Annotated in this window: 36 protein-coding genes; 18 read left to right on the plus strand and 18 right to left on the minus strand. The window is 68.3% G+C overall.

Features of this window, described 5'->3' with window-relative positions; all coding sequences use genetic code 11:
* Window positions 1–154: 154 nt before the first annotated feature.
* Window positions 155–1,705, minus strand: coding sequence for an ABC transporter substrate-binding protein (locus O9344_RS14795; RefSeq protein WP_298478943.1), 1,551 nt, complete (start codon window positions 1,703–1,705; stop codon window positions 155–157).
* A gap of 258 nt (window positions 1,706–1,963) precedes the next feature.
* Between O9344_RS14795 and addB the strand changes: the two genes are divergently transcribed.
* A complete protein-coding gene (gene addB / locus O9344_RS14800) occupies window positions 1,964–5,047 on the plus strand; it encodes a double-strand break repair protein AddB (protein WP_298478847.1) in 3,084 nt (1,027 codons plus the stop codon).
* The gene (gene addA / locus O9344_RS14805; protein WP_298478850.1) at window positions 5,044–8,484 is read left to right on the plus strand and encodes a double-strand break repair helicase AddA; all 3,441 of its coding nucleotides are present in this window, start codon (window positions 5,044–5,046) and stop codon (window positions 8,482–8,484) included. Before addB ends, addA begins: the two co-directional genes overlap by 4 nt.
* A 7-nt stretch (window positions 8,485–8,491) precedes the next feature.
* Here the strand turns inward: addA and O9344_RS14810 are convergent, their stop codons facing one another.
* From O9344_RS14810 to O9344_RS14830, 5 genes are all read right to left on the minus strand, one after another.
* Entirely contained in the window at window positions 8,492–9,355 is an 864-nt protein-coding gene (locus O9344_RS14810; RefSeq protein WP_298478853.1) for a lysophospholipid acyltransferase family protein, read from the minus strand.
* Complete coding sequence (locus tag O9344_RS14815; protein WP_298478946.1) at window positions 9,342–9,767, minus strand: Fur family transcriptional regulator; 426 nt, start codon at window positions 9,765–9,767, stop codon at window positions 9,342–9,344. The genes O9344_RS14810 and O9344_RS14815 overlap by 14 nt, the downstream gene beginning before the upstream one ends.
* Window positions 9,768–9,836: 69 nt before the next feature.
* On the minus strand, window positions 9,837–11,210 hold the full coding sequence (locus O9344_RS14820; RefSeq protein WP_298478856.1) for a TAXI family TRAP transporter solute-binding subunit: 1,374 nt from the start codon (window positions 11,208–11,210) through the stop codon (window positions 9,837–9,839).
* An 82-nt stretch (window positions 11,211–11,292) separates the two neighbouring features.
* Window positions 11,293–11,775 carry a hypothetical protein gene (locus tag O9344_RS14825; protein WP_298478859.1) on the minus strand — a complete coding sequence of 161 codons (483 nt, stop codon included), beginning with the start codon at window positions 11,773–11,775 and terminating at the stop codon, window positions 11,293–11,295.
* A 61-nt stretch (window positions 11,776–11,836) separates the two neighbouring features.
* A complete protein-coding gene (locus tag O9344_RS14830) occupies window positions 11,837–12,823 on the minus strand; it encodes an MDR family oxidoreductase (RefSeq protein ID WP_298478862.1) in 987 nt (328 codons plus the stop codon).
* Window positions 12,824–12,991: 168 nt separating this feature from the next.
* On the opposite strand from O9344_RS14830, the gene radC reads away from it, so the two are divergent.
* On the plus strand, window positions 12,992–13,717 hold the full coding sequence (gene radC / locus O9344_RS14835; RefSeq protein WP_298478864.1) for a DNA repair protein RadC: 726 nt from the start codon (window positions 12,992–12,994) through the stop codon (window positions 13,715–13,717).
* Between the two features lie 38 nt (window positions 13,718–13,755).
* Window positions 13,756–14,085: a hypothetical protein gene (locus tag O9344_RS14840; protein WP_298478867.1), complete on the plus strand. Its 330-nt coding sequence runs from the start codon at window positions 13,756–13,758 to the stop codon at window positions 14,083–14,085.
* A gap of 13 nt (window positions 14,086–14,098) precedes the next feature.
* Here the strand turns inward: O9344_RS14840 and O9344_RS14845 are convergent, their stop codons facing one another.
* Window positions 14,099–15,325, minus strand: coding sequence for a TadE/TadG family type IV pilus assembly protein (locus O9344_RS14845; RefSeq protein WP_363321944.1), 1,227 nt, complete (start codon window positions 15,323–15,325; stop codon window positions 14,099–14,101).
* Between the two features lie 194 nt (window positions 15,326–15,519).
* Here O9344_RS14845 and O9344_RS14850 point away from each other — a divergent pair, with 194 nt between their 5' ends.
* Together O9344_RS14850 and pdeM are read left to right on the plus strand one after the other, a co-directional pair.
* Window positions 15,520–18,102: a ligase-associated DNA damage response DEXH box helicase gene (locus tag O9344_RS14850; RefSeq protein WP_298478869.1), complete on the plus strand. Its 2,583-nt coding sequence runs from the start codon at window positions 15,520–15,522 to the stop codon at window positions 18,100–18,102.
* 28 nt (window positions 18,103–18,130) lie between these two features.
* Window positions 18,131–18,808, plus strand: a complete 678-nt coding sequence (gene pdeM / locus O9344_RS14855; protein WP_298478874.1) for a ligase-associated DNA damage response endonuclease PdeM — start codon at window positions 18,131–18,133, stop codon at window positions 18,806–18,808.
* Between the two features lie 4 nt (window positions 18,809–18,812).
* Here the strand turns inward: pdeM and O9344_RS14860 are convergent, their stop codons facing one another.
* The 6 genes from O9344_RS14860 to O9344_RS14885 all read right to left on the minus strand — a co-directional run bounded on the left by O9344_RS14860 (window position 18,813) and on the right by O9344_RS14885 (window position 23,091).
* Entirely contained in the window at window positions 18,813–19,409 is a 597-nt protein-coding gene (locus tag O9344_RS14860) for a methyltransferase domain-containing protein (RefSeq protein WP_298478877.1), read from the minus strand.
* 84 nt (window positions 19,410–19,493) lie between these two features.
* Entirely contained in the window at window positions 19,494–20,222 is a 729-nt protein-coding gene (gene dnaQ, locus O9344_RS14865; RefSeq protein WP_298478880.1) for a DNA polymerase III subunit epsilon, read from the minus strand.
* 2 nt (window positions 20,223–20,224) lie between these two features.
* Window positions 20,225–20,818: a dephospho-CoA kinase gene (gene coaE / locus O9344_RS14870; protein ID WP_298478883.1), complete on the minus strand. Its 594-nt coding sequence runs from the start codon at window positions 20,816–20,818 to the stop codon at window positions 20,225–20,227.
* Between the two features lies 1 nt (window position 20,819).
* Window positions 20,820–21,650, minus strand: a complete 831-nt coding sequence (locus O9344_RS14875; RefSeq protein ID WP_298478886.1) for a shikimate dehydrogenase — start codon at window positions 21,648–21,650, stop codon at window positions 20,820–20,822.
* Window positions 21,647–22,243: a Maf family protein gene (locus O9344_RS14880; RefSeq protein WP_298478889.1), complete on the minus strand. Its 597-nt coding sequence runs from the start codon at window positions 22,241–22,243 to the stop codon at window positions 21,647–21,649. The genes O9344_RS14875 and O9344_RS14880 overlap by 4 nt, the downstream gene beginning before the upstream one ends.
* Window positions 22,240–23,091 (minus strand): pyruvate, water dikinase regulatory protein, encoded by an 852-nt coding sequence (locus O9344_RS14885; RefSeq protein ID WP_298478892.1) that lies wholly within the window; start codon window positions 23,089–23,091, stop codon window positions 22,240–22,242. The genes O9344_RS14880 and O9344_RS14885 overlap by 4 nt, the downstream gene beginning before the upstream one ends.
* A gap of 384 nt (window positions 23,092–23,475) precedes the next feature.
* Between O9344_RS14885 and hemE the strand changes: the two genes are divergently transcribed.
* The 8 genes from hemE to O9344_RS14925 all read left to right on the plus strand — a co-directional run bounded on the left by hemE (window position 23,476) and on the right by O9344_RS14925 (window position 32,373).
* The gene (hemE, locus tag O9344_RS14890; RefSeq protein WP_298478895.1) at window positions 23,476–24,507 is read left to right on the plus strand and encodes a uroporphyrinogen decarboxylase; all 1,032 of its coding nucleotides are present in this window, start codon (window positions 23,476–23,478) and stop codon (window positions 24,505–24,507) included.
* Window positions 24,504–25,040: a protoporphyrinogen oxidase HemJ gene (gene hemJ, locus O9344_RS14895; RefSeq protein ID WP_298478898.1), complete on the plus strand. Its 537-nt coding sequence runs from the start codon at window positions 24,504–24,506 to the stop codon at window positions 25,038–25,040. Before hemE ends, hemJ begins: the two co-directional genes overlap by 4 nt.
* 244 nt (window positions 25,041–25,284) lie before the next feature.
* Window positions 25,285–26,553, plus strand: coding sequence for a transcription termination factor Rho (gene rho / locus O9344_RS14900; protein WP_298478901.1), 1,269 nt, complete (start codon window positions 25,285–25,287; stop codon window positions 26,551–26,553).
* A gap of 112 nt (window positions 26,554–26,665) precedes the next feature.
* On the plus strand, window positions 26,666–27,970 hold the full coding sequence (mnmE, locus tag O9344_RS14905; protein ID WP_298478951.1) for a tRNA uridine-5-carboxymethylaminomethyl(34) synthesis GTPase MnmE: 1,305 nt from the start codon (window positions 26,666–26,668) through the stop codon (window positions 27,968–27,970).
* A 114-nt stretch (window positions 27,971–28,084) separates the two neighbouring features.
* A complete protein-coding gene (gene mnmG, locus O9344_RS14910) occupies window positions 28,085–29,944 on the plus strand; it encodes a tRNA uridine-5-carboxymethylaminomethyl(34) synthesis enzyme MnmG (protein ID WP_298478904.1) in 1,860 nt (619 codons plus the stop codon).
* The gene (rsmG, locus tag O9344_RS14915) at window positions 29,941–30,588 is read left to right on the plus strand and encodes a 16S rRNA (guanine(527)-N(7))-methyltransferase RsmG (RefSeq protein ID WP_298478907.1); all 648 of its coding nucleotides are present in this window, start codon (window positions 29,941–29,943) and stop codon (window positions 30,586–30,588) included. The genes mnmG and rsmG overlap by 4 nt, the downstream gene beginning before the upstream one ends.
* A 49-nt stretch (window positions 30,589–30,637) precedes the next feature.
* Window positions 30,638–31,423, plus strand: a complete 786-nt coding sequence (locus tag O9344_RS14920) for a ParA family protein (protein WP_298478910.1) — start codon at window positions 30,638–30,640, stop codon at window positions 31,421–31,423.
* A 74-nt stretch (window positions 31,424–31,497) separates the two neighbouring features.
* Entirely contained in the window at window positions 31,498–32,373 is an 876-nt protein-coding gene (locus tag O9344_RS14925; RefSeq protein WP_298478912.1) for a ParB/RepB/Spo0J family partition protein, read from the plus strand.
* 6 nt (window positions 32,374–32,379) lie between these two features.
* Here the strand turns inward: O9344_RS14925 and holA are convergent, their stop codons facing one another.
* From holA to leuS, 3 genes are read right to left on the minus strand one after another with little or no spacing between them, the layout of a single operon-like run.
* Window positions 32,380–33,414 (minus strand): DNA polymerase III subunit delta, encoded by a 1,035-nt coding sequence (gene holA, locus O9344_RS14930; RefSeq protein WP_298478915.1) that lies wholly within the window; start codon window positions 33,412–33,414, stop codon window positions 32,380–32,382.
* Between the two features lie 4 nt (window positions 33,415–33,418).
* A complete protein-coding gene (locus O9344_RS14935) occupies window positions 33,419–33,961 on the minus strand; it encodes an LPS assembly lipoprotein LptE (protein ID WP_298478918.1) in 543 nt (180 codons plus the stop codon).
* Window positions 33,948–36,569, minus strand: a complete 2,622-nt coding sequence (leuS, locus tag O9344_RS14940; protein WP_298478921.1) for a leucine--tRNA ligase — start codon at window positions 36,567–36,569, stop codon at window positions 33,948–33,950. The genes O9344_RS14935 and leuS overlap by 14 nt, the downstream gene beginning before the upstream one ends.
* A gap of 150 nt (window positions 36,570–36,719) precedes the next feature.
* Here leuS and O9344_RS14945 point away from each other — a divergent pair, with 150 nt between their 5' ends.
* The 4 genes from O9344_RS14945 (at window position 36,720) to O9344_RS14960 (ending at window position 39,786) form a co-directional block, all read left to right on the plus strand.
* Window positions 36,720–37,397, plus strand: a complete 678-nt coding sequence (locus O9344_RS14945) for a YggS family pyridoxal phosphate-dependent enzyme (RefSeq protein ID WP_298478924.1) — start codon at window positions 36,720–36,722, stop codon at window positions 37,395–37,397.
* 118 nt (window positions 37,398–37,515) lie between these two features.
* Entirely contained in the window at window positions 37,516–38,334 is an 819-nt protein-coding gene (locus tag O9344_RS14950; protein ID WP_298478927.1) for an IclR family transcriptional regulator C-terminal domain-containing protein, read from the plus strand.
* Between the two features lie 123 nt (window positions 38,335–38,457).
* Window positions 38,458–39,549, plus strand: a complete 1,092-nt coding sequence (locus O9344_RS14955; RefSeq protein WP_298478930.1) for an alkene reductase — start codon at window positions 38,458–38,460, stop codon at window positions 39,547–39,549.
* A 102-nt stretch (window positions 39,550–39,651) separates the two neighbouring features.
* Window positions 39,652–39,786, plus strand: coding sequence for a hypothetical protein (locus O9344_RS14960; protein WP_298478933.1), 135 nt, complete (start codon window positions 39,652–39,654; stop codon window positions 39,784–39,786).
* Window positions 39,787–39,820: 34 nt separating this feature from the next.
* Here the strand turns inward: O9344_RS14960 and pobA are convergent, their stop codons facing one another.
* Together pobA and O9344_RS14970 are read right to left on the minus strand one after the other, a co-directional pair.
* The gene (pobA, locus tag O9344_RS14965; protein WP_298478936.1) at window positions 39,821–41,020 is read right to left on the minus strand and encodes a 4-hydroxybenzoate 3-monooxygenase; all 1,200 of its coding nucleotides are present in this window, start codon (window positions 41,018–41,020) and stop codon (window positions 39,821–39,823) included.
* Window positions 41,017–41,224 (minus strand): TRAP transporter large permease subunit (locus tag O9344_RS14970; RefSeq protein ID WP_298478939.1); only part of this gene is annotated, 208 nt, incomplete at its 5' end. The genes pobA and O9344_RS14970, both read right to left, overlap by 4 nt.

Below are 41,224 nucleotides of genomic sequence, written 5' to 3' on the forward strand. Positions count from 1 at the left end.
TGGTGCGGGCGCGCTGGCGGATGGGATTTCCGCGGCCGGCGTGTCGGCGGCGCCCAACCCGCCGGTCAGGCCCGGCACATGGCCGGGCTTGACGGTATGGGCTGCGAGCAAACCGGAACCGACGAGCGGCCGGTACAGTTCAAGCCCCAAGGACTCAACCCAGCGTCGTCAGGTCCTGGAACCAGTGCTGAGCCTGGGTGTAGCTCGACACTTTCGGGCTCGCGACATGCGGGTTGGTGTCATGCACCACCCAGACCAGCAGCGCGTCGTCGACCACCTTCTCATGGACCTTGGCCATCAGCGCGTTCTGCTCGCTCTCGACCGTGGTCGCCAGCGCGTTGTCGATCAGCTTGTCCACCTCGGCGTTCTTGTAGTGGCCCCAGTTCACGCCGACCGGCGCGACCTGGCCGGAGTGGAAGAAGCGGATGAAGGCGTAGAGCGGGTCCGAGGTGAGATAGGCCACGTTGTTGGCGGTGATACCGCGCAGCGACTCGTGCGCCGCGCCCTGGCGCCAGGCCTGGTAGAGCGGCTCCAGCTCAACGACGCGGAAGTCGATCTCGATGAAGGCCTCCTTGAACATCTGCTGGCAGAGCTCGTTGATCGGCAGCGACAGCATCTGCCCCGAACCGGACGAGGCGATGATGAACTGCGTCTTCAGCGGATTCGAGCGCGAGTAGCCCGCTTCCGTCATCAGCTTTCGGGCGCCGTCCACGTCATACTTGATCTCGAAGTTCGGCTTGCCGAACCACGGATTGGTGTGGTCCACCTGGCCATAGGCGGGCTTGGCGAGACCGCCCATCAGCTCCACCACCGAGGCGCGGTCGATCGCGAGGTTTGCCGCGCGGCGGGTGCGGATGTCGGTCCAGGGCGAGCCCGGCAGGGTCGACAGGTGGTAGTTCCAGACGTGCGGCGTGACGTTGTCGATGAGCCGGAAACCGGCCTGCTTCAGCCGCGGCATGACGTCGGGGGCCGGCGTCTCGATGAAGTCGACGGTGCCAGCCAGCATGGCATTGGTGCGGGTGATCGGCTCGGGCAGGCAGGACAGGATGATGCGGTCCGCCTTGGCGATGCGGTTCTTGTCCCAGTAGTCGGGATTGCGGACCAGCTCGGCGAATTCGCGCGGCTGCAGCCGACCGAGGCGGAACGGGCCGGTGCCGGAGGGCTGCAGCGCGAACTTCTGCCAGTCGCGGCCGACCTTCTCGAACTGGGCGGGGCTGGAAATGAGGAACCAGAGCATCTGGTAGGGGAAGAAGGCGTCCACCGTCCTGGTGGTGACCTCGACGGTCATGGCGTCGACCTTGCGGTAGCTCGCGACCGAGGGCAGGCGGGCACGGACCTGCGAGGACTGGCGCTGGTCGAAATGCGGCGCCTGGTTGTTCAGGACCTTCTCGAAGTTCCAGATCACCGCGTCGGCGTCGAAGGCCGCACCGTCGTGGAACTTGACGCCGTCGCGCAGCTTGAAGACCCACTTCTTCCTGTCAGCCGGGTCGGTCGCCCAGCTGGTGGCGAGGCCCGGGACGAGCTTGCCGGGGCGGTCGGCGACATTCATTTCCCAGGCGACCAGCGGGTCGTAGAGGGTGTGGCCGGTGAACTGGTAGCCGCCGGCGCCGCGGTCGGGCTGGCCGGTGGTCTGGGGAATGTCCGCCATGGAGATGCCGTAACGGATGACCTTCTCCTGGGCTTGCGCGGCGCCCGTCGGCAGCATGGCGAGACCCGAGGCGGCCGCGAGACCCTTCATCAGGTCGCGGCGGTCGATGCGATCGATCGTCATGGGAAAACTCCAAGTTCGAGGACCCGGAGAGGCTAGTTGCGGTGCAACATCTGTCGAGACGAAGATATGCGCTGCCTTTGATCAGGCTTTGGGCAGCGGGGTGGTATCACTGACCAGACAAATGTCAGCAATGCCGCTTGCCTGTGCATATGCGAACTTGTCGCAGGGGCTCCGGCGGGGCACGACTAGATCATGCCGATTCACCCGCGCGTCCTGACCATTCCAGCCTCCCGCCCGCATCTGAGGGTGCTGGCGGAGGCGATCCTCGCCGGCGAGGTCTTGCCCGGCTGGCCTGATCGCGCGGACCCGCTGTCGCTCGCCGTCGGCACGATCCTGCTGCCCAACCGGCGCGCCTGCCGGGCCATGCGGGACATCTTCGCCGAGCTTGCCACAGACGGCGCCGTGCTGTTGCCGCGCATCGCCCCCATCGGCGATGTGGACGAGGAGGAATGGGCCTTTGCCGATCCCATGCCGCTGGACGCGCTGGGGCTCGACGCCATCGGCCCGGAAGTGCCCGGCCTCGACCGACGGCTGACGCTGGCGATGCTGGTGCGGTTCTGGGCGGGAAGCGTCGACAAGGCGATCCTGCGCCTGCAGCCCGACGACCCGCTCATCGTCTCCACCGGCACGGCCGACGCGCTGGCGCTCGCCGCCGACCTCATGCGGCTCATGGACCAGGTGGCGACCGAGCGCGTGCCGTGGGCGCAGCTCGATACCATCGTCGATTCATCGCTCGATCCGTTCTGGCGGATGACGGCGGAGTTCCTGCGCATCGCCCGCGAGGCCTGGCCGGCCCATCTTGCCGAAAAAGGGCTGGAGGAACCGGCGATCCGCCGCGACAGGATGATCGCCGCGGAGGCTCAGCGCCTTGCCGCCCTGCCCGGCCCGATCATCGCCGCCGGCTCCACCGGTTCGATCCTCGCCACCCGCGACCTCCTGAAGGTGGTGGCGCATCATCCGCGCGGCGCCCTGGTGCTGCCGGGTCTCGACATGGATCTCGACGCCGCCGGGTGGGAGGCGATCGACGCGGAGGGGGGCGCGGCCGCCCATGCCCATCCGCAATTCGGTCTGAAGCGGCTCATCACCCATGTCGGCATCGACCGTGAGTCGGTCGCGGTGCTGGCCGCGCCCGCGCCCCATGGCCGCGAGGCGCTGGTCTCGGAGGCGATGCGGCCAGCCGCGACCACCGACCGCTGGGCCATGGGCGGCCTCTCCATCCCTGACGCGGCGCTCGACGGCGTCACCGTCATCGAAGCGGCGAACGAGCGCGAGGAGGCCCTCGCCATCGCCATCGTCCTGCGCGAGGTGGCCGAAGACCCCACCCGCGACGCAGCGCTCGTGACGCCCGACCGGGAGCTCGCCCGTCGCGTCATGGCTGAACTCGGCCGCTGGAACGTCCCGGTCGACGATTCGGGTGGCCGGCCGCTGACCGGCACGGCGGGCGCCACGGTGGCGCGGCTCTCCGCGGCGCTGGCCCTGCAAGAGCCGGTGCCGGCCGACCTCCTTGCCCTTCTCGACCATCCCGCTATCGGCCTCGAGAGGGTGGAGGGCGAGGCTGCGGCGCGCGATGCCGCTATCGCCGCCATCGAACTCAGGGCATTGCGTGGCCTTCGCCCACCCGGCGGCCTCGCCGGGTTCCTCGGCCTTCTCGACCAGGCCCTGCCGAGCGGCCGGCCGCGCCCCGAACGGCCGGCGAGCCGCGTCACAGGCGAGGCGCTGGCGGCAGGCCGGGCGCTTCTTGGGCAGACCATCGCCGCCCTCGCGCCGCTCGCCGTCTTTCAGGGCGAGGCGTCGCTCGCGACCCTCGCTGCCGCCCATCTCACCGTGCTGGAGGCCCTCGGCCTCGACGCCTCCGCCACCGGCGCCGAGGCCGTGGCGGACCTCCTGAAGCGGCTGGCCGGCTCGGCCGCAGCCAGCGCCTTCACGCTGCGGGCGGCCGACTATCCCGCCGCGCTCGACGCGCTGATGCAGACCGAGACGGTGCGCCTCCCCGGCAATCCCGGCGCCCGTATTCGCATCCTCGGCCTCGTCGAGGCGCGCCTTCTCGCCGTCGACTGCGTCGTCATGGCCGGGCTCGTGGAGGGCTCCTGGCCGGGCGAGGCGCGGCTCGACCCCTGGCTCAATCGCGCCATGCGCGCGAGCTTCGGCATCGATCCGCCGGAGCGGCGCGTCGGCCTTGCCGCCCACGACTTCTGCCAGCTCTTCGGCCAGCCGCAGGTGGTGCTGACCCGCGCCACCAAGGCGGGCGGCGTACCGACTGTCCCGTCGCGCTGGATGCAGCGCCTCGCCGCCGTGCTGGGACCCGAGCGGTGGCGGTCGCTGATCGCCCGCGGCCAGCGCATCGTCGATCTCGCGGGCCGCCTCGACGTGTCAGAGGAGCGGCCCCGGCCGGCGCTTCGTCCGAACCCGTCGCCGCCGCTGGCGCTGCGCCCGACCCGGTTGTCGGTCACCGAGATCGAGACGCTGCAGCGCGACCCCTATGCGATCTATGCCCGTCACGTGCTGAAACTCACGGCGCTGGAGGCGCTCGACCAGGTGCCCGGCGCCATCGAGCGCGGCATCGTCATTCACGGTGCGCTGGACGCCTTCACCAAGGAGGCCTCGCGCGGTCCCGTCGCCGATCCGGTCGGCCGGCTGGTCGAGCTCGGCCGGAAGGCTTTCGCGCCCTATTGGGACGATCCCTCCGTCCGCGCGGTCTGGTGGCCGCGCTACCTCAGGATTGCCGCCTGGTTTGCCGGGGCCGATGCCGACCGCCGCCGCCGTTTCGTCGCAACCCATGCCGAGCGCGAGGGGTTCCTCGAATTCCCGACGCCGGCGGGCCGGGTCTTCCGCCTCACCACCAAGGCCGACCGGATCGACGTCACCGAGACCGGGACGGCGGAGATCGTCGACTACAAGACCGGCTCGCCGCCAAGCGCGCCGCAGGTCAATGTCGGCCTCGCGCCGCAGCTGGCGCTCGAGGGCGCGGTGCTGAAGGCCGGCGGCTTCGCCGAGATCCCGGCCGGCCTCACCGTCACAGGCCTCGTCTATGCCAAGCTCGGTGGCCGCGACCCGGCCGGCGATTTCGCGACCGTGAAGCTCGACACCGATGCCGAGACGCTGATCGCCGAGACGCTCGACGGCCTGCGCGACCTGGTCGCGGCTTACGAGAACGAACGGCGCGGCTACCTGTCTTGGGCCATGCCGCAATATGTCGGCGGGCGCTCCGGCGACTATGCGCATCTCGCCCGGGTCAAGGAATGGTCGACCGGCGCCGCCGGGGGAGAGGACGCATGAGCCGGCCCCTCGTCGCCCCGCTCGAGGCGGTTATCGCCCAGCGCGCCGCCTCCGATCCTGCCCATTCCGCCTGGGTCTCGGCCAATGCCGGCTCGGGCAAGACCTTCGTCCTCGCCCGCCGCGTCGTGCGGCTGATGCTGGCCGGCACCAAGCCCGGCGCCATCCTCTGCCTCACCTTCACCAAGGCGGCGGCGGCGACCATGGCGAACCGCGTCTTCGAGCTGCTCGGGCGCTGGGCACTGATGGACGATGCGACGCTGCGCCAGACGCTGCACGAGCTCGACGGCGCGCATCATGGCGCGGCAGAGCTCGCACGCGCCCGCCGGCTCTTCGCCGAGGCGCTGGAGACGCCGGGCGGCCTGAAGGTCCAGACGATCCACGCCTTCTGCGAACGCGTGCTGCACCAGTTCCCCTTCGAGGCCAATGTCGCCTCGCAGTTCCAGGTCCTCGACGAGACGGCCCATGCCGATCTCGTGCAGCGAGCGAAGCTGGAGGTGCTTCTGGAGGCCGCCGCCGATCCCGACGGCGCCATGGGCCGGGCGCTCGCCTATCTCTCCACCATCGCCGCGGATCCGACCGTCGATTCGCTGCTCGGCGAGGCCCTGGCGGCGCGCGAGGCGATGGAGCGGGACGTTACCGCGCGCGGCGGGCTCGATGCGGCCATGGCCGGGCTCGGCGACATGCTGGGGGTCCTGCCGCACGAGACCGAGGCGGCGCTCACCGCCGCCATTGTCGATGAAGCCGATCCGCCGGTGAGCGAATGGCCGGCGGTGGCGGATGCGCTGGTTTCGGCCTCCAGCGCCGAGACCGAGGTGAAGCTCGCCACGAAGCTCCGCGACGCCGTCGCGCGCGCCGCAAACCGCGCCGAAATCTACGAGGGCATTTTCCTCACCGCCGACGGGGAACCGCGCAAGCGCCTCTATACCAAAGCCGTCCGCACCGCGGCGGCGGGCCTCGCCGATGCCCTGGACCGCGAGCAGGAGCGTGTCGTTGGCCTGCGCGCCCGGCGCAAGGCGGCCCGGCTGAAGGAGGGCACAGCGGCGCTCCTCACCCTTGCCCAGGCCATTTCGGCGCGGGTGGAGGCCGAGAAGGCGCGGCGGGGGGCGCTGGATTTCGCCGACCTCATCGCGCGCACGCGCGACCTTTTTGCGGGCGGCGCCGCCGGCTGGGTTCTCTACAAGCTCGACCAGGGCATCGACCATGTGCTCGTCGATGAGGCGCAGGACACCAGCCCCGACCAGTGGCAGATCGTCGAGGCGCTGATCGCCGAGTTCACCGCCGGCATCGGCGCGCGCGGCCAGAACCGCACGCTGTTCGTGGTCGGCGACGAGAAGCAGTCGATCTATTCGTTCCAGGGTGCCGAACCGCGCAAGTTCACCGAGTTGCGCGAGGCCTTCCGTCGCCGCTTCGAGGCCGCGAACCAGCCTTTCAATCCGCGGATCAGTCTCAATTTCTCCTTCCGCTCCACCTCGGCGGTGCTGGACGCCGTGGACACGCTGTTCCGCGACGGCGATGCCCGGCGAGGCCTGTCCTACGACGACAGCGCCGCCATCGTGCACGAAGCCGCCCGGCGCGAGGCGCCCGGCCTCGTCGAACTGTGGCCGGCCATCACGCCGGAGCCGCGCGAGGAGGCCTCGCCCTGGACCGCCCCGGTCGATGCCCCGGGCCTCGGCGATCCGGCGACACGCCTTGCCGCCCGCATCGCCCGCCATGTCCGCATCTGGACGCGCGACGGCCATCGCCTTCCCGACCGCGACCGGCCCATCCGCGCCGGCGACGTGCTGATTCTGGTGCGGCGTCGCGGACCGCTGTTCGAGAGCATCATCCGCGCGCTGAAGAACGAGGGCGTGCCGGTGGCCGGCGCCGACCGGCTCGTGCTGGGCGAGCATATCGCCGTCATGGACCTGCTGGCGCTGGGCGACTGCCTGCTCACCCCCGACGACGACCTGTCGCTCGCCGCCGTGCTGAAGAGCCCGCTCATCGGCCTGTCAGAGGACGATTTGCTCGAACTTGCCTCGGGACGCGAAGGCTCGCTCTGGGACGCGCTCATCGCCGACGAGCATCCCGCCATGGCGACGCTCGCGCGGTGGCGCGAGGAGGCGCGTACCCTCTCGCCGGCCGACTTCTACGGCCGCGTGCTTGGCCGCGACCGCAGGCGGGAAGCGATCCTCACCCGCCTTGGCTCGGAAGCGGCTGACGCGCTCGACGAGTTCATGGCCATGGCGCTGGCCTTCGAGGCATCCGACATCCCGACCCTGCGCGGTTTCCTCGGCCGGATGCGGGCGAGCGAGCTCAACGTGAAGCGCGACCTCGAGCTTGGCCGCGACGAGGTGCGCGTGATGACCGTCCATGGCGCCAAGGGCCTGGAGGCGGACATCGTCATCCTCGCCGATACGACGGGCAAGCCGGGCACCAGCCACGAGCCGAAGATCTTCGAGATCCTGCCGCCGAACAGCCCTGCGGGGACGCCGCCGCGCCTCGTCTGGTCGCCGGGATCGAAGGCCGACGTGCCGCTGGTCGAGACGGCAAGGCTCGCCCACCGGGCGGCGCAGGAGGAGGAGTACCGGCGGCTGCTCTATGTGGCGATGACCCGTGCTGCCGACCGGCTCATCATCTGCGGCGCCCGCTCGCGGAAGACGGAAACCGGCGTCTGGTACGACATGATCGACGCGGCGCTGGGCTCCCATTGCGTCGAGGAAGAGGCCGATGACGGCGAGGGCCCGGTGAAGCGCTGGCGGCGCGGCAGCCCTGTGCCGGCGACGCTCCGCGCGGCGCCCACCGATATGCAGGCCCCGCGCGCGGCCCTGCCGGCGATCCTTACGCGGGATGCGCCACCCGTGGCCCTGCCCCCTCGCACGATCACCCCCTCGGGTGTCGGCAAGGAGCTCGCCGTGCGGCGGATGACGCCGGAGGCGGCGGCGAACCGCGAGGCCGCCATCCGCCGTGGCACGCTGATCCACCGGCTGCTGCAATCGCTGCCCGAGGTTCCCGCCGACAAACGGCCCGGCGCGGCGGCGCGGTTCCTCGCCGCCCAGACCGACCTGCCGGCGGAGCTGCAGGAGCGCTATGGGGCGGAAGCCCTGCGGTTGATGGACGATGTCCGCCTCGCGCCGCTTTTCGGGCCGGGCAGCCGGGCCGAGGTGCCGGTGGCGGGCCGCATGGGTGGCCGGCCGGTCTCCGGCCAGATCGACCGGCTGGTGGTGACGGGAGAGCGCGTCATCATCGCTGACTTCAAGACCAACGACCCGGCCCCACGGGCGCCTGACCAGGTCCCGCCGGCCTATGTGGCGCAGCTGGCGCTCTACCGGGCGCTGCTGGCGCGCATCCACCCTGGCGTTCCGGTGGAGGCCTGGCTCATCTGGACGACGCTTCCCGACGTCATGGCGATCGCAACGGCGCAGCTGGACGTCGCATTCGCCGAACTCGGGCTCGGCTGATCGCCCGTCAGCGGGCGATGGGCGGCAGGTCCTCGTCCTTGCCCGTCAGGGCGGCGGAATGCATCTGTCTGACACGATGCTCGAGGAACTGGGCGATGGCCTTGCGGTCCGTGGCGGGATCGAAGGGAATGGGGTTGCCGAAGATGAGATCGACGTCGACCGCGCCGTCCTTCAACAGGTCCCAGGCGTGGGGCACCATGTCGATATCGCCGACCCAGGCCATGCGCGGCCGGTGCTGGCGCCCCGAGGGCAGACCATTCAGCCGGCGATAGGCCAGTGCGATGGGCTGGATCCACACCGTTTCGCCGGTGGCGCGGGCAAGGCTCTCGGCGGCGCCGATCAGGGCGGGGCGAAAGCGGATGACGCGGTTGCCGTCCGAGGAGGTGCCCTCGGCGAAGAGCACGACAGGCTCGCCTTCACGCATCCGGGCGATCATCTCCTCGGCGGTCTGCGAGGTCGTCTGGCGGCGGTCGCGGTCAACGAAGATGGAGCGCTGCAGGCGGGCGAGATAGCCGAAGACCGGCCATGTCGCGATTTCGGACTTGGCGACGAAGGAGACCGGCGCGAAGGCGCCGAGCACCATGATGTCGAGCCAGGAGACGTGGTTGGGCACGAAGAGGGCAGGCCGGTGCGTCGTCGCCTCGCCGCGCACCGTGACGCGGGCGCCGACGGCGCGCAGGACGACACGGTGAAAGACCATCGGGATGATCCGCCGCGCGCCCAGGCCGAAACCGTGGGCGATCATCTGGGCGGGCAGGATGACGAGCGCGGCGAGGATGAGGATCGCCAGCCAGAACGAGGCCCGGATCGCGTCGAAGATGGTCGGCCCGCCGCGCCCGAACTCGGTGCCCGGCTTGTCAGGATTCGTCATCGAGCGGCACGCAATAGAGTTCCAGGCGGTGGTCCACCAGCCGGTAGCCGAGCTTGCGGGCGATCTCGGCCTGAAGCCGCTCGATCTCCTCCGACTGGAATTCCACCACGCGGCCGGAGCGCAGATCGATGAGGTGGTCGTGATGCGATTCGGGGATCGTTTCGTAGCGGGCGCGGCCATCGCCGAAGGCGTGGCGCGTGATGATGCCGGAATCCTCGAAGAGCTTCACCGTCCGGTAGACCGTGGACAGCGAGATGTTGGGATCGATCGCGCTGGCGCGGCGATAGAGCTCCTCGACGTCAGGATGATCGTCGGCGGCCTCGATGGTGCGGGCGATGACGCGGCGCTGATCGGTCATCCGCATGCCCTTGGCGATGCAGGCTTCCTCGATCGTACTGGTCCGGGGTTCCATCCGGGGCGCGGCCACCACGGTCCTCCTCCAACGCTGCGGCCGAACCTATAGCCGCCGCGCGCGGGCGCGTCACCCCCGCGGGAAGCCGGCGCCCGCCGCCACGGCGACGGGCATGACCGGCGCGAGCGGCTCCGCGTCGGGCGTCTCGTCCTCGGCCATGGCGAGGGAGCGCCGGCGGTCGGCGATGGCGGCATTCAACCGGTCGAGCGCGAGGGTCAGCGTGGCGAACTGGGCCGAATCGAAGCCGGGTTGCTTGGAGGCCTCCACGGCCTCGACGAAAATGTCGTCGGCGCGCCCGGAAATGGCGTCCAGCACATCGTTGTCATCGGTGGCGCGCACGTCGCGCAGCAGCACCAGGACCTCGGGCAGGCGGCCAGGATCCTTCTCGCGCCTGCCGATGCCGAGATAGCCGGCTATGGCGGCCAGGGCAGAGCCGCCGAGCGAAAGTCCGAAGATCGTGAGGTAGAGGATATCGCTGTATTTCTCGATGAAGGTCTTCTGCTCGCCGGTGAGATAGGCGAGGGCGCCGGGATGGACCTGCACCGACGAGCCCTTTTCGGTGTCCGGCACTTCCAGCCGATTGGCGATGGGGTGCTGGAGGGCCAGCGCCGGGCGCTGCGTGAACAACTGCTGTGTCAGCTCGGCGACCACGGAATCATCGAGACCACGGCGGGCGACGAGGTAGTGAACGACGCCAAGGGTTGGATAGGTGTCGGCCGGACGCGGGGGATTGGAGCCAAAGGAGCCGGCCACCACGTCGATGGCCTCAAGGAATGGCACGCGCTCGGCCATCGCCTCCGCCTCGCGCACCGGCACCAGCTTGACCGCGCCGTCAGGCGTCTCCCGGACGATGCCGGCGATGGCATCGGCGACCGGCCGCGACGTGGTCGGGCCGATGGTGACCATCGCCTCGATCAGCTTGTTGCGGATGGCGTCCCCGGCCTCCCATGGCGGGACCTCAATGATGCGAACGCTTGCCGGCTGCACGCCGTGTTCGCGCAGGATGGTCTGGATGAGCCGGTTGTTGAAGCCGATGCCACGCCCCATCACGCCAATGGTGCGGTTGTTGAGGTCGGTCCAGCGCTGGATGCCGGAACTGATGGGGGCTGCGAGGATGACCGGGTTGCGCTGCCAGACTGCCACGGCCTGGGCCGAGGCGGGGAAGGAGATGTCGGTGCGGACGATGGCGAGATCGACATCCTCGCGCTCGATCTTGGTGGCGCTGTCGGAAGGCGTGTCGGAGGAGACGAGCCGCAGGCGGACGCTGGAGCGCTCCCGCTGCAGGCCAAGGCGGAAGCTGTCGACCAGTTTCGCGAACTCGGACCCGGCCGGGCCCACGGCGATGACCAGAGTCGTCGGCCGGTTGTACCAGAACGTGCCGAGGGCAAGGCAGCCGATCAGCGCGCAGACGACCGAGAAGATGGTGAGCCGGGTGCGGGACATCGAGGTTCAGGTTCCGCAGGGATCATGGCTCTTTTGCGGTGCAAATACCATCGCGCTGACGGGGATGTGACAAGGCTCCGCATCAGCGGCGGCGTGGCCTGTCCTCGATCATGATGGAGGGCAGCCCAGTGGGCGGGAGACGGGTGGTGCGATCGATGCGGGCACGCTCCTCGTCGGTGAGAGGGCGACGCGGCCGGGCGCCCTGGACCTGACGGGCGGGGGAGGCGGCGCGCGCCTCCGCGTCGAACCGCTCGCGCCTCATTGTGTCGAGGTCGCGGCGTTGCTGAAGCTGCTGGCGGCGGATCGTGTCGAGGTTCTGCTGCTGGATGCGCTGCTGGCTGCGCTGGAAGGCGTCGAAGTCCCGCCGCTGCTGATCCTGCTGGCGCAGGATCTCGAAATGCTGCTGCGTCGGATTGCCGAAGGAGGGCGGCGCCATGCCCGGCGCTGGCGGCGGAAAACCGGCCTGGGCCAGGGCCACATGAGGCGCGAGGGCAAGGCCGACCATCGCGACGATGGCAGGGATGAGACGGAGGCGGGCCGAGGCCGTGAGGGCGCCTTGGGTCATGGGCATGTTCCGTGTCGGACCGGGAACGCGACCCTCGCGCTCCCCGTTCCGGCCCGGCAACTCAATCGATCGTGACCACGACGCGGCCGCGGATGCGGCCCTCGAGGATGGCGGCACCGGCCTCGATCACGCCTTCCAGCGGAATGGTCGAGGTGATGCGTGCCAGGGCCTCGCGGTCGAGTTCGGCGGCGAGGCGCGACCAGGCCTCGAGGCGCAGGGCCTTCGGCGCCATGACGGAATCGACGCCGAGCAGCGACACGCCGCGCAGGATGAAGGGCGCAACGGAGGCCGGCAGGTCCATGCCCTGGGCGAGGCCGCAGGCGGCGACCGCGCCGCCATAGCGGGTCATGGCGAGGACATTGGCGAGGGTGTGCGAGCCGACCGAATCGACACCGCCGGCCCAGCGCTCCTTGCCGAGCGGCCGACCGGGAGCCGAGAGCTCGGCGCGGTCGATGATCTCGGCGGCGCCGAGCGACTTGAGATATTCGGCCTCCTGGGGCCGGCCGGTCGAGGCGATGACGTGATAGCCGGCGCGGGCAAGAAGCGCGGTTGCGACCGAGCCGACACCGCCGGCCGCCCCCGTCACCACGATCGGACCACGGTCGGCGGTGATGCCGTGGCGCTGCAAGGCCATGACGCAGAGCATGGCGGTATAGCCGGCCGTGCCGATGGCCATGGCCTCGGCGGGCGAGAGGCCGGCGGGCAGCGGCACCAGCCAGTCGCCTTTGACCCGGGTTTTCTCGGCATAGGCACCCAGATGGGTCTCGCCAGTGCCCCAGCCGTTGAGGATGACAGCGTCGCCGGGCTTGAAGTCGGGATGGGTCGAGGTCTCGACCGTGCCGGCGCAATCGATGCCTGGGATCATGGGGAAGCGGCGGACCACCGGCGCCTTGCCGGTGAGGGCAAGGCCGTCCTTGTAGTTGAGGGTCGAGTGGGAGACGCGGACGGTGACGTCGCCTTCCATCAGGTCGGCCTCGTCGAAGCGGCCAAGGCTCGCCGTCGTGCCGTTGTCGCCCTTGGTGACCACCACTGCCTTGAACGTCGCCATGTCTCTCTCCTCGTCGGGCGGACAGTCTCCCGCGGCGGCCCGAAGGGCAAGCACGGGGCTCTCCGACGATCGGAGGATGGCCGCTTGGCCCCGGCCATCCGGAAAGCTCCGAAGGGCTGTGCTCCTCCGGCTCGGCTACCCTCGCGTGTGGATGGGCGGAGCGGGCCGATGGACGAGGACCCGAAGGTGGCGGAGGCGGAGCAGCGGGGATTTGCCGAGGTCCCGCACTTCCATGGCCACCGCGACCGCCTGCGCAGCCGCTTTCGCGAAGCCGGCGCTGAAGCCCTGGCGGACTACGAACTGCTGGAGCTCATCCTGTTTCGCGCCATTCCGCGCCGGGACGTAAAGCCGCTGGCCAAGGCGTTGCTGAAGCGCTTCGGCTCCTTCGCCGACGTGATGGCGGCGCCGGAGGCCCGGCTGGCGGAGGTCGATGGGGTGACCGCCGCCGTTGCGACCGAACTGAAGCTGGTCCAGGCGACGGCGCTGCGCATCGGCCGGGCGGCCATCGCCGGGCGCCCGGTGCTGTCGAGCTGGACGGCACTCATCGATTATTGCCGCACCGCCATGGCCTTTTCCGAGCGCGAGCAGTTCCGGGTGCTCTATCTCGACCGCAAGAATGCGCTGATCGCCGACGAGGTGCAGGGCGAAGGCACGGTCGACCACACCCCGGTCTATCCCCGCGAAGTGGTCAAGCGGGCGCTGGAGCTGTCGGCAACCGCGGTGATCCTGGTCCACAACCACCCGTCGGGTGACCCGACGCCGTCGCGGCCCGACATCCTGATGACGCAGCAGATCATCGATATCGCCAAGCCGCTGGGCATCACAGTCCATGACCACATCATCGTCGGGCGGGCCGGTCATGCCAGCTTCCGCGCGCTGAAGCTCATCGCCTGACATTGCAGGCCTCAACCGGCCGGCGTAAGGCGAGGGGCATGACCGCCTCGTTCCGATGCCTTCTCGCCGCGCTGCTGCTGGCCCTGGCGGCCGCGAGCCCGGCTGTGGCGCAGGACCCCGCCGCCTTCGCGGCGGAGAAATGCTCCCGCTATCGGCAGGCGACGGCGGATGCTCTGCGACGCTGGGGCCGCGACGGCCTCAGTGCCGATTTCCTTGCCGCCCATGCCGCCTTCATCGAGGGCGGCTGCCAGGGGCCGCCCTCCATCTGTCCGCGGCCGGGCCGCGAGACCGATTTCGCCAATGCCATGACGGTCCGGGCCATGAATGCCGGCATGGCCAGCACCTTCCTGCCATGGGCCTGTCGCTAACCGGCGCTTGCCGCTAGCGGATCAGGCGGACCGAGACCGAGCCTGACGTGGTCGGGTTCAGCGCGGTGTTGGTCGACAGGCGCCAGTTCAGATTGTTGAAGATGATGGTGTTGGTCACGATCTGCACCTTCGAGCCATTGATCGTGGAGGTGGAGTTCCACGTCACGTCGCGGCGCGGCAGGTAGATCAGGCCGGAAATCTCCTCGCTCACCGACGAGTTGAACACGTACTGGACGGTGCTCGTGCTGGTGCTCGGCTCGAACATCAGGATGTTGGCATAGGTGCCGGAGGTCGGCGCCGTGAGCTTCGAGGTGATGCCGCCATTGAAGCGGATCTCGGAGTTGGTATCCGGGAAATAGAAGGTGACGCCGGTCCCCTCGATGGTGGAATTGGCATTGATGATCATCCGGCCCTTGATGATGTGGAGGCCGGGCTGGAAGACGATGCGCGGCGAGCCGTTGAAGGTCAGGTCGCACCAGACCGAGCCGGCCGCCATCGTGTGCGAGCGGCCGCCAGCGGGCGGATCATAGACCTGCTTGGTGTTGGTGCAGGCGCCGACGGCCGGGGTCGGCAGCTTGCCGGCATGGGGATCGGCAGCGGCGGCGCAGCCGGTCTGGATCGGCAGCGGGCTTGACGTGTTCTTGATGATATTGGTGCCCTGGATGCAGAAGGTCTTGAGATTCAGCGTCGTCCCGGCGTTGAAGATCGCCGCGGGCGAGGCGGTCGAGCGCACATGAACCTCGCAATCCGGCGCATTGATCTTGGCGCCGGAATTGACCAGCAGGGCCTGCGAGGTGTTCGGCGCGAGGGCGAAGATGCAGGGCAGCGAAGTTGCCGTGCCGGCGGTCTGGGTGCGCAGCGCCGTCGCGGTCGCGGTGATGTCGACGGACCGCGTGCCGACCACCGCCATGAAGGTGGTGGGGATGGTGGCGCTGGCGGTACCGGCGACCTGGCTGCCGTTGACGGTGAAGCTGGCGGTTGCGCCGCTCACGCCGGACTGGCTGCGGAAATGGCTGGCGGCGGTCGCGATCTCGGTGCCGGTGCTGCGGGCGCCGGCCAGCACCGCGGCATCGAGCTCGGCCTGGAGCTCGGTGCGCTGCTGGGAGACGCGGGAATAGTCGACACCGGCGCCCACCGTGGCGAGCAGCGGCAGCGCGGCGATGCCGAAGGTGATGGCGATGTTGCCACCGTGGAGCGGCGGAACCTGTCGAGAAGCGGGCGGATCATGGTGGTGGTCCAGGCGGGTTTGATCGGATGCCCCGACATTTGCGGCTGACGGGAAAAGCGCGGGTTAACATCGCAGCGGTTGCAGTGACTTGTATGGCAGTTTCATTTTGCAAGGTGAATCTGCGGATAACGGCCCTTAGGACCTGCCTTTTTGCTGTGCAGGGCTATACCCTTGCAACGGACAGGTTCTCCTTTAGTTCTGTGTCCATGCCGTCGCCCCCACGCGCCGAGGCGCCCCCCTCGCCCCTGCCATCCCGCTTCCACGCCTGGTTCGCGGGACGGGGCTGGGAGCCGCGCGCCCATCAGCTGGATCTGCTGGCGCTGGCCCAGACGGGTCGATCCGCCCTGCTCGTCGCCCCGACCGGCGCCGGCAAGACGCTGGCGGGGTTCCTGCCGTCCCTGGTCGACCTCGCCGAACCGCGAGCTGCGCTGACGCGCAGCGCGCCCGTCGGCCGGACCCCACCGCCGCGCGAAAGGGGGCTTCACACGCTCTATATTTCGCCGCTGAAGGCGCTCGCCGTCGATGTGGCCCGCAATCTCTACGCGCCGGTCGAGGAGATGGGCCTTCCGATCCGCATCGAGACGCGGACCGGCGATACGCCGGCCTCGAAGCGCCAGCGGCAAAGATCCGATCCCCCGGAGATCCTGCTGACCACGCCGGAACAGCTTGCGCTGCTGCTCGCCAGCGCCGACGCGCCCTATCTCTTCGGCTCGCTGAAACGGGTCGTGCTGGACGAGCTCCACGCGCTCGTCACCTCCAAGCGCGGCGACTTGCTCTCCCTCGGCCTGGCGCGGCTGTTCACGCTGGCGCCCGGCCTCACCACGGTCGGACTGTCTGCGACGGTGAAGGATCCGGCTGATCTCGCCCGGTTCCTGACGCCTCAAGGCGGCGGCGCGCCTGCCGCGGCGGTCGTCATGGCAGCGGCGGGCGCCAAGCCCGACGTGTCGATCCTCGAGACGGCGGAACGGTTGCCCTGGGCCGGCCATTCCGCCCGCCACGCTGCCGGCGAACTCTACGAGGCCATCAAGCGCCACCGCACGACGCTGGTCTTCGTCAACACCCGAAGCCAGGCGGAGCTGCTCTTCCAGCTGCTCTGGACCATCAACGACGACGGCTTGCCCATCGCCCTCCATCATGGCTCGCTCGACGTCGCCCAGCGCCGACGGGTGGAGGACGCCATGGCGGCGGGCCAGCTGAAGGCGGTGGTCTGTACCTCCTCGCTCGATCTCGGCATCGACTGGGGCGACGTGGACCTCGTGCTCAATATCGGCGCGCCGAAGGGGTCGAGCCGGCTGATGCAGCGCATCGGACGGGCCAATCATCGGCCGGATGAACCATCGCGGGCGGTGCTGGTGCCCGCCAATCGGTTCGAGGTCATGGAGTGCCGGGCGGCGCTGGAGGCGATCGATGATGGCGCACAGGACACAGATCCCCTGCGGCGGGGCGCTCTCGACGTGCTCTGCCAGCATGTGCTCGGCATGGCCTGCGCCGGCCCCATCGGCGAGGAAGCCCTTCTCGGCGAGGTGCGCTCGGCCGCGCCCTACGCCGATCTCGACGCGGCGACGTTCCACGACGTCATCAATTTCGTCGCGACCGGCGGCTATGCGCTCAAGTCCTATGATCGCTTCGCCAAGATCCGTCAGGACAAGAAGGGACTATGGCGGGTGGCGCACCCCTCCATCGCCCAGCGCTACCGCATGAATGTCGGCACGATCGTGGAATCGCCGATGCTGCGGGTACGGCTGGTGCGGAGCCGACAAGGCACCACGGGCTATTCCGGTCCGATCGGGCGCGGCGGACGCGTCCTCGGCGAGATCGAGGAATATTTCGTCGAGGGCCTCGTGCCCGGCGACACCTTCGTCTTTTCCGGCGAGGTGCTGCGCTATGAGGCCCTGGTGGAGAACGAGGTCTATGTGTCGCGCGCCACCTCGCGCGAGCCGAAGGTGCCATCCTATGCCGGCGGCAAGTTCCCGCTCTCGACCTTCCTGGCCGAGGGTGTGCGGCGGATGCTCTCCGACCCGAAGGAATGGACGAAACTGCCGCCGCAGGTGGCCGAATGGCTGGAGCTGCAGCGCAAGGCCTCCATCATCCCACGGCGCGACCAGCTCCTCGTCGAGACCTTCCCGCGCGGCGACCGGTTCCACCTCGTCGCTTATCCCTTCGAGGGGCGTCTTGCCCACCAGACGCTGGGCATGCTGCTGACCCGCCGGCTCGAGCGCTGGGGCCTTCGCCCGATGGGCTTCGTGGCCAATGACTATTCGATCTCGGTCTGGGGCCTGTCGGACCTGGGCGCGGCGGTCTTGCGCGGCGACCTATCCATGGACGCCCTTTTCGACGAGGACATGCTGGGCGACGATCTCGAGGCCTGGCTGGAGGAAAGCCCGCTGATGAAGCGGACCTTCCGCACCTGCGCGGTCATTGCCGGACTGATCGAGCGACGGCACCCCGGCAAGGAGAAATCCGGCCGGCAGGTCACCGTATCGACCGATCTCGTCTACGACGTCCTTCGCCGCCATGAGCCGAACCACCTGCTGCTGCGCGCGGCCCGGGCGGATGCGGCCACCGGCCTCCTCGACATCGCGAGGCTCGGGCAGATGCTGTCACGCATCCGCGGGCGAATCGTGCACATTGGCCTCAAGCGCATCTCGCCGCTGGCGGTGCCCGTCATGCTGGAGATCGGCCGCGAGCCGATCTATGGCGAGGCGGGCGAGGCCCTGCTGCAGGAGGCGGAGGCCGCCCTTCTCGCGGAAGCGGGGATCGAGGGGCCGGCCTCCGGCGAGGTGGGCTGACGTGCAGCGCTTTCGATTCGGATCCGTCATGACGCCATCGCCTGTCCCCGAGACGGTCGTCACCATCGCCGGACGCAGCTTCGTCGCCGACGGGTCCGGCGTGCTGTGGTGCCCGGACAGCGGCCTGATGGTCGTGGCCGACCTCCACCTCGAAAAGGGCTCTTCCTTCGCGGCGCGGCGCATGATGCTGCCGCCCTACGACACCCGGCAGACGCTGATGGCGCTTGCCCGCGTCGTGGCGCGGCTCAAGCCGCGGACCATCGTCTCGCTTGGCGACAGTTTCCACGACCGGTCGGGGCCGCTCCGCATGGCGGAGGCCGATCGCGACCATCTGAAGGCGCTGCAGGCCAATCGGACCTGGATCTGGGTCGCTGGCAATCACGATCCGGCACTGGATGGCGGTATGGCCGGCGAGTTCCTCGATTCTTTCGCCGATGGCGCCATTCGATTCGTCCACGAACCGACCGCCGGCCGGGTCACCGGCGAGATCGCCGGGCACCTTCACCCCTGCGCGCGGATCACTGCGCGCGGCGGCAGCGTGCGGAGCAAGGTTTTCGTTTCATGTGAAACACGGCTGGTGATGCCGGCCTTTGGTGCACTGACCGGCGGGCTCGACGTGACATCGCCGGCGATCCGGTCGCTGTTTCCGGGCCGGATGGCGATGATCGCTCTGGGGAGGCAGCGCGCCTACCGCGTCGCCGCCTGACGTCTCAGCCGCGGCGATAGACCCAGACGCGGGCGGGCGGGATGTTCCGCCAGATGCGCTCGGAGGGCACGGCGCTGAAATCGGCGCCCTTGGTCGGCACCGGCGAGGTCACCGAATAGGTGAACTGCACGAAGGGCGCGCCCGGCTTCATCAGCGCGAAGGCGTCGTTGACGAGCTTCATGCGGATCGGCTCGGGCCGGGTCATCAGCGGCAGGCCGGAGACGACAGCGTCGGCAGGCCCTGCGAGGCGCCCGGCGAGGGTCCGGCCAAGGGAATAGGCGTCGCCGTGCACGATGGTCGCATAGGGGAAGCGGTCGTGCAGGAGCCGGCAGAAATCGACCGAGTATTCCACCAGCACCAGACGGCGCTGATCGATGCCATGGGCGACAAGGGCTGCGGTGATGGCGCCGGTGCCAGGGCCGAGCTCGACGACGGGACCGGTGCCGTGCGGATCGACATAGCTCGCCATGCGCTTGGCAAGCGCCGGGCTGGACGGCGCGACTGCCCCCATCCGGAGCGGGTTCTTCAACCAACTCTTGAGGAAACGCGCGTCGTCGTCTTGGTGCTTGTCCGTACGGTGACGCAGGACCGAGCGACTCATGGGTGTGTGATCGACCATTCAACGGTCCGATGGAACGGAGCTCCCCACGAGCCCTGTCACGCGGCCGTCATTCGTATCGGCATGTCACTGGGGGGTCAAGGCAACCGGGTCAAACTCCGGACGAGGTAGGTGGTCATACCAGATCGCCTTGTCGCCAAGTTCTCGGATGAAGGCGGCATGGGCCAGGATCTCCTCCTCGCTCAGGCGGGAGGGGAGCGGCACGGGACGCTGCGGGGTGGCGGCGCGACGGCCGCCGGCCCGGGGGCCGGCACGACCGGCCTCGGCGAGGCCGAAAGAGGCCTGCCGGCCGCCAATCAGCTCGATATAGACGTCCGCCAGCAGCTCGGCATCGAGAAGCGCGCCGTGCTTGGTGCGGCGGGAATTGTCGATCCCGAAGCGCGAGCAGAGCGCATCGAGGCTCACCGCAGCTCCGGGAAAGCGGCGACGCGCCATGCTGAGCGTGTCGGTGACCATGTCCATCGGAAAGAGGGAGCGCCCAGCCCGCTTCAGCTCCGCATTGATGAAGCCCATGTCGAAGGAGGCGTTATGGATGACGAGGCGCGCGCCCTCGACGAAGGCGGTGAAATCGTCGACCAGCTCGGCAAAGCGCGGCTTGTCGGAGAGGAATTCGGCGGAGAGGCCATGAACCCGGAAGGCCTCTTCCGGCATGTCGCGCTCCGGATTGATGTAGACGTGATAGGTCCGGCCGGTCGGAAAGTGGTTCACCAACTCGATGCCGCCGATCTCGACGAGACGGTCGCCGCGGTTCGGATCGAGGCCGGTCGTTTCGGTGTCGAGGATGATCTCGCGCATCACTAACTCCTGCGACTGCCTGACAGCGCCCGAATAAGGTCTGACACCTGGCGGCGGGCGGCGTCGAGGCCGAAACCCGATTCGATGACGAAATGAGCTCGGCGGCGCTTCTCGGCATCCGGCATCTGGCGGGCGAGAATGGCCTCGAGCTTGTCGGCGGTCATTCCGGGCCGGGCCATGACGCGATCGCGCTGGATGCCGGGGGGCGCGGAGACGACGGCGACGGCATCGACGCGGCGCTCGCCGCCGGTCTCCAGCAGCAAGGGTATGTCCAGGACGACCATGGTATGGCCGCGGGCGCGGGCAGCGTCACGAAAGGCCTTTTCGGCGCCGCCGACCAGCGGGTGGATGATCGCCTCGAGGCGCTTCAGCGCCTCGGCATCCTTCAGCACCACCGCGCCGAGCCGCGCGCGATCGACCCGGCCATCGACCGTCACGCCGGGAAAGGCGGCCTCGATCGGCGCGACGGCAGCGCCCGCGTAGAGCTTGTGGACCGCGGCATCGGCGTCATGGACGGGGATGCCCGCTGCGCGGAAGAAGGCCGAGGTGGTCGACTTCCCCATGCCGATGGAGCCGGTGAGGCCGAGGACGAACATGTCAGGTGCCCCGGATGTCAGCGGCGACATGTTCCCACAGGCCGCGCGTGACCTTGGGCGTGATGCCGAACCATTTCTCGAAGCCGGGCACGGCCTGGTGCAGCAGCATACCGAGGCCCTCGACGGTGCGGTGGCCGCGCGCTTCGGCGCGGGCAAGGAGATCCGTCACCAGGGGCACGTAGACGATGTCGGAGACGATGGCCGTGGGCTTCAGCGTGTCGAGGGGGAGGTCGAGGGGCGGCTGGCCCTTCATGCCGAGCGAAGTCGTGTTCACCAGAAGGTCGGCATCGGCGAGCAGGGCGGGAACCGATGCCCAATCGGCGACGCGCAGGCTCGACGGATGGCTCGCGGCGATGGCTTCGGCCTTGGACAGCGATCGATTCGCCACCGTGATGGTCTCGACGCCGCGGCTCAGCAGGCCATGAACGATGCCGCGGGCGGCGCCACCGGCGCCCAGAACCACGGCATGGCGCACCTCGCGCTCCCAGTTCGGCACATGGTCGTCGAGGTTCTTGAGGAAGCCGATGACGTCGGAATTCATGCCGATCAGCCGGCCGCCATCGAGCCAGACCGTGTTGACGGCGCCGACAGCGACCGCGCCGGGATCCACCTCGTCCATGGCGGCGAAGGCGGCTTCCTTGTGGGGGATCGTCACATTGCAGCCGGCATAGCCGCGGTCGGCGAGGCTCCGCAGGAAAGCGTCGACCTGGCCGGGCTCCACCGCCTCAGGGCCATATTCGCCGCGGATGGCGTGCTCCTTCAGCCAGAAGCCATGGATGAGGGGCGAGCGGACGTGGGTGACGGGCCAGCCGATGCAGCAGGCGCGGATCATGAGGCGACGAGACCGTGGTGGCGGAGGGCGGAGAGGAGCGGCAGCAGGGGCATGCCGAGAATGGTGAAATAGTCGCCGTCGATCCGCTCGAACAGCTGGATGCCTTCGCTTTCGAGCTGGTAGCAGCCGACCGAGGAGAGCACGCGGTCGCCGAGACGGTCGAGATAGGCATCGAGGAAGGCGTCGGAGAAGGCGCGCATCGTCATGGCGGCGGACGAGACCGCAGCGAAGAGCGTCTCGCCATCGCGGACCAGCGCAACCCCGGAATGGAGGTAGTGGGTCTGGCCACGCAGCGCGGCGAGATTGGCCCGGGCCTCGGCCCGGTCGGCTGGCTTGGAGAAGCGGCGGACACCCAGGGCCAGGGTCTGATCGGCGCCGATCACCACGGCGCCGGGGCGGGCGCGGCTCACGGCCCGCGCCTTTTCCTCCGCCAGCAGCCGGGCGACGACATCGGGCCCGTGGCCCGCGCGGCTCCAGGCCTCGTCGAAGGCGCGCTCGTCGATATCAGCAGGGGCAAGGGCAACGGTGATGCCGGCAGCCTGCAGCATGGCGGCGCGGGCGGCGGATTTCGACGCGAGTACGAGGCCGGTCACGCCCGCGCCTCCTCGGCGATCTTGCGGCGATGATCCTTCAGCAGCGAGATGATGCCGGCCGCTGTCTCCTCAATGGAGCGGCGCGTCACGTCAATGATAGGCCAGTTGTTGCTGCCGAAAAGCCGGCGGGACTGGGCGATCTCCTCGGCCACGGCGGCGCGGTCGACATAGCTCGAGCGGTCCTCGGTGGCGTTCAGCGACAGGATGCGGTTCTCGCGGATCTGGACGATGCGTTCGGGGCTGGCATAGAGCCCGACCACCAGCGGCTTCTTCAGGGCCCAGATCACGTCGGGCAGAGGAATGCCCGGGACCAGCGGAATGTTCGCCGCCTTGATGCCGCGATTGGCGAGATAGATGGATGTCGGCGTCTTGGAGGTGCGCGAGACACCGACGAGCAGCACATCGGCCTCTTCCCAGTTTTCGGGCAGCTGGCCGTCGTCATGCATCATCGTGTAGTTCAGCGCGTCGATGCGCTGGAAATATTCGGCATTGAGCACGTGCTGGGCGCCGACGCGCGGGGTTGAGGCCGCGCCGAGATAGTTCTGGAACAGAGCGAGGATCGGTTCCAGCACGGAGAGGCATGGGCAGCCGAGCTCCTTGCAGGTGTTTTTCAGCCGCTCGGTCAGGTCCTGGTCGACCAGCGTGTAGAGCACGATGCCCGGGCTGTTCTCGATCTCGGTGAGGACACGGTCGAGCTGCTTCTGGGAACGGACCAGCGGGTAGACATGCTCAATGGCCGAGACGGAGGAATACTGCACCGCCGCGGCCCGGCCGACGGTCATCAGTGTCTCGCCGGTGGCGTCCGACACGAGATGAAGATGGAAGTAGCTCTCGCGACGATGCGGCATGGCGGTCGGGACATGGGCCTGGGACAGGCCGCGTCGAGCCTGTGGACGAACAGGGACAAGGACACGGAAGCGGGCGAGCCGCAAGAGGTCCATGCCCGCTGGCCTGAATCTCATCCCCAGCCATGAAGCGGGGGACAGCCGGGAGGGCTCATCGGGGACAAGCGATGGAGGGGCGATGAGGGGCGCTGGGGCGGTGCCTGAATCCGGTCGGACTCGCAGAGGCTTGCAGCCGCCCGCCCCCTCCCCGAAGGGAAGCCTTGCCAGAGCCGGCGCGGCGTGGACAACTTGTGGAGAAGCTTGTGTTCACCTAATCCAGCTTCAAGGAATCAAAGAAGACTCTCTTTCATTCAAGATTGAAGGAGAGAGGGGGACGCGGGAGTCAACGTGCATAAACCTCTCCTCGACGTGCTCAAGGGCGGCAAGGCCGCCTCCCCGCCCATCTGGATGATGCGCCAGGCTGGGCGCTACCTTCCTGAATATCGCGCCACCCGTGAGCAGGCCGGTTCCTTCCTGAACCTCTGTTTCAATCCCGAGCTGGCAGCGGAGGTGACCCTCCAGCCGTTGCGGCGCTTCGGCTTTGACGGCGCGATCCTGTTTTCGGACATCCTCGTCCTCCCCCATGCACTGGGGCAGACCGTGGCTTTCGAGGCAGGCGAGGGCCCGCGGCTCGATCCGCTTGTCGATGCCTCCGGGCTGTCGCGCCTGGCACATGCCCTCGACGAGGCGATCGTTGGCAAGGTCTATGAGGCGGTTGCGCGCATCCATGAGCAGTTGCCAGCCGGCACGACCTTCATCGGCTTTTGCGGCGCGCCCTGGACGGTTGCGACCTACATGGTGGCGGGCAAGGGCGGCGACGATCAGGTGGCGGCCCGCCTCTTTGCCTACCGCGACCCCGAGGGTTTCTCGCGGCTCATCGACATCATCGTTGAAGCCTCGATCACCTATCTCCTCGGCCAGATCCGCGCAGGCGTCGATGCGGTGCAGATCTTCGACACCTGGGCCGGTGTTCTCCCGGCCGACGAGTTCCGCCGCTGGTGCGTCGAGCCTATCGGCCGGATCGTCGCCGGCGTGAAGGCAGCGGCCCCCGGCATTCCCGTCATCGTCTTTCCGAAGGGCGCCGGGCTGCGGCTCGAGGCCGTCGTGAACGGCACCGGCGCTGACGCCGTCGGCCTCGATTGGACGGCCGATGCCGGTTTTGTCGCCAGCGCGATACAGCCCAAGGTCGCCGTTCAGGGCAATGTCGATCCGATCGCGCTGCTCGCCGGCGGAGAGGCCCTCGACAGGGCGGTCGATACGACGCTCGAAGCCTTCGGTCGCGGCCGGCTGATCTTCAACCTCGGACACGGCATCCTGCCGCCCACGCCCATCGCCCATGTGGAGCGAATGGTGGCGCGGGTGCGCAACTGGAAGGCATGACCATGGCGACGGCATCCCCGAGCCCGCGTGAGCGGGCGATCCGCGCGGTCGTGGCGCTGGCTGTCACCGTTCTCGGCGTCGTCGGCCTTGGCCTCTTGGCGCCCGTGGCGGCGGCCGGCTGGATCAAGTCGCTGCACGTCGTCGCCATCATCTCGTGGATGGCGGCCATGCTCTACCTGCCGCGCCTGTTCATCTACCACGTGGCCGCGACGCCGGGATCGGAGACCTCCGAGACGTTCAAGGTGATGGAGCGCCGGCTGCTCGAGTACATCATGAACCCGGCCATGATCGTGAGCTGGGTCGCGGGCCTGTGGCTCGCCTGGGTGAGCTTCGGCATGAAGGGTGGCTGGCTTCACGCCAAGCTCGCCTTCGTCATCGCCCTGTCGGGCGTGCACGGCTATTTCGCCGGTGCCGTGCGGCGCTTTGCCGAGGACCGCAACACGAAATCGCAGGGCTTCTGGCGTGTCATGAACGAGGTGCCGACGGTCATCATGATCGTCGTGGTGGTGCTGGTGATCGTGAAGCCTTTCTGAGGCCCGAGCCGCCGCCGGGAACCGCTGCCGCTCTTGCTTTTGCGGCGGCGAGAGCTTATTCGACAAATCCCTCCTTCCGCAGACAAGTCTCTCGCCGCGGCTCGCCCGATGATCCGCGCCCCCGGGACCAGGAGGCGGCTCCCCGCCGCATGATCTCCTCTGCGATCCGCCATCGTTCCCATCCGGGCCCGGCTCGCGTTCCTCGTTCCGTGCCTCCGGCCGTCTCCCTTTCCTCGTGGTTCCGATGCAGCAGCAGATCAAGCTCCAGGACATCAAGGCCAAGTCGCCGACCGAGCTCCTCGCCTTCGCGGAGGAGCAGCAGGTCGAGAATGCCTCCACCCTGCGCAAGCAGGAGCTGATGTTCGCCTGCCTCAAGCAGCTGGCGGCGCAGGAGATCGACATTATCGGCGAGGGCGTCGTCGAGGTGCTGCAGGACGGCTTCGGCTACCTGCGCTCGCCCGATGCCAATTATCTCGCGGGTCCCGACGACATTTATGTCTCGCCCTCGCAGATCCGCCGTTTCGGCCTCAGGACCGGTGATACGGTCGAGGGCCAGATCCGCTCCCCGAAGGAGGGCGAGCGCTATTTCGCCCTGGTGAAGGTGAACCGGATCAATTTCGAGGACCCAGAGAAGGCCCGCCACAAGGTCAATTTCGACAATCTGACGCCGCTCTATCCGAACCAGCGGCTGAAGATGGAGGCGGAGGATCCGACCAAGAAGGATTTCTCAGCCCGCATCATGGACGTGGTCGTCCCGCTCGGCAAAGGCCAGCGCGCGCTCATCGTCGCGCCGCCGCGCACGGGTAAGACGGTCCTCCTGCAGAACATCGCCCAGTCCATCACCCGCAACCATCCTGAGTGCTACCTCATCGTTCTGCTCATCGACGAGCGTCCGGAAGAGGTCACCGACATGCAGCGCTCGGTGAATGGCGAGGTCATTTCCTCGACCTTCGACGAGCCGGCGACGCGTCACGTCCAGGTGGCCGAGATGGTCATCGAGAAGGCCAAGCGCCTTGTCGAACATGGCCGCGACGTGGTCATCCTGCTCGATTCGATCACCCGCCTCGGCCGGGCCTACAACACGGTGGTGCCGTCCTCGGGCAAGGTGCTGACCGGCGGTGTGGACGCCAATGCCCTGCAGCGGCCGAAGCGCTTCTTCGGTGCGGCGCGCAACATCGAGGAAGGCGGCTCGCTCACCATCATCGCGACGGCGCTGATCGATACCGGCAGCCGCATGGACGAGGTGATCTTCGAGGAGTTCAAGGGCACGGGTAACTCGGAAATCATCCTCGACCGCAAGGTCGCGGACAAGCGCACCTTCCCGGCCATCGACATCACCCGCTCCGGCACCCGCAAGGAAGAGCTGCTCGTGCCGCAGGACATCCTCAAGAAGATGTATGTGCTGCGCCGCATCCTCAATCCGATGGGCACGGTCGACGCCATCGAGTTCCTCCTCGACAAGCTGCGGCAGACCAAGCAGAACAGCGACTTCTTCGATTCCATGAACACCTGAGGCGGATGGGCGTCCGGCCGCATCCGATTCACCACCGGAACGAATCGGGCCCTCATCGTCCGATTCGGAGCCGTAATGGCGAGAGCTCCACGGTCAACGGAGCTTGCCCATGATGGCGCGCACCATTGTCGCCGTTGCGACCCCGCCGGGTGTCTCCGGCGTCGCGGTCATTCGGATCTCCGGCCCCGATGCCGCCGAGGTCTTCAGGCGCCTGGCAGGCAAGGTGCCACGGCCGCGCGCCGCAACACTCGTCACGATCATCGATCCCTTGGACGGCACGCCCCTCGATCAGGGGCTGGCGCTCTGGTTCCCGGCCCCTGCGAGCTTCACCGGCGAGGACTGTGCCGAACTCCAGGTCCATGGCGGACGTGCTGTGGTCGCCGCCGTGCTGGCAGCGATTCTCACCGTGGACGGCCTCAGGCCGGCCGAACCTGGTGAGTTCACGCGGCGGGCCTTCGAGAGCGGCAAGCTCGATCTTGCGGCCATCGAGGGGTTGGGGGATCTCCTCCATGCCGAGACCGAAGCCCAGCGCCGCCAGGCCTTTGCGCTCTATCAGGGGCGGCTGACCGACGAGACCGATCGCCTGGCGCAGCAGCTCCTGCCCGTCCTGGCCCTGGTCGAGGCGACGATCGATTTTCCTGACGAAGGCGATGTCACCGACGCGGCCCTGGCAGAGGCCCGCGGGCAGGCCCTTACAGTGCGCGATCGCATCACCGGCCTGCTCGCGGATGCCGGCCGGGCCGAGCGGGTGCGCGACGGCGTCGTGGTTGCGATCGCCGGCCTGCCCAATGCCGGCAAGTCCACCCTCCTCAACGCCATCGCCCGCCGGGACGTTGCCATCGTCTCCCCTGTCGCCGGCACGACCCGTGATGCGCTGGAGGTGCAGCTCGACCTCGGGGGGCTCCCGGTGGTCCTCGTCGATACGGCCGGCATTCGAGAGACGATGGACCCCGTGGAGGCCGAGGGGGTCAGGCGTGCACGCCGGCGCGTCAGCGAGGCTGACCTCGTCCTCTGGCTGGCTCCGACGATCGAGTCGGTGACGGAACGACCTGAAGGCGCCTGGGTGATCCAGTCGCAAGCCGACAGGGGCGCGACGCCAATGGAGGAGGCGCGGCATCGGATCTCCGCATCGACGGGTCTGGGGCTTTCAGCCTTGCTGGAGGATGTGCGGGCTTTCGCATCGACCATGCTGGGTGGAGAGCCGGCCGTGGTCGTCCATGAGCGCCATCGGCTGATTATGATTGCTGCGAAGGTCGCGTTGGACGCTGCCTTGAGGCATCCGGATTGGCCCGCTGCCGCGGAGCTGGTGGCGGAGGATCTCAGGGCCGCGCTGGCGGCGCTCGGTCGGAGCCGCGGTCGGGTCGGGACCGAGGCCATGCTGGACCAGCTCTTTTCCGCCTTCTGCATCGGCAAGTAGGGCCAGTCAGCCCGTGGGCCCTCCCGGGGTGTTTCACGTGAAACAGTTGATTCGGACTCGTAACGCTTCACGGCTCCGATTGTCGCGGAGGCGCCGACACGCTATGAGCGCGCCATGACCACTTATGATGTCATCGTGATCGGCGGCGGCCATGCGGGCTGCGAAGCGGCGGCAGCCGCGGCGCGGCTTGGCGCCCGTACCGCCCTGGTCACGCACCGCTTTGAGACGATCGGCGCCATGTCGTGCAATCCCGCCATCGGTGGGCTGGGCAAGGGCCACCTCGTCCGCGAGGTCGATGCGCTGGACGGGCTCATGGGGCGGGTGGCCGATGCGGCGGGGATTCAGTTCCGCCTCCTCAACCGCCGCAAGGGGCCGGCCGTCCGTGGCCCGCGCACCCAGGCGGACCGCAAGCTCTATGCCGCGGCCATGCAGCAGGCGCTGCGGGCCCAGGCAGGCCTCGATATTGTCATCGGCGAGGCGGCATCGCTGGGCATTCAAGATGGCCGCCTCACCTCGGTCACGCTGGCCGATGGGCGGGTGTTGACGACGGGAGCAGCGGTGCTGACGACGGGCACGTTCCTTCGCGGAGTCATTCACCTTGGCGAGAGGCAATGGTCGGCGGGGCGGATTGATGATCCCGCCAGCGTCAGCCTGTCGGAAAGCCTGCTGTCCCATGGCTTTGCGCTCGGCCGCTTGAAGACCGGAACGCCGGCGAGGCTCGATGGCTCGACGATCGACTGGGCTTCGATCGAGCGGCAAGAAGCCGATTCGGATCCGGAACCGTTTTCCACGATGACCAAGCGGATCACCAATCCGCAGATCACCTGCGGCATCACCCGGACCACCGAGAAGACCCACGCCATCGTGCGGGACAATCTCGCCCGCTCGGCCATGTATGGCGGGCGGATCGAGGGGGTCGGGCCACGCTACTGCCCGTCGATCGAGGACAAGATTGTCCGTTTCGGTGATCGCGACGGCCACCAGATCTTCCTGGAGCCGGAGGGGCTGGACGATGACACGATCTATCCGAATGGCCTTTCCACTTCGCTGCCCGAGGATGTTCAGGAGGCCTTCCTGCGGTCGATCCCCGGTCTCGAGCGGGTGGCGATCCGTCGGCATGGCTATGCCATTGACTATGACCATGTCGATCCGCGCGAGCTGTTGCCGAGCCTCGAGACGCGGCGCGTCCAGGGCTTGTTCCTCGCCGGCCAGATCAACGGCACGACGGGTTATGAAGAGGCGGCGGGGCAGGGGCTTCTCGCCGGCCTCAATGCGGCGTGCCGTGCAGGTGGGGGCGAGGCCGTCACGATCGGTCGGCACGAAGGCTATATCGGCGTCATGGTCGATGACCTCACGACGCGCGGTGTCACCGAGCCCTATCGGATGTTCACGTCCCGCGCCGAGTTCCGTCTCACGCTCCGGGCCGACAATGCCGACCAGCGGTTGACGCCCCTGGGGCTCGAAATCGGCTGCATCGGCACCGAGAGGTCGATTCGCTTCCGTGACAAGCAGCAGGCTCTGGCGGGGCTTCGCGAGAGGCTGGAGGCGCTGACCCTCACGCCCAATGCGGCCAAGGCCCATGGAATTGCCTTGAACCAGGACGGGATCCGACGGTCGGCCTTCACGCTCCTGTCGCGACCAGACGTGGCCTGGGCCGATCTCTGCCGCGCCTGGCCCGAGCTGGGATCGGTGCCCGCGACGGTCGCCGAGCAGGTGATGATCGACGCGCATTACGCGGTCTATCTCGACCGGCAGGCGGCGGAGATTGAAAGCCATCGCCGCGACGAGGATCTGGCCATCCCGGCTGATCTGGAATTCGATTCGGTTCCGGGACTATCGAACGAGATCCGGGCCAAGCTGGAGCGGCAGCGGCCCGTGACGCTGGGCCAGGCGTCTCGGATGGATGGGATGACGCCGGCGGCGCTCACGCTTATCGCGGTCTGGGCCCGTCGCGCCGGGCGGCCAGCGGCATGACCGCGCCCACCAATGCCGATGAGGCGGCGGCCCTGGCGGGCCTGCCTGTTTCACGTGAAACAGCCGAGCGCCTGACGCTCTATGTCGATCTCCTGCGCCGCTGGAACCCGTCCAAAAACCTCGTGGCGGCCTCCACCCTCGACGCAGTCTGGGGCCGGCACATTGCCGACAGCCTGCAGATTGTTCGCTGCGCGCCGGACGCCGCCGTCTGGGTCGACCTCGGTTCGGGTGGCGGTCTTCCGGCCCTGGTGGTCGCGGCCGTGCTGGCCGACCGACCGGGAGCCTTGGTCCATTGCGTCGAGAGCAAGCTCGGCAAGGCCGCCTTCCTGCAGGAGGCGGCGCGCCAGATGCGGGTGCCGGTGAAGGTCTGGCCGAAGCGGATCGAGGATGTGGTGGGGCGTGAGGTCGCCTCGGCCGATGTCGTCAGCGCCCGCGCGCTTGCGCCACTGGCCGACCTCCTGTCGCTGGCCAATCCTCTGTTGAAAACTGGCGCTGTCGGGGTCTTTCCCAAGGGCCAAGATGTAGGGGTCGAATTGACCCAGGCCGCTAAATATTGGAGATTCACTCATCGCTCGGTGCCGAGCGTAACCGACCCACGAGGCACGATCCTTGTGGTCCGGGACGTGGAGACGGCACCGGCCTGACCCTTTTCCGATGGATGTGGCCATGTCGCTCCTGCCTCCGAAAGCATCGATGACAGGACCCCGCGTCCTCGCGCTCGCGAACCAGAAGGGTGGCGTCGGCAAGACCACCACGGCGATCAATCTGGGAACCGCCCTCGCCGCGATCGGCGAGCGCGTGCTCATCCTCGACCTTGACCCGCAGGGCAATGCCTCGACGGGCCTGGGCATCGACCGCCGCTCCCGTCAGAAGTCCACCTACGGCGTGCTGGTCGGTGATTATTCCCTTTCCGAAACGATCCAGGAGACGGCGGTGCCGCGCCTGTGCATCGCGCCTTCGACCATGGATCTGTCCGGCGTCGAGCTGGAGATCGCTGGCGAGCGGGATCGCGCCCATCGCCTCCGCCGTGCCGTCCAGAGCCTCGGCTCCGATTTCAGCTATGTGCTGATCGATTGCCCGCCATCGCTCAACCTGCTGACGATCAACGCCATGTCGGCGGCGGATGCCATTCTGGTGCCGCTTCAGTGCGAGTTCTTCGCGCTTGAAGGCCTGTCTCAGCTCATCAAGACGGTCGAGCAGGTCAAGGCGACGCTGAACCCCACCCTGACGATCCACGGCATCGTGCTCACCATGTATGATGCACGTAACAATCTTTCGGCCCAGGTCGTGGACGACGTGCGCCAGTTCATGGGCGACAAGGTCTATCAGACCATCATCCCGCGGAACGTGCGGGTGTCGGAAGCGCCGGGCTACGGCAAGCCCGTGCTGCTCTACGACCTCAAATGCGTCGGCAGCCAGGCCTATCTGCGCCTGGCATCCGAGATCATCCAGCGCGAGCGCGTGCTGCGGGCGGCCTGACCATGGATTCGATTCGCCCGCGTTCTGATTTGCCTGCCGACGTTGTCACGCTGGCGTCCCGAAGGAGACAAGATATGGTGGAGGATGCGAACCGGTCGCGGCTGGGCCGCGGGCTCGCGGCGCTGATCGGCGATGTCGGCGAGGAGACCGCCGCCGTCGATCGTGTGCGCACGACGCGCAAGGTTCCCATTGCCTTCATCCGGGCCAATCCCCGCAACCCGCGCCGTGTCTTCCGGGACGAGGACCTGCAGGAGCTGGCGGATTCGATCCGCGAGCGCGGCATCATCCAGCCGATCGTGGTGCGGGCCGTGGCCGGCGCTGTTGACGCCTATGAGATTGTCGCCGGCGAGCGGCGCTGGCGCGCGGCGCAGCGGGCCGAGCTGCACGAGGTGCCGATCCATCTGGTCGAGGTCGGTGACCGCGAGGCTCTCGAGCTCGCCGTCATAGAGAATGTCCAGCGCGCCGACCTCAACCCGCTGGAAGAGGCGATGGGCTATAACGAGCTCATCGAGCAGTTCGGCTACAGCCAAACCGACCTCGCGAAGATCATCGGCAAGAGCCGCAGCCATGTGGCCAATACGCTGCGTCTGATGAAGCTGCCCGACAATGTCCAGGGCATGCTGCGCGACGGCAAGCTCACGGCGGGCCATGCGCGCGCGCTCCTCTCGGTCGAGGATCCCGCGAAGCTCGCCTCGCAGATCGTCGACGAAGGCCTCAACGTTCGCCAGGTCGAGGCGCTGACCCAGGAGCAGTCCGAGCGCGCCGGCAAGCCGGTCAAGCAGCGCGAGCGTCTGGAGAAGGATGCCGATACGCGGGCGCTGGAGAAGACCCTGTCCGATGCGCTCGGCATGACCGTGACGATCGATCACCGAGGGGCTGGCGGCGAGTTGCGCATCCGCTATCGCTCGCTGGAGCAGCTCGAGGACGTCTGTCGTCGCCTGCAGGGTTGACGAGGCTCAGCCGCGGGCGCCCTGGCGGGCGTTCGAGGCGATGCTGATCAGCAGTCGGCCGACCAGGGTTGGGGCGATTGCCGCCTTGGCGCGCGTCTCGTAGCCGGCTTCTGCGAGCCGCTGGATGATGCGGGAGAGCTTTCCGCTCGTCCATAGCCCGAGCTGGCGTTCCACGGCGGGCTTGCGACGGAAGAAGAGGGGCGGCTCGAAGCGTTCCACGGCGGTGCGGATCGGCGTTCCGCTCTCGACGATCAGCCGCACCTTGTGCATCGCTAACGCATGGCGGCTCGCGGCCGCAACGATTTGCGGAATGGCGATTCCGGCGGCCTCGGCGCGCAGCAACAGCCTGTCCACCTCGTCGGGCGCGCCGCCAAAGGCTGCGTCGATGATCTCGTCCACGCCCATGGCCAGACTTTCCCCGGCCACGGCGATGATATCGGCGGCCCGGATCGTGCCGGTACCGTGGGCATAGAGGCAGATTTTGCGGATTTCGGCGCGCGAGGCGGCGCGATCGCCGCCAAGATACTGGACCAGAAGAGCGAGAGCCTGCGGCTCGATCTGCAGCCCGGCCAGTTTTGCCTCGTCCACGGCGAGACGCTTGAGATCCGCCTCGCCGTCGGCATAGCAGGCAATGACGGCTGCGTTGCCGGACCGCTCGGCCTCGGACCTCAAGGCGACGCTCTTCTTGAGATCGCCGGCCTCGATCAGGATGGTCGCGCCCTCCGGTGGGTTCGCCAGCAGGGGGGTGACGGCCGCCGCGATCGGTTTTTCGCCCGCTTTCACCCAGATGAGGCGGCGACCACCGAACATCGGCATGGTGCCGGCCTCATCGGCGAGCCTCGCCGGGTCGGAAGCGAGCACGTCGCCATCGATGCGGGTGACGGAAAAGGGATCGTCGAGGTCCGGGGCGATGCGGGTGGCAATCGCGCGGGCGCGCTCGGATACCAGGCCCATATCCGGGCCATAGACGAGGATGACCGGCCGGCGCGGGTCCGGCTCGGCGACGAAACGCTCGATTTCCGCGCCCTTGAGGACGGTCACAGGCTCACCTCGGGCGGGTGGCGTACCAGCCGGCAACCTGGGTGACGATGTTCTCGGCGAGGGCCTTGGTGGCCCGCTCCTGCGCCTCGATAACGGCGCGGTCGGAGGCGAGGCGCTGCGCCGTGCGGTCGAAGGAGGCACTGGCGAAGGCGGATCCGCGGTGGATCGGCTGGGGATTGCCGATGGGCGTGATCGTGTAGTCGCCGACAATGGTGACCGACTGGGCTGAGGGGCGGCCCGCCGCGGTGTTGAGCACGATCGGTACGGTGTCGATACGCATGGTGACGCGCAGGACGTGGGTCGGATTGGCAGCGCGACCGCCGCCGCCCTGGGTCAGATAGATGAGCTCATTGCGCAGGACCACCCCGTTGCGGCCAGGAATCTCGGGGATGTCGAGGTCGCGCAGGCCCGCCTGGGCATTGCGCCCGCCTGACACGACGGTCGGATCGCCATAGAGCGGGGTCAGGCAGCCGGCGAGGCCTGCCGCGGCGGCGCAGAGCGTCGCGACGCGGAGGAGGCGCAGCAGGGAGGTCTCAGCCCACGACATTCACGATCCTCTGCGGAACCACGATGATCTTCTTCACGGGCCGGCCTTCGAGAGCCTTCTGGACGGCGTCGAGGGCGAGGGCAGCGGTCTCAATATCCTTTTGGGCCGCCTCACGCGGGATCGTCAAGTCCGCCCGCTTCTTGCCGTTCACCTGCACGGGGAGGGTGATCGTGTCCTCCACCAGGATGGCGGTGTCCACGGTCGGCCAGGCCTCTTCGGCGGCGAGACCGGAATGGCCAAGGGCCGCCCAGCATTCCTCGGCGAGATGCGGCATCATCGGCGCGACGACGCGCACCAGGATGCTGCCTGCCTCGGCCAGCGCCGAGGCCATGTCCGCTGCAGCCGTCTGGCCGCGCAGCCCGTCCAGGGCCCGAGCTAGGGCATTGGCGAGCGTGTAGATATGCGCGACGCAGCGGTTGAAGGCGAGGCGCTCGACATCCGCCTCGATCGCCGCGAGGGCCTGGTGGGCGGCCCGGCGGATGGCGGTCGCCTCCTCGCCGAAGGCCGCCGGCGTGGCCACAGAGGCCTTGTGGGAGGCGATGTCGCCGACGATGCGCCAGAGGCGCTGAACGAAGCGGCTAGCGCCCTCGACGCCGGCCTCGGTCCAGATCACGTCGCGCTCGGGCGGCGAGTCGGAGAGCATGAACCAGCGGGCGGTGTCGGCGCCGTAGGTGTCGATGATGTCGTCGGGGTCGACGACGTTCTTCTTCGACTTCGACATCTTCTCGATGGAGCCGATCTCGACGGGCTGGTTCGAGCCAGTGAGCACGGCGCGACGCTGGTCGCCCTCGCCTGAAATCGTCACCTCGGCCGGCGTGACATAGGTGCCGTCCGGGCCGCGATAGGTCTCGTGGACCACCATGCCCTGGGTGAACAGGCCACGGAACGGCTCGTCGAGGCCGGCATGGCCGGTGGCCTTCATGGCGCGGGTGAAGAAGCGCGAATAGAGCAGGTGCAGGATCGCGTGCTCGATACCGCCGATATATTGGTCCACCGGCAGCCAGGCATTGACCACGGCCGGATCGGTGGGGGTGTCGGTGCGCCAGGGATCGGTGAAGCGGGCGAAGTACCAGGACGAATCGACGAAGGTGTCCATCGTGTCCGTCTCGCGCCGGGCCGGCTTGCCGCAGGACGGGCAGGCGACGTGCTTCCAGGTCGGATGCCGGTCCAGCGGATTGCCGGGCTTGGAGAAGTCGGCATCATCCGGCAGGCGCACGGGGAGCTGCGAATCCGGCACCGGCACGGCACCGCAATCATCGCAATGGATGACGGGGATCGGGCAGCCCCAGTAGCGCTGGCGGGAGATGAGCCAGTCGCGCAGGCGGAAATTGACCTTCCGGGTGGCGACGGCGGTATTGCCGAGCGTCGTCTTTTCCAGGCGCGAGGCGACTTCCGCGAAAGCCGCGTCGGTGGTCAGGCCATCGAGGAAGCGCGAATTGATCATCATGCCATCGCCGTCATAGGCGGTGTCGGTGACAGCGAAATCATCGCCCGCATCGGCCGGTTTCACCACGGTCTGGAAAGTCAGGCCATATTTGTTGGCGAATTCGATGTCGCGCTGGTCGCCCGAGGGGCAGCCGAAGATGGCGCCGGTGCCGTAATCCATCAGGATGAAGTTGGCGACATAGACCGGCACCTCCCACGACGGGTCGAAGGGGTGGATCGCCTTGATGCCGGTGTCGAAGCCGAGCTTTTCCGCCGTCTCCAGCGTTGCGACCGAGGTGCCCATGCGGCGGCATTCCTCGGAGAAGGCGGCAAGCTCCGGATTGGTCTCGGCCGCGGCTCGGGCCAGCGGATGGTCGGGGGCGATGGCCATGAAGGCGGCGCCGAACAGGGTGTCGGGGCGCGTCGTGTAGATCTCGAGCTCGGAATGGCCGGCCGGCGCGGTGCCGGACTTGAGCGCCCAGCGGACCATCAGGCCCTCGGAGCGGCCGATCCAGTTCTTCTGCATCAGCCGGACCTTGTCCGGCCAGCGGTCGAGGCCGTCGAGGGCGGTCAGCAGCTCGTCGGAGAAGTTGGTGATCTTCAGGAACCACTGGGTGAGATCGCGCTGCTCGACGAGCGCGCCCGAGCGCCAGCCGCGGCCGTCGATCACCTGCTCATTGGCGAGTACGGTCTGGTCGACCGGATCCCAGTTCACCTTGGCCGAGCGTCGCTCGACCAGGCCCGCCCGCATGAAATCGGTGAAGAGCTTCTGCTGGTGGGCATAGTAGGAGGGGTCGCAGGTGGCGAGCTCGCGCGACCAGTCGAGCGACAGGCCCATGCTCTTCAGCTGCGCCTTCATGGTGGCGATATTGGCGTAGGTCCATTCCTTCGGGTGGACCTTGGAGGCCATGGCGGCGTTCTCGGCCGGCAGGCCGAAGGCGTCCCAGCCCATGGGGTGGAGCACGTTGAAGCCGCGGGCGCGCTTGTAGCGGGCCACCACATCGCCCATCGTGTAGTTGCGCACGTGGCCCATATGGATGCGCCCCGACGGATAGGGGAACATCTCCAGGACGTAGTATTTCGGCCGCGGATCGTCGTTCCTCGTCTCGAAGATCTTCGTCTCGTCCCAGACCGCGCGCCACTTGGGCTCGGCGGTGCGCGGGTTGTAGCGTTCGGTCGACATGATGGGCGGCACGTCCGGAAATCAGGGCAAAAGCGAGCGCGGACAACACACGAAAGGGGTCGGCGGGTCAAGGATTGGGCTGCGGTGCTGGCTCGCGGCTGGTAGCCGTGCTAGCGGGAGCCGCCGTTGAGCCTGCCCGTGAGAGATGCCATGTCCGACGCCGTCAGCCGCCTCGCCGAGGTCCGCGCCGCCATCGCCGCCGCGACGGCGGAGGCGAAACGCCCGGCCGGTGCGGTGACGCTGGTCGCGGTGTCGAAGACCTTCCCCATCGAGGCGATCGAGCCGGTGCTCGCCGCCGGACAGCGCGTCTTCGGCGAGAACTACGTGCAGGACGCCAAGGGCAAGTGGCCTGAGCTGCGGCAGCGCTATCCGGACGCGCAGGTCCACATGATCGGGCCGCTTCAGTCCAACAAGGCGAAGGAGGCCGTCGCCCTCTTCGATGTGATCGAGACGCTCGACCGTCCGTCGCTGGCAAAGGAACTCGCCAAGGAGGTCGCCAAGGCGAAAGCCGCCGGTGCACGGGTGCCGCGCTTCCTTGTCCAGGTGAATACCGGCGCCGAGCCGCAGAAGGGTGGCGTGCTCCCCGAGGAGGCCGATGCCTTCATCCGCTCCTGCCGCGAGGAGCATGGCCTCGCCGTCGAGGGTCTCATGTGCATCCCGCCCGCCGACGAGCCGCCGGCGCCGCATTTCGCCCTGCTGACGACGATGGCGCGCCGCAACGGCCTTGCCATCGTCTCCATGGGCATGAGCGCCGACTATCCCGTCGCGATCGCCATGGGCGCGACCCATGTGCGGGTCGGCAGCGCCATCTTCGGCGCGCGCGGCTGACGTCCCACCTCGACTGAGAAGTCCTGCCGGCGCATGGCGGGGTCCCGCGGCGATGGCTGGCTCTCGGCGCGTATTGAGGAACAATACAGGCGTTCCGAAAATTGCAGTGAGCCTTCCCGTGACCCTCCAGCAGCCGGCCTTCGAGCGGCGTTACCAGGCCCCAGAGCGTGAGCCCATCATCGAGGTCGACGAGCGGCTTTTCCTGAAATCGGCAGCGCGGTCCTTCTATGTGCTGGAGGCCTTTGCCCGCAGTCCGCGCCCGCTCTCCCTCGCGGAAGTGGCGAAATCCGCGAAGATCTCGAAGAGCGCGGCGCAGCGCGTCGTCCAGACCCTGCTGGTGCTCGGCTATCTCGAACGGTCGGCGACAGGCACCGGCGTCGTGCCGGGCCGGCGCATCCTCGACCGCTCCTTCGACTATCTGAGGTCCAATCCGCTCATCGAGCGGGCCTCGCCCATCGTTACCGAGCTGCGCAAGATCACCGGTGAGCGCGTCGACTTCAGCCTCTTCGATGACGTGACGATCCTTTATGCCCTGCGGCTCCAGAGCAAGCGCGAGACCTTCTACGCGACCCTTGCCGGGCGGCGCATGCCGACCTTCGCCACGGCGGGTGGACGGGCCATGCTGGCCTGCCTCGATGAGCGTCATGCCGACGAGATCCTGCGACGCTCGCGCCTCGTGCCGCTGACGCCCCGCACCCTGGTCGATCCCGAGCAGATCCGCGCCCGCGTCGCCGAGGCGCGGCGCGATGGTTATGCCTGCGTCCAGGAGGAGAGCCTCATGGGCGAGATCGTCGTGGCGGCCGCGGTGGTGAAGGAGCGCTCCATGCCGGTCGGCGCCATCCATGTCGCCGGCTCCCTTGCCGACTGGTCGCCGGACGACTTCCGCAAGCGCTTCGCCCCGCTCGCCATCGAAGCGGCACGGGCGCTGTCGGGCTGATGCTCGCGGCATCGTGATACCCGGGCCCTGCACCCCGCCTTGCTGCACTGCAGCAGGGCGCCCACGTGAGGTGCCTTCCTTTCGCGGCGACATGCCGCTTTGCCGATGACCTTGGAGTTTCCGATGAGCCAGGACGCGAGCCCGCTCTTTCAACCCTTCACCCTGGGCGACCTCGTCCTGCCCAACCGCATCGTCATGGCGCCGTTGACGCGTAACCGCGCCACCCCGGGCACGATCTCCGCCAATGCGCTGACCGCTGCCTATTACAAGCAGCGCGCGAGCGCCGGCCTCATCATTTCCGAGGGCACGCAGGTCTCGCCGCAGGGCCAGGGCTATCTCAACACGCCCGGCCTCTACAGCCCCGAGCAGATTGCCGGCTGGAAGACCGTCACCGACACGCTGCACGCCGCCGGCGGGCGCATCTTCGCCCAGATCTGGCATGTCGGCCGCGTCTCGCATGCCTCGCTGCTGAATGGCGGCGTGCCGGTCGCCCCCTCCGCCATTCCCGCCAAGACCAAGACCTATGTCGCGGAGGGCTTTGCCGATGTGACGGCGCCGCGCGCACTGGAGGCCGCCGAGATCCCCGGCGTCGTCGCCGAATATGCCCAGGCCGCCGCGAACGCCTTGAAGGCGGGCTTCGACGGTGTCGAGATCCATGGCGCCAACGGCTATCTGATCGACCAGTTCCTGAAGGACGGCGCCAACCAGCGCACCGATGGCTATGGCGGCTCGCCGGAGAACCGCGTGCGCTTCGGCCTCGAAGTGGTCGATGCCATCCTCAAGGTCTTCCCAAAGACCCGTCTCGGCATCCGCCTGTCGCCGGTGAGCCCGGCCAACGACACCGTGACCTCGGATCCGGCGCAGGTCTTCGGCCTGTTCGTGTCAGAGCTGTCGAAGCGCGGCCTCGCCTTCATCCACGTGATCGAGGGTGCGACCGGTGGGCCGCGCGACAATGTCGCCTTCGGCTGGGCGGCACTGCGCAAGGCCTTCTCCGGCGCCTATATCGCCAATAACGGCTACACCCGCGGGCTCGCCATCGACGCGGTCTCGGCCGGCCGGGCCGACCTCATCGCCTTTGGCCGCCCGTTCATCGCCAATCCGGACCTGGTCGAGCGCCTGCGCACCGGCGCGCCGCTGAACGAACTCGACCGCGCCACGCTCTATGGCGGCGGCGAGAAGGGCTACACCGACTATCCGACCCTCGACGCGGCCTGATCCGGCCCGCCGACGAACAGAAAGGCCCCGCCAGCGCGCGGGGCCTTTCGTGTTTAGGAGCCTCGCGCGCCGTGTCGGCGGCAAATCGGGGCCGGTCGCCTGATGCGGCTGCTCGGTCAATACAGGACCCGGGAACTGAGCCTCTCCGCGGTCTATGCCCCGGCGGCTCGGCCTCAGGCGAAGATCCTGACCTTCATCGATTTCCTCGTCGATCGATGTGACGGCGAGAGCTTCTGAGGCGGGCACGCCATCGGGGGCCCATTGCCGCGCCCTAGATGGGCAGACCCACATAGTTCTCGGCCATCACGGACTGGGCGGCCTGAGACGATCGCAGCAGGGCGAATTCCGCGCGCTGCATCCGCTTCTCGAACGGCGAGTAGCTGTCGAACCGGTGCAGCAGGGTGGTCATCGACCACGAAAATCGCTCGGCCTTCCAGATGCGATCGAGGGCCTGCGCGGAATAGTGGTCGATCCCCGCGCTGGAGCGCTCCAGAAAGAACTCCTCGAGCGCGCTGGACAGGTACTGGACGTCGCTCACGGCGAGGTTCAAGCCCTTCGCGCCGGTGGGCGGCACGATATGGGCGGCATCGCCGACGAGGAACAGGCGACCGAAGCGGAGAGGTTCCGCCACGAAACTGCGCAGCGGTGCGATGGACTTCTCGATCGAAGGCCCGGTGACGACATGATCGGCGACGGCCGGGCCGACCCGGCGGCGCAGTTCGTCCCAGAAGCGATCGTCGGACCAGTTCCGCACGTCGTCGCTCAGATCGCACTGGACGTAGTATCGGCTGCGGTGGGGCGAGCGCATCGAGCATAGCGCGAAGCCGCGCTCATGGGCCACATAGATGAGCTCATGGGAGCATGGGGGGACGTCGGCGAGAATGCCGAGCCAGCCGAACGGATAGGTCCGCTCGAAGGTCTCGAGCCCCTTGTCGGCGACCGTGCGCCGGCTGATGCCATGGAAGCCATCGCAGCCGACGACAATGTCGCAGCTGACCCGATGGGTGACGCCATCCTTGACATAGGTGACGAAAGGATTCGGGCAGTCGATGTCGTGGATGGCGACATCAGCCGCCTCGTAGACGCTGGCCGCCCCGACCGCGCGTCGCTGGTCCATCAGATCGCGCGTGACCTCGGTCTGGCCATAGACCGTCACTGTCTTGCCGCCGGTGAGAGCCTTCAGGTCGATGCGCAGGACCTCCCCATCGACGCATAGCGCGAAGCCATCATGGGGCAGGCCTTCCGACCGCAACCGTTCGTCCACGCCGGCGCGGGTCAGGACATCCACGGTTCCCTGTTCGAGCACGCCCGCCCGGATCCGGCCGAGCACGTAGTCGGGGGACCGGGCCTCGAGGATGAGCGCGTCGATGCCGGCGCGGTGGAGCAGGGAGCCGAGCAGCAACCCGGACGGACCGGCGCCGATGATGACGACCTGATGGCGCGAAGAGGGGTTGTCGGGTGTGGAATTCATGAGAGCAACCTGACCAGCCAGAGTGCCAGCGCCGGGAATGCGACGACGAGCCCGAGGCGCAGAACGTCGGCTGCGACGAAGGGGATGACGCCGCGATAGGTCGCGACGATCGGCACGTCCTTGGCGATGGCCGAGACCACGAAGACGTTGAGCCCGATCGGCGGCGCCGTCAGGCCGATGCCGACCACCATCAGCACGAGGATG

It is taken from the genome of Phreatobacter sp., from assembly GCF_027532945.1.
In the GTDB taxonomy this organism is placed as follows: domain Bacteria; phylum Pseudomonadota; class Alphaproteobacteria; order Rhizobiales; family Phreatobacteraceae; genus Phreatobacter.

What these genes read in the sequence shown, in the direction of transcription:
- O9344_RS14795 (WP_298478943.1), bottom strand. Translation starts at nt 1,705, where the DNA reads ATGCTGCCGACGGGCGCCGCGCAAGCCCAGGAGAAGGTCATCCGTTAC.
- addB (WP_298478847.1), top strand. Translation starts at nt 1,964, where the DNA reads ATGCCGATTCACCCGCGCGTCCTGACCATTCCAGCCTCCCGCCCGCAT.
- addA (WP_298478850.1), top strand. Translation starts at nt 5,044, where the DNA reads ATGAGCCGGCCCCTCGTCGCCCCGCTCGAGGCGGTTATCGCCCAGCGC.
- O9344_RS14810 (WP_298478853.1), bottom strand. Translation starts at nt 9,355, where the DNA reads ATGACGAATCCTGACAAGCCGGGCACCGAGTTCGGGCGCGGCGGGCCG.
- O9344_RS14815 (WP_298478946.1), bottom strand. Translation starts at nt 9,767, where the DNA reads ATGGAACCCCGGACCAGTACGATCGAGGAAGCCTGCATCGCCAAGGGC.
- O9344_RS14820 (WP_298478856.1), bottom strand. Translation starts at nt 11,210, where the DNA reads ATGTCCCGCACCCGGCTCACCATCTTCTCGGTCGTCTGCGCGCTGATC.
- O9344_RS14825 (WP_298478859.1), bottom strand. Translation starts at nt 11,775, where the DNA reads ATGACCCAAGGCGCCCTCACGGCCTCGGCCCGCCTCCGTCTCATCCCT.
- O9344_RS14830 (WP_298478862.1), bottom strand. Translation starts at nt 12,823, where the DNA reads ATGGCGACGTTCAAGGCAGTGGTGGTCACCAAGGGCGACAACGGCACG.
- radC (WP_298478864.1), top strand. Translation starts at nt 12,992, where the DNA reads ATGGACGAGGACCCGAAGGTGGCGGAGGCGGAGCAGCGGGGATTTGCC.
- O9344_RS14840 (WP_298478867.1), top strand. Translation starts at nt 13,756, where the DNA reads ATGACCGCCTCGTTCCGATGCCTTCTCGCCGCGCTGCTGCTGGCCCTG.
- O9344_RS14850 (WP_298478869.1), top strand. Translation starts at nt 15,520, where the DNA reads ATGCCGTCGCCCCCACGCGCCGAGGCGCCCCCCTCGCCCCTGCCATCC.
- pdeM (WP_298478874.1), top strand. Translation starts at nt 18,131, where the DNA reads ATGACGCCATCGCCTGTCCCCGAGACGGTCGTCACCATCGCCGGACGC.
- O9344_RS14860 (WP_298478877.1), bottom strand. Translation starts at nt 19,409, where the DNA reads ATGAGTCGCTCGGTCCTGCGTCACCGTACGGACAAGCACCAAGACGAC.
- dnaQ (WP_298478880.1), bottom strand. Translation starts at nt 20,222, where the DNA reads ATGCGCGAGATCATCCTCGACACCGAAACGACCGGCCTCGATCCGAAC.
- coaE (WP_298478883.1), bottom strand. Translation starts at nt 20,818, where the DNA reads ATGTTCGTCCTCGGCCTCACCGGCTCCATCGGCATGGGGAAGTCGACC.
- O9344_RS14875 (WP_298478886.1), bottom strand. Translation starts at nt 21,650, where the DNA reads ATGATCCGCGCCTGCTGCATCGGCTGGCCCGTCACCCACGTCCGCTCG.
- O9344_RS14885 (WP_298478892.1), bottom strand. Translation starts at nt 23,091, where the DNA reads ATGCCGCATCGTCGCGAGAGCTACTTCCATCTTCATCTCGTGTCGGAC.
- hemJ (WP_298478898.1), top strand. Translation starts at nt 24,504, where the DNA reads ATGACCATGGCGACGGCATCCCCGAGCCCGCGTGAGCGGGCGATCCGC.
- rho (WP_298478901.1), top strand. Translation starts at nt 25,285, where the DNA reads ATGCAGCAGCAGATCAAGCTCCAGGACATCAAGGCCAAGTCGCCGACC.
- mnmE (WP_298478951.1), top strand. Translation starts at nt 26,666, where the DNA reads ATGGCGCGCACCATTGTCGCCGTTGCGACCCCGCCGGGTGTCTCCGGC.
- mnmG (WP_298478904.1), top strand. Translation starts at nt 28,085, where the DNA reads ATGACCACTTATGATGTCATCGTGATCGGCGGCGGCCATGCGGGCTGC.
- rsmG (WP_298478907.1), top strand. Translation starts at nt 29,941, where the DNA reads ATGACCGCGCCCACCAATGCCGATGAGGCGGCGGCCCTGGCGGGCCTG.
- O9344_RS14920 (WP_298478910.1), top strand. Translation starts at nt 30,638, where the DNA reads ATGACAGGACCCCGCGTCCTCGCGCTCGCGAACCAGAAGGGTGGCGTC.
- O9344_RS14925 (WP_298478912.1), top strand. Translation starts at nt 31,498, where the DNA reads ATGGTGGAGGATGCGAACCGGTCGCGGCTGGGCCGCGGGCTCGCGGCG.
- O9344_RS14935 (WP_298478918.1), bottom strand. Translation starts at nt 33,961, where the DNA reads ATGTCGTGGGCTGAGACCTCCCTGCTGCGCCTCCTCCGCGTCGCGACG.
- leuS (WP_298478921.1), bottom strand. Translation starts at nt 36,569, where the DNA reads ATGTCGACCGAACGCTACAACCCGCGCACCGCCGAGCCCAAGTGGCGC.
- O9344_RS14945 (WP_298478924.1), top strand. Translation starts at nt 36,720, where the DNA reads ATGTCCGACGCCGTCAGCCGCCTCGCCGAGGTCCGCGCCGCCATCGCC.
- O9344_RS14955 (WP_298478930.1), top strand. Translation starts at nt 38,458, where the DNA reads ATGAGCCAGGACGCGAGCCCGCTCTTTCAACCCTTCACCCTGGGCGAC.
- O9344_RS14960 (WP_298478933.1), top strand. Translation starts at nt 39,652, where the DNA reads ATGCGGCTGCTCGGTCAATACAGGACCCGGGAACTGAGCCTCTCCGCG.
- pobA (WP_298478936.1), bottom strand. Translation starts at nt 41,020, where the DNA reads ATGAATTCCACACCCGACAACCCCTCTTCGCGCCATCAGGTCGTCATC.